Annotated in this window: 54 protein-coding genes and 1 tRNA gene; 29 read left to right on the top strand and 26 right to left on the bottom strand. The window is 69.6% G+C overall.

All coding sequences use genetic code 11. The annotated features are described in order from the left end of the window. Positions 1 to 127: 127 nt before the first annotated feature. Together WBA97_RS39105 and WBA97_RS39100 are read left to right on the top strand one after the other, a co-directional pair. Entirely contained in the window at positions 128 to 1,072 is a 945-nt protein-coding gene (locus tag WBA97_RS39105) for an ABC transporter substrate-binding protein (RefSeq protein WP_424236154.1), read from the top strand. 53 nt (positions 1,073 to 1,125) lie between these two features. Beyond that, positions 1,126 to 1,632: an HAD domain-containing protein gene (locus WBA97_RS39100; RefSeq protein ID WP_424236153.1), complete on the top strand. Its 507-nt coding sequence runs from the start codon at positions 1,126 to 1,128 to the stop codon at positions 1,630 to 1,632. Between the two features lie 4 nt (positions 1,633 to 1,636). Here the strand turns inward: WBA97_RS39100 and WBA97_RS39095 are convergent, their stop codons facing one another. Beyond that, positions 1,637 to 2,947: an MFS transporter gene (locus tag WBA97_RS39095; protein WP_424236151.1), complete on the bottom strand. Its 1,311-nt coding sequence runs from the start codon at positions 2,945 to 2,947 to the stop codon at positions 1,637 to 1,639. Between the two features lie 218 nt (positions 2,948 to 3,165). On the opposite strand from WBA97_RS39095, the gene sucC reads away from it, so the two are divergent. The 6 genes from sucC to WBA97_RS39065 all read left to right on the top strand — a co-directional run bounded on the left by sucC (position 3,166) and on the right by WBA97_RS39065 (position 9,826). Further along, positions 3,166 to 4,326, top strand: a complete 1,161-nt coding sequence (sucC, locus tag WBA97_RS39090; RefSeq protein ID WP_424236150.1) for an ADP-forming succinate--CoA ligase subunit beta — start codon at positions 3,166 to 3,168, stop codon at positions 4,324 to 4,326. Further along, positions 4,326 to 5,228 carry a succinate--CoA ligase subunit alpha gene (sucD, locus tag WBA97_RS39085; protein WP_424236162.1) on the top strand — a complete coding sequence of 301 codons (903 nt, stop codon included), beginning with the start codon at positions 4,326 to 4,328 and terminating at the stop codon, positions 5,226 to 5,228. Before sucC ends, sucD begins: the two co-directional genes overlap by 1 nt. Before the next feature lie 41 nt (positions 5,229 to 5,269). After that, a complete protein-coding gene (locus tag WBA97_RS39080) occupies positions 5,270 to 6,046 on the top strand; it encodes a hydroxypyruvate isomerase family protein (RefSeq protein WP_424236148.1) in 777 nt (258 codons plus the stop codon). Next, the gene (locus WBA97_RS39075; protein ID WP_424236146.1) at positions 6,039 to 6,926 is read left to right on the top strand and encodes a 2-hydroxy-3-oxopropionate reductase; all 888 of its coding nucleotides are present in this window, start codon (positions 6,039 to 6,041) and stop codon (positions 6,924 to 6,926) included. The genes WBA97_RS39080 and WBA97_RS39075 overlap by 8 nt, the downstream gene beginning before the upstream one ends. Before the next feature lie 14 nt (positions 6,927 to 6,940). After that, a complete protein-coding gene (gene gcl / locus WBA97_RS39070; RefSeq protein ID WP_424236160.1) occupies positions 6,941 to 8,641 on the top strand; it encodes a glyoxylate carboligase in 1,701 nt (566 codons plus the stop codon). 234 nt (positions 8,642 to 8,875) lie between these two features. Then, positions 8,876 to 9,826: a chitinase gene (locus WBA97_RS39065; RefSeq protein ID WP_424236144.1), complete on the top strand. Its 951-nt coding sequence runs from the start codon at positions 8,876 to 8,878 to the stop codon at positions 9,824 to 9,826. A 47-nt stretch (positions 9,827 to 9,873) separates the two neighbouring features. On the opposite strand, the gene WBA97_RS39060 is transcribed toward WBA97_RS39065, so the two are convergent. After that, positions 9,874 to 10,692: a LysR family transcriptional regulator gene (locus WBA97_RS39060; RefSeq protein WP_424236142.1), complete on the bottom strand. Its 819-nt coding sequence runs from the start codon at positions 10,690 to 10,692 to the stop codon at positions 9,874 to 9,876. Between the two features lie 69 nt (positions 10,693 to 10,761). Between WBA97_RS39060 and WBA97_RS39055 the strand changes: the two genes are divergently transcribed. Next, positions 10,762 to 11,436 (top strand): SDR family oxidoreductase, encoded by a 675-nt coding sequence (locus WBA97_RS39055; RefSeq protein ID WP_424236140.1) that lies wholly within the window; start codon positions 10,762 to 10,764, stop codon positions 11,434 to 11,436. Position 11,437: 1 nt separating this feature from the next. Here WBA97_RS39055 and WBA97_RS39050 read toward each other — a convergent pair whose 3' ends face one another. The 6 genes from WBA97_RS39050 to WBA97_RS39025 all read right to left on the bottom strand — a co-directional run bounded on the left by WBA97_RS39050 (position 11,438) and on the right by WBA97_RS39025 (position 18,403). Next, positions 11,438 to 11,929 carry a hypothetical protein gene (locus WBA97_RS39050; RefSeq protein WP_424236138.1) on the bottom strand — a complete coding sequence of 164 codons (492 nt, stop codon included), beginning with the start codon at positions 11,927 to 11,929 and terminating at the stop codon, positions 11,438 to 11,440. Between the two features lie 124 nt (positions 11,930 to 12,053). Beyond that, positions 12,054 to 13,676, bottom strand: coding sequence for a glycoside hydrolase family 13 protein (locus tag WBA97_RS39045; protein WP_424236136.1), 1,623 nt, complete (start codon positions 13,674 to 13,676; stop codon positions 12,054 to 12,056). 2 nt (positions 13,677 to 13,678) lie between these two features. Then, entirely contained in the window at positions 13,679 to 14,566 is an 888-nt protein-coding gene (locus tag WBA97_RS39040; RefSeq protein WP_424236135.1) for a carbohydrate ABC transporter permease, read from the bottom strand. Next, positions 14,563 to 15,507 (bottom strand): carbohydrate ABC transporter permease, encoded by a 945-nt coding sequence (locus WBA97_RS39035; protein WP_424236134.1) that lies wholly within the window; start codon positions 15,505 to 15,507, stop codon positions 14,563 to 14,565. The genes WBA97_RS39040 and WBA97_RS39035 overlap by 4 nt, the downstream gene beginning before the upstream one ends. A gap of 2 nt (positions 15,508 to 15,509) precedes the next feature. Then, positions 15,510 to 16,877 (bottom strand): ABC transporter substrate-binding protein, encoded by a 1,368-nt coding sequence (locus WBA97_RS39030; protein ID WP_424236132.1) that lies wholly within the window; start codon positions 16,875 to 16,877, stop codon positions 15,510 to 15,512. Between the two features lie 506 nt (positions 16,878 to 17,383). Then, positions 17,384 to 18,403, bottom strand: a complete 1,020-nt coding sequence (locus WBA97_RS39025) for a LacI family DNA-binding transcriptional regulator (protein WP_424236131.1) — start codon at positions 18,401 to 18,403, stop codon at positions 17,384 to 17,386. Positions 18,404 to 18,530: 127 nt separating this feature from the next. Here WBA97_RS39025 and WBA97_RS39020 point away from each other — a divergent pair, with 127 nt between their 5' ends. Together WBA97_RS39020 and WBA97_RS39015 are read left to right on the top strand one after the other, a co-directional pair. Next, entirely contained in the window at positions 18,531 to 18,866 is a 336-nt protein-coding gene (locus tag WBA97_RS39020) for a hypothetical protein (RefSeq protein ID WP_424236130.1), read from the top strand. 60 nt (positions 18,867 to 18,926) lie between these two features. Further along, positions 18,927 to 19,802 carry a Ku protein gene (locus tag WBA97_RS39015; protein ID WP_424236128.1) on the top strand — a complete coding sequence of 292 codons (876 nt, stop codon included), beginning with the start codon at positions 18,927 to 18,929 and terminating at the stop codon, positions 19,800 to 19,802. Between the two features lie 59 nt (positions 19,803 to 19,861). On the opposite strand, the gene WBA97_RS39010 is transcribed toward WBA97_RS39015, so the two are convergent. Both WBA97_RS39010 and WBA97_RS39005 read right to left on the bottom strand, forming a co-directional pair. Continuing rightward, positions 19,862 to 20,602: an RNA polymerase sigma factor SigF gene (locus WBA97_RS39010; RefSeq protein ID WP_424236126.1), complete on the bottom strand. Its 741-nt coding sequence runs from the start codon at positions 20,600 to 20,602 to the stop codon at positions 19,862 to 19,864. Positions 20,603 to 20,670: 68 nt separating this feature from the next. Continuing rightward, positions 20,671 to 21,093 (bottom strand): ATP-binding protein, encoded by a 423-nt coding sequence (locus WBA97_RS39005; protein ID WP_424236125.1) that lies wholly within the window; start codon positions 21,091 to 21,093, stop codon positions 20,671 to 20,673. A gap of 187 nt (positions 21,094 to 21,280) precedes the next feature. Between WBA97_RS39005 and WBA97_RS39000 the strand changes: the two genes are divergently transcribed. After that, the gene (locus WBA97_RS39000) at positions 21,281 to 21,574 is read left to right on the top strand and encodes an iron-sulfur cluster biosynthesis protein (RefSeq protein WP_424236124.1); all 294 of its coding nucleotides are present in this window, start codon (positions 21,281 to 21,283) and stop codon (positions 21,572 to 21,574) included. 22 nt (positions 21,575 to 21,596) lie between these two features. On the opposite strand, the gene WBA97_RS38995 is transcribed toward WBA97_RS39000, so the two are convergent. Beyond that, positions 21,597 to 21,929: a plasmid stabilization protein gene (locus WBA97_RS38995; RefSeq protein WP_424236158.1), complete on the bottom strand. Its 333-nt coding sequence runs from the start codon at positions 21,927 to 21,929 to the stop codon at positions 21,597 to 21,599. Between the two features lie 80 nt (positions 21,930 to 22,009). Between WBA97_RS38995 and WBA97_RS38990 the strand changes: the two genes are divergently transcribed. Next, the gene (locus WBA97_RS38990) at positions 22,010 to 22,765 is read left to right on the top strand and encodes an isocitrate lyase/PEP mutase family protein (RefSeq protein ID WP_424236123.1); all 756 of its coding nucleotides are present in this window, start codon (positions 22,010 to 22,012) and stop codon (positions 22,763 to 22,765) included. Positions 22,766 to 22,783: 18 nt separating this feature from the next. Here WBA97_RS38990 and WBA97_RS38985 read toward each other — a convergent pair. After that, a tRNA-Cys gene (locus WBA97_RS38985) sits at positions 22,784 to 22,857 on the bottom strand. Between the two features lie 75 nt (positions 22,858 to 22,932). Then, a complete protein-coding gene (locus tag WBA97_RS38980; RefSeq protein WP_424236122.1) occupies positions 22,933 to 24,303 on the bottom strand; it encodes a dicarboxylate/amino acid:cation symporter in 1,371 nt (456 codons plus the stop codon). A 147-nt stretch (positions 24,304 to 24,450) separates the two neighbouring features. On the opposite strand from WBA97_RS38980, the gene WBA97_RS38975 reads away from it, so the two are divergent. Then, entirely contained in the window at positions 24,451 to 25,260 is an 810-nt protein-coding gene (locus tag WBA97_RS38975) for an NmrA family NAD(P)-binding protein (RefSeq protein ID WP_424236121.1), read from the top strand. 353 nt (positions 25,261 to 25,613) lie between these two features. On the opposite strand, the gene WBA97_RS38970 is transcribed toward WBA97_RS38975, so the two are convergent. Further along, positions 25,614 to 26,342, bottom strand: coding sequence for a peptidylprolyl isomerase (locus WBA97_RS38970; RefSeq protein WP_424236119.1), 729 nt, complete (start codon positions 26,340 to 26,342; stop codon positions 25,614 to 25,616). A gap of 84 nt (positions 26,343 to 26,426) precedes the next feature. Here WBA97_RS38970 and WBA97_RS38965 point away from each other — a divergent pair, with 84 nt between their 5' ends. Further along, positions 26,427 to 26,876 (top strand): pyridoxamine 5'-phosphate oxidase family protein, encoded by a 450-nt coding sequence (locus tag WBA97_RS38965; RefSeq protein WP_424236118.1) that lies wholly within the window; start codon positions 26,427 to 26,429, stop codon positions 26,874 to 26,876. Positions 26,877 to 26,917: 41 nt separating this feature from the next. Here the strand turns inward: WBA97_RS38965 and WBA97_RS38960 are convergent, their stop codons facing one another. Further along, the gene (locus WBA97_RS38960; RefSeq protein WP_424236117.1) at positions 26,918 to 27,124 is read right to left on the bottom strand and encodes an antitoxin; all 207 of its coding nucleotides are present in this window, start codon (positions 27,122 to 27,124) and stop codon (positions 26,918 to 26,920) included. A gap of 122 nt (positions 27,125 to 27,246) precedes the next feature. Between WBA97_RS38960 and WBA97_RS38955 the strand changes: the two genes are divergently transcribed. The 4 genes from WBA97_RS38955 to WBA97_RS38940 all read left to right on the top strand — a co-directional run bounded on the left by WBA97_RS38955 (position 27,247) and on the right by WBA97_RS38940 (position 29,888). Beyond that, a complete protein-coding gene (locus tag WBA97_RS38955) occupies positions 27,247 to 27,579 on the top strand; it encodes an ArsR/SmtB family transcription factor (RefSeq protein WP_424236116.1) in 333 nt (110 codons plus the stop codon). Continuing rightward, positions 27,557 to 27,967, top strand: a complete 411-nt coding sequence (locus WBA97_RS38950) for an SRPBCC family protein (RefSeq protein ID WP_424236114.1) — start codon at positions 27,557 to 27,559, stop codon at positions 27,965 to 27,967. Before WBA97_RS38955 ends, WBA97_RS38950 begins: the two co-directional genes overlap by 23 nt. A 75-nt stretch (positions 27,968 to 28,042) precedes the next feature. After that, the gene (locus WBA97_RS38945) at positions 28,043 to 29,224 is read left to right on the top strand and encodes an MFS transporter (RefSeq protein ID WP_424236113.1); all 1,182 of its coding nucleotides are present in this window, start codon (positions 28,043 to 28,045) and stop codon (positions 29,222 to 29,224) included. 22 nt (positions 29,225 to 29,246) lie between these two features. Continuing rightward, on the top strand, positions 29,247 to 29,888 hold the full coding sequence (locus tag WBA97_RS38940) for a TetR/AcrR family transcriptional regulator (protein ID WP_424236111.1): 642 nt from the start codon (positions 29,247 to 29,249) through the stop codon (positions 29,886 to 29,888). A gap of 335 nt (positions 29,889 to 30,223) precedes the next feature. On the opposite strand, the gene WBA97_RS38935 is transcribed toward WBA97_RS38940, so the two are convergent. Together WBA97_RS38935 and WBA97_RS38930 are read right to left on the bottom strand one after the other, a co-directional pair. Continuing rightward, entirely contained in the window at positions 30,224 to 30,490 is a 267-nt protein-coding gene (locus WBA97_RS38935) for a hypothetical protein (protein WP_424236109.1), read from the bottom strand. A gap of 2 nt (positions 30,491 to 30,492) precedes the next feature. Further along, on the bottom strand, positions 30,493 to 31,026 hold the full coding sequence (locus WBA97_RS38930) for a GNAT family N-acetyltransferase (RefSeq protein WP_424236108.1): 534 nt from the start codon (positions 31,024 to 31,026) through the stop codon (positions 30,493 to 30,495). 237 nt (positions 31,027 to 31,263) lie between these two features. On the opposite strand from WBA97_RS38930, the gene WBA97_RS38925 reads away from it, so the two are divergent. Then, positions 31,264 to 32,172 (top strand): D-2-hydroxyacid dehydrogenase family protein, encoded by a 909-nt coding sequence (locus tag WBA97_RS38925; RefSeq protein WP_424236156.1) that lies wholly within the window; start codon positions 31,264 to 31,266, stop codon positions 32,170 to 32,172. Here the strand turns inward: WBA97_RS38925 and WBA97_RS38920 are convergent. From WBA97_RS38920 to WBA97_RS38900, 5 genes are all read right to left on the bottom strand, one after another. Beyond that, positions 32,169 to 33,113, bottom strand: a complete 945-nt coding sequence (locus WBA97_RS38920) for an esterase/lipase family protein (RefSeq protein ID WP_424236106.1) — start codon at positions 33,111 to 33,113, stop codon at positions 32,169 to 32,171. The genes WBA97_RS38925 and WBA97_RS38920 overlap by 4 nt on opposite strands. A gap of 115 nt (positions 33,114 to 33,228) precedes the next feature. Then, positions 33,229 to 33,900: a TetR/AcrR family transcriptional regulator gene (locus WBA97_RS38915; RefSeq protein ID WP_424236104.1), complete on the bottom strand. Its 672-nt coding sequence runs from the start codon at positions 33,898 to 33,900 to the stop codon at positions 33,229 to 33,231. Between the two features lie 42 nt (positions 33,901 to 33,942). After that, on the bottom strand, positions 33,943 to 36,159 hold the full coding sequence (locus WBA97_RS38910; protein ID WP_424236103.1) for a xanthine dehydrogenase family protein molybdopterin-binding subunit: 2,217 nt from the start codon (positions 36,157 to 36,159) through the stop codon (positions 33,943 to 33,945). After that, a complete protein-coding gene (locus tag WBA97_RS38905; RefSeq protein ID WP_424236102.1) occupies positions 36,156 to 37,145 on the bottom strand; it encodes an FAD binding domain-containing protein in 990 nt (329 codons plus the stop codon). Before WBA97_RS38905 ends, WBA97_RS38910 begins: the two co-directional genes overlap by 4 nt. Then, positions 37,142 to 37,627, bottom strand: coding sequence for a 2Fe-2S iron-sulfur cluster-binding protein (locus WBA97_RS38900; RefSeq protein ID WP_424236100.1), 486 nt, complete (start codon positions 37,625 to 37,627; stop codon positions 37,142 to 37,144). Before WBA97_RS38900 ends, WBA97_RS38905 begins: the two co-directional genes overlap by 4 nt. 421 nt (positions 37,628 to 38,048) lie before the next feature. Between WBA97_RS38900 and WBA97_RS38895 the strand changes: the two genes are divergently transcribed. From WBA97_RS38895 to WBA97_RS38885, 3 genes are all read left to right on the top strand, one after another. Continuing rightward, positions 38,049 to 38,669 carry an LPXTG cell wall anchor domain-containing protein gene (locus WBA97_RS38895; RefSeq protein ID WP_424236099.1) on the top strand — a complete coding sequence of 207 codons (621 nt, stop codon included), beginning with the start codon at positions 38,049 to 38,051 and terminating at the stop codon, positions 38,667 to 38,669. Positions 38,670 to 38,775: 106 nt separating this feature from the next. Beyond that, positions 38,776 to 39,849 carry a carboxylate-amine ligase gene (locus WBA97_RS38890; RefSeq protein WP_424236098.1) on the top strand — a complete coding sequence of 358 codons (1,074 nt, stop codon included), beginning with the start codon at positions 38,776 to 38,778 and terminating at the stop codon, positions 39,847 to 39,849. A 56-nt stretch (positions 39,850 to 39,905) separates the two neighbouring features. Further along, positions 39,906 to 40,976, top strand: coding sequence for an MFS transporter (locus tag WBA97_RS38885; protein ID WP_424236097.1), 1,071 nt, complete (start codon positions 39,906 to 39,908; stop codon positions 40,974 to 40,976). Here WBA97_RS38885 and WBA97_RS38880 read toward each other — a convergent pair. The 3 genes from WBA97_RS38880 to WBA97_RS38870 are packed head-to-tail and all read right to left on the bottom strand — an operon-like array spanning position 40,958 to position 45,168. Continuing rightward, a complete protein-coding gene (locus WBA97_RS38880) occupies positions 40,958 to 43,108 on the bottom strand; it encodes a hypothetical protein (protein ID WP_424236096.1) in 2,151 nt (716 codons plus the stop codon). The two genes, WBA97_RS38885 and WBA97_RS38880, sit on opposite strands and share 19 nt — an antisense overlap. A gap of 26 nt (positions 43,109 to 43,134) precedes the next feature. Beyond that, positions 43,135 to 44,091 carry an acetylxylan esterase gene (locus WBA97_RS38875; RefSeq protein ID WP_424236095.1) on the bottom strand — a complete coding sequence of 319 codons (957 nt, stop codon included), beginning with the start codon at positions 44,089 to 44,091 and terminating at the stop codon, positions 43,135 to 43,137. 12 nt (positions 44,092 to 44,103) lie between these two features. Further along, positions 44,104 to 45,168 (bottom strand): sialidase family protein, encoded by a 1,065-nt coding sequence (locus tag WBA97_RS38870; RefSeq protein ID WP_424236093.1) that lies wholly within the window; start codon positions 45,166 to 45,168, stop codon positions 44,104 to 44,106. Positions 45,169 to 45,376: 208 nt separating this feature from the next. Here WBA97_RS38870 and WBA97_RS38865 point away from each other — a divergent pair, with 208 nt between their 5' ends. From WBA97_RS38865 to WBA97_RS38845, 5 genes are all read left to right on the top strand, one after another. Beyond that, positions 45,377 to 46,966 (top strand): ABC transporter substrate-binding protein, encoded by a 1,590-nt coding sequence (locus tag WBA97_RS38865; protein WP_424236091.1) that lies wholly within the window; start codon positions 45,377 to 45,379, stop codon positions 46,964 to 46,966. A gap of 165 nt (positions 46,967 to 47,131) precedes the next feature. Beyond that, positions 47,132 to 48,091: an ABC transporter permease gene (locus WBA97_RS38860; RefSeq protein ID WP_424236090.1), complete on the top strand. Its 960-nt coding sequence runs from the start codon at positions 47,132 to 47,134 to the stop codon at positions 48,089 to 48,091. After that, positions 48,088 to 48,951, top strand: a complete 864-nt coding sequence (opp4C, locus tag WBA97_RS38855) for an oligopeptide ABC transporter permease (RefSeq protein ID WP_424236088.1) — start codon at positions 48,088 to 48,090, stop codon at positions 48,949 to 48,951. The genes WBA97_RS38860 and opp4C overlap by 4 nt, the downstream gene beginning before the upstream one ends. Next, entirely contained in the window at positions 48,948 to 49,931 is a 984-nt protein-coding gene (locus WBA97_RS38850; RefSeq protein WP_424236086.1) for an ABC transporter ATP-binding protein, read from the top strand. Before opp4C ends, WBA97_RS38850 begins: the two co-directional genes overlap by 4 nt. Then, positions 49,924 to 50,952: an ABC transporter ATP-binding protein gene (locus WBA97_RS38845; protein WP_424236085.1), complete on the top strand. Its 1,029-nt coding sequence runs from the start codon at positions 49,924 to 49,926 to the stop codon at positions 50,950 to 50,952. Before WBA97_RS38850 ends, WBA97_RS38845 begins: the two co-directional genes overlap by 8 nt. 43 nt (positions 50,953 to 50,995) lie before the next feature. Here the strand turns inward: WBA97_RS38845 and WBA97_RS38840 are convergent, their stop codons facing one another. Further along, positions 50,996 to 51,916, bottom strand: a complete 921-nt coding sequence (locus WBA97_RS38840) for an NmrA family NAD(P)-binding protein (RefSeq protein ID WP_424236083.1) — start codon at positions 51,914 to 51,916, stop codon at positions 50,996 to 50,998. 91 nt (positions 51,917 to 52,007) lie between these two features. On the opposite strand from WBA97_RS38840, the gene WBA97_RS38835 reads away from it, so the two are divergent. Continuing rightward, on the top strand, positions 52,008 to 52,505 hold a 498-nt coding region (locus WBA97_RS38835), incomplete at its 3' end, for a TetR/AcrR family transcriptional regulator (protein ID WP_424236081.1).

Below are 52,505 nucleotides of genomic sequence, written 5' to 3'. Positions count from 1 at the left end.
GCCGGCCTGACCCTCTACGCAGTCCTCCGCGAACTGCAACAACATCTCGTCGTCATCGCCGGCGCATGCCACACCTGCCAACGCCCCTTTCCCTTACACGCAACGACCTAACAAAGCACTACTAGTGATGCGACGACGCCTCGCTGTGCTTGCCGCTCTCGCGCTCACCGCCGCCGGCTGCGGCTCGACCGAGTCGGCCGACTCGGGTGGACCCGACGAGGTGAAGGTCGGACTGATCTCGATCCTCGACGTGGCACCGATCTATCTTGGGCAGGACAAGGGATTCTTCGAGAAGCGGAACATCGAGCTGACGCTGCGACCCGCCGAGGGTGGCACGGAGACGGTGCCGTCGGTGCTGAGCGGCAACCAGCAGTTCGGCTTCAGCAACGTCGTGACCCTGTTGCTGGCGCAGGCACAGGGCCTGCCGGTGAAGGTGGTCAGCAACGGCACCAACTCGACCGGCGCCGACGGCAAGGACTTCGGCGCGCTGATGGTCGGCGGCGACAGTGCCATCCGGTCGGTGCAGGACCTGGCGGGCAGGAAGGTCGCGGTCAACACGTTCCAGAACGTGGTCGAGCTGGCGGTGCGCGCGTCGGCGCTGAAGGCGGACATCGACCCGGAGTCGATCGAGTTCGTGAAGCTGCCGTTCCCGGACATGCCCGCCGCCCTGACCGAGGGGCGTGCCGACGCGGTGTTCGTCGTCGAGCCGTTCCAGCAGATCGTGCTGTCGCGGGGCGGTCGCGCACTGGCGTCGAGCTACGTCGACACGGCGCCGGATCTGAGCGTGGCCATGTACTTCACGTCGAAGCAGCTGATCGGCGAGAACCCGGACCTGGTGCGGCGCTTCACCGACGCGATGAACGAGTCACTCGCGTACGCGGACACCCACCCCGACGAGGTCCGCGCGATCCTGCCGACCTACACGAAGATCGGCCAGGAGGTCATCCCGGACCTGGTGCTGCCGAAGTGGCCCGCGCAGATCAACACGGCGTCGGTGGAGGCGATCGCGGAGCTGGCCGAGCAGGAGCAGGTGCTGCCGAAGAAGCCGGACATCGCCGACCTGATGCCCTAGACCACCGCGTCGGCCAACCCGAGGAAGACACCCTGCGCCGGTAACCTGATGGCGTGGAAGTCGACGCGCGCCTGCCGCCTGGAGAGCCGGTGACGCGCCCGCTGCTGTTCCTCGACGTCGACGGAACACTGCTCCCATTCGGCGGCAACCCCCGAACCTTCGGCGACGACCCGAACCCCTTGCTGGCCCGGCTGGATCCCGCGCACGGCTCGCGGCTGGCAGCGCTGCCGTGTGACCTGGTCTGGGCCACCACCTGGATGGCCGACGCCAACGACGTGCTGGCGCCGCGGCTCGGGTGGCCCATGCTGCCGGTCGTCGACTGGCCGGAACCGTCCGATGTGGACGAGCTGGACGAACGTGCCGGGCTGCACTGGAAGACCCGCACCCTCGTCGCCTGGGCCGCGGGACGGCCGTTCGCCTGGGTCGACGACGAGATCACCCGCGCCGATCGTGCCTGGGTGGCCGAACACCACCCAGGCGACGCACTTCTCCATCGCGTCGACTCCCGGACGGGGCTCACCGACGCCGACCACGCCACCCTCCGCGCCTGGGTGGCCTGACCGCCTACGACTCCGCCGTGGGAACCCGCTGCGGGGGCAGGCCCGGCAGGAAACGGCCCGGCTGGCGCAGCTTGACGCACAACGCGGCCGACGCGATCGCCAGTGCGCACGCCAGCAACAGCACCGGTGCGTAGCCCCAGGACGGCAGCAGCGCCGCCGCCACCCCAACGCCGAGCACGCCACCGAAGGCCTTCGCGCTGTACACCGCGGCGTGGGTGCGCCGGGCCCCCGCGCTCTGGTCGCCGAAGAACTCCCGGACCAGGGACGCGAACAGCGGGTAGAACGCGCCGCCGCCGACGCCCGCCAGCAGGGCCGCGAACACCAGCATCGCCGCGCCGCCGGTGCTGGCCGCCGAGGCCAGGAACAGTTGCCCCAGGCCGAGAGTCGCGAGGACCCACGCCAGCGTGCGGGTCCGGCCGAGCCGGTCCGACACCCGGATCGCGGCCGCGCGGCCCGCGCCGTTCGCGCCCAGCAGCACACCCGTGCCCACCGCGACGATGGCGAGCGGTGCGTCGATCGTGGCGCCCAGCGTGGCCAGGAAGGTCACGTCGAACAGTGACACCGCGCTCGCGATGAACAGGATCAGGTACATCAGCGGCGCGACGCCGGTGCGCATGGCCTCGCGCGGGGAGTACTGCCGCACCGCCGCCGACCGCTGCTCCAGCATCCACTCGCGCGGGTCCACCGAGGCCGGCCACCAGTTCGCTGGCGGGTCCACCATGAGCGTGCCCGCCACCAGCACCACCAGGAAGATCACCGCCGCGGTGATGGTCAGCGACAGGCCAAGCGGGGCGAACAGGAACGCGATCGCGAACGGCACGGAGCCGTACGCGAAGGCACCCGTCGCGAGGCTGACCTTCGCCGCCTGCCGCTCCGGGTACCACTTCGCGACCGTGGCGGAGCAGGTGGCGTAGACCAGACCCGCACCGGTACCGCTCAGCACGGAATACCCGATGACGGCGGCGAACTGCGAGCCGAACGCGAGCGAGAGCGGGCCGAGGGGGAGCAGTACGGCCCCGGCGATCATCGCGGTGCGTGGTCCGATCCGGCCGCGTTCACGCAGGAAGGCGACCGGGAAACCGGCGCCTGCCTGGAAGACCGTCCACAGTGCGAGGAGCCAGAAGACGTCGAGTGCCGACCAGCCGCGGTCGACGAGCGACGGCACGAGCGAGCCGAACCCGTACTGCAGGATGCCGATCGCGGCCATCGCCGCCCAGGACGCACGCAGCATCCAGGTGCGGTCGCGGCCGACCAGCTCACCTGGTTCGGGACCTACCTGGAAGCGACGTCCCAAAAAGTCAACAGAGGTGCTCATCACGGACCTCTCCCTGGACAACTTGTTCCATACTGCATACAGTCTACAACATCTGGTGGTGCTTTGGAGCACAGCGAAGGAGCGGGCGCCGTCTGGACTGAGAAGCGTGCGCAGGCGCGTCAGCGCCGAGCACGTGACGAGGGAAGACGGCGCGCTTGCGGATGAGCGCAGCGACGCATGTTCAGGCACAGCCACATTTGCGGAAGGTTGAGGCGCGAGTGGACCTGTACGAATACCAGGCGAAAGACCTGTTCGCGACGCATGGCGTGCCAGTCGGTCCAGGTCAGCGAGTGGTCACGGACGCGGGTGCCGCCTCGGCGGCCGCCGCCGAGTTCGGGGTGCCGGTCGTCATCAAGGCGCAGGTGAAGACGGGCGGGCGCGGCAAGGCGGGTGGCGTCAAGCTCGCCACCGACGCGGGTGACGCGCACTCGAAGGCGATGAGCATCCTCGGTCTCGACATCAAGGGACACACGGTGCGGCGTGTGCTCGTCACGCCCGCGTCGACGATCGCCGAGGAGTACTACCTCTCGTTCCTGCTCGACCGGGCCAACCGGACCTTCCTCGCGATGGCGTCCGCCGAGGGTGGCATGGAGATCGAGCAGCTGGCGGTGGAACGGCCGGAAGCGCTCGCGCGGATCCCGGTCGACGCGAACGAGGGCGTGGATCTGGCCAAGGCCAAGGAGATCGCGGCGGTCTTCCCCGAACAGGTGCGGGACGCGGCCGCCGAGGTGATCGTCAAGCTGTGGGCGGCGTTCGTGGCGGAGGACGCGACGCTCGTCGAGGTCAACCCGCTCGTGCGTGACGGCGACGGTGACATCGTCGCGCTCGACGGCAAGGTGACCCTCGACGAGAACGCGGCGTTCCGCCACCCGGGGCACGCCGATCTCGTCGACGCCGAGGCGGAGGACCCCCTCGAAGCGGCGGCGAAGGCCAAGGGCCTCAACTACGTCAAGCTCGACGGCCAGGTCGGCATCATCGGCAACGGCGCGGGTCTCGTCATGTCCACATTGGACGTGGTGGCGTACGCGGGTGCGGAGTTCCAGGTCAGGCCGGCCAACTTCCTCGACATCGGCGGTGGCGCGTCCGCGCAGGTGATGGCCGACGGGCTGGAGATCATCCTGTCCGACCCCGACGTGCGCTCGGTGTTCGTCAACGTGTTCGGCGGCATCACCGCGTGCGACGCGGTCGCCAACGGGATCGTGCGGGCGTTCGGGCTGCTCGGGAACGTGACCAAGCCGGTCGTGGTCCGGCTCGATGGCAACAACGCCGCCGAGGGCCGACGGATCCTCGACGACGCCGCACTACCCGGCCTGCGGCGCCTCGACACGATGGACAGCGCGGCCCGCAGCGCCGCTGAACTCGCCTCGAAGGGGGCATGATGGCGATCTTCCTCAACGAGGACAGCAGGATCATCGTCCAGGGCATGACCGGCGCGGAAGGTCGCAAGCACACCGCGCGCATGCTCGCCGCGGGCACGAACGTCGTCGGCGGGGTGACTCCGGGCAAGGGCGGGCAGAAGGCCGGGATCGGCGACCGGAACCTGCCGGTGTTCAACTCGGTCGCCGAGGCCATGGGCGAGACCGGCGCCGACGTGACCGTCGTGTTCGTGCCGCCGAAGTTCGCGAAGGCCGCGGTCGTCGAGGCCGTCGACGCGGGCATCGGGCTCGCGGTGGTGATCACCGAGGGCATCCCGGTGCACGACACCGCCGCGTTCTGGGCGCACGCCCGCACCACAGCGTCTTTAGGTCCGGGCACACGGATCATCGGCCCGAACTGCCCCGGCGTGATCAGCCCCGGCAAGGCCAACGCGGGCATCATCCCCGCCGACATCACCAACGCTGGGCGGATCGGTCTCGTCTCCAAGTCGGGAACCCTGACCTACCAGCTGATGTACGAGCTGCGCGACCTCGGTTTCTCGACGGCCGTCGGCATCGGCGGTGACCCGATCATCGGCACCACGCACATCGACGCGCTGGCCGCGTTCGAGGCGGACCAGGAGACCGAGCTGATCGTGATGATCGGCGAGATCGGCGGCGACGCGGAAGAACGTGCGGCGGCGTACATCAGGGACCACGTGACCAAGCCGGTCGTCGGCTACGTCGCGGGCTTCACCGCCCCCGAGGGCAGGACGATGGGGCATGCCGGTGCGATCGTGTCCGGCTCGTCGGGCACCGCCGCCGCGAAGCAGGAAGCTCTGGAGGCGGCGGGCGTGCGCGTGGGCAGGACTCCTTCGGAAACCGCGGAGCTGGCCAGGGCGAGCCTGGTCCAGACAGTGGCATGAGCGGAGCTTGCGGAGCGAGCATCGATACAGAGGGAGTGCCCATGCGTTTCGACGTCAACCTGTCCATCCTGTTCACCGAGCTGCCGATGCTGGCGCGCCCCGCCGCGGCCGCCGCGCGCGGGTTCGACGCGGTCGAGATGTGGTGGCCGTTCGACGGCCCGGTGCCAGCCGACGCCGAGCTGGACGCGCTCGAACGTGCCGTCATGGACGCGGGCGTTTCGTTGGTGGGACTCAACTTCGACGCGGGACACATGCCATCCGGTGACCGGGGCCTGCTGTCGTCGAAGGCCACGAGCCGGCGGTTCCGCGACAACATCGACGTGACCGTCGGGTTCGCGGAGCGGCTGGGCTGCGGGACCCTGAACGCCTTGTACGGCAACACGACTGACGACTCCGATGCGGAGCTGGCGCTGGAGAACCTGGCGCTGGCCACGAAGTCGGCGCAGCGCATCGGCGCCACGGTCGTCGTTGAGGCGCTCAACTCGTTCGAGAACACCAGGTACCCGCTCACCTCGACCACCGCGACTCTGCGGGTGATCGACCAGGTGCCGGGCACCGCGTTCCTCGCGGACTTCTACCACCTGGCGCGGATGGGTGAGGACATCCCCGCGCTGATCACGAACCACGCGGACCGGTTCGGGCACGTGCAGATCGCGGACGTGCCCGGCCGAGGCCAACCGGGGACGGGAGAGCTGGACTACCCGGCGATCCTGCGGCAGCTGGCGGAGAGCCCCTACACGGGGCCCGTCGGTCTGGAGTACAAGCCGGTTGGCCCAAGCGAAGAGAGTTTCGGCTGGTTGGAGGCTTTGCGTGACTAAGGTTGGAGTTGTCGGGCTCGGCATCATGGGCGGGCCAATGGCGTCGAACCTGCTCAAGGCGGGGTTCGAGGTCATCGGGTTCGACGTGGTGCCATCGGCCATGGAACGGCTGGCGGCCGACGGCGGCACCAGTGCGGTGAGTGCCGCGCAAGCCGCCGCCGAGTCCGATGTGGTCATCACGATGCTGCCGAACCACCCGCAGGTGGAGGCGGTGGCGCTCGGCGATGGCGGCGTGCTGGACAGCGCCAAGCCGGGCACGTTGTACATCGACATGTCCTCGATCCGGCCGGAGACCGCGCGCAGGCTCGCGGAGGTCGGCACCGAGAAGGGTGTCCGGGTGCTGGACGCGCCGGTGTCGGGCGGTGAGAAGGGTGCGGTCGACGGCGTACTGTCGATCATGGTCGGTGGTGCGGCCGAGGACTTCGCCGCCGCACAGCCGATCTTCGACGTGCTCGGCAAGACGATCGTCCACGTCGGACCTGCCGGGGCTGGACAGACGGTGAAGGCCGCCAACCAGCTCGTGGTCGGCGGCACGTACGCGCTGGTGGCCGAGGCCATCGTGCTGCTGGAGGCGTCCGGCATCGACGCGGGTACCGGCCTCGACGTGCTCGCCGGTGGCCTGGCGGGCAGCCGGATCCTGGAAATCAAGCGGAAGTCCATGGTGGACCGGCAGTTCGCCCCCGGCTTCCGGATCGACCTGCACCACAAGGACATGGGGATCGTCCTAGACGCCTCGCGGGACGCCGGTGTGGCGCTCCCGGTCGGCAACCTGGTCGCGGCGCTGATCGCGTCGGCCAGGGCACAGGGATACGGGCAGTTGGATCACTCCGCGCTGCTCAGGGTGGCGGAAAACCTCTCCGGCAAGGGAGAAGCGCAGTGAGCACCATGCCCTGTATGGAGGCCGCGGTCGCGGTCATGGAGTCCGAGGGCGTCGACACCGTGTTCGGCATCCCTGGCGCCGCGATCCTCCCGCTGTACGCGGCGATGCTGCGCAGCGGCATCAAGCACATCACCGTACGGCACGAGGAAGGCGGCACGCACGCGGCGGATGGCTGGTCACGGGTCACCGGCAAGGTCGGAGTGTGCGTCGGCACCTCCGGTCCTGCGGGCACCAACATGATCACCGGCCTCTACACCGCGCTCGCCGACTCCATCCCGATGATCTGCATCACCGGGCAGGCTGAGCGGGCGAAGCTGCACCAGGAGGCGTTCCAGGCGGTCGACATCGTGGAGATCGCCAAGCCGGTGACCAAGTGGGCGGTGCAGCTCAAGGAACCCGGCCAGGCGCCGTGGGTGTTCCGGGAGGCGTTCCGGATCGCCAAGTCCGGCAGGCCGGGGCCGGTGCTCATCGACCTGCCCATCGACGTCCAAAGAGGACTGTGCAACTACGACCCGGATCTCGACGCGCCACTGCCCATCGAGGTCCCCGAGCCGCATCCCGCGCGGGTCCGGGCGGCGGTCGAACTGCTGGCCGGCGCGCAGCGGCCCCTGATCCTGGCAGGCGGGGGCGTGGTCATCGCGAACGCGGCCGCCGAGCTGCGTGAGCTGGCCGAGGCGCTGAACGTGCCGGTGCAGGTGACGCTGATGGGCAAGGGTGCGTTCCCCGAGAACCACGAGCTGTTCGCGGGCATGGCGGGCATCCAGACCCAGCAGCGGTGGGGCAACCAGGCGTTCCTGGAGAGCGACGTGGTGCTCGCGATCGGCGCGCGGTTCGGCGACCGGCACACCGGCAAGCTCGACACCTATCAGGGCGATCGCAAGTTCATCCACGTCGACATCGAGCCGACACAGCTCGGCAAGGTGTTCGAGCCGACGCTGGGCATCGTGGGGCACGCGCGTCCCACCCTGTCCGCGATCACGGACCGCGCGAGGACGCTCGGTGTGGCCCCGCACGGCGAGGTGTGGCCGTCGCGCGTCGCGTCGCTGCGGTCGGCCCTGGTGCGCCGCGACGACTTCGACGACGTGCCGATCAAGCCGCCCCGGGTGTACCGCGAGATCAACGAGCACTACGGCGAGGACACCACGTTCGTCACCGCGATCGGGCTTTACCAGATCTGGTCGGGGCAGTTCCAGCACACCTACCTGCCGCGCCGGTACCTCGTGTGCGGGCAGGCTGGCCCGCTCGGCTGGGAGATTCCCGCCGCGATGGGCGTCAAGTGCGCGTTCCCGGACCGGCGGGTGGTGGTGGTGGCCGGTGACTACTCGTTCCAGTTCCTGATGGAGGAGATCGCGGTCGCGGCGCAGTACCGGATCCCGTTCGTGATCGTGATGGTCAACAACGAGTACCTGGGCCTGATCCGCCAGGCCGAGCTGCCGTACGAGATGAACTACGCGGTGGACCTGCACTACGGCGAGGGCGGCATCGACCACGTGAAGCTCATGGACGCCTTCGGGTGCCCGGCGCGGCGGGTGGAGCAGCCGGGCGACATCCGCGCCGCGCTCGAGTGGGCGGACGCGGAATCGGACCGGCTGTCGCTGCCCGTCCTCGTGGAGATCATGGTCGAACGCGAGGCGAACGCGGCGATGGGCCCGGCACTGGACTCGATCAAGGAGTTCGAACCGGCGCCGGAACTGACTCCGGCGGCGGCCGACTGATGCCCTGCCCCTCCGGGTCGTTGAGCCTGGATCCTCCGGCGGCGCTCTGCCTCCGGCGGCTCCTCGCCGGAGGGGCAGGTCTCTTGGATGGCAGGGAGCCCCTTGTGAGTGAAGGGCCCGCGCCCTTGTCGGGGGCGCGATGCGATGCCGGGCCTACTTTCGTCGGTACCGGTTCCAGGTGGTCTAGACCACACTGGGTCCCGTCCTGTTCACTGGATAGGTCGGGGAGTGTCAATGAAGTCCTTGCTGGCCGGGGCCCTTGCGGTCGCCGCGAGTCTGTCGTTCCTGCCCGCGGCCTCGGCCGCACCGGCCGCGGTGTCACCCGCGGCGCCGTACCTGTTCCTGGGTTGGGGTGAACCCCCTTCGCCGTCGGCGGTGATGGCGGCGACGGGCGTCAGGTCGTTCACCATGGCCTTCGTCCTGTCCGACGGCGGCTGCTCGCCTGCATGGGACGGGTCGCGACCGCTGACGGGCGGCGCGGACCAGTCCGCGATCGAGGAGATCCGCGCGGCGGGCGGCGACATCGTGCCGTCGTTCGGTGGTTGGAGCGGCAACAAGCTGGGCCCGAACTGCGGTTCCCCCGAGGAGCTGGCGGGCGCGTACCAGGAGGTGATCGACGCCTACGGCCTGTCGGCGATCGACATCGACATCGAGAACACCGACGAGTTCGAGAACGAGACCGTCCAGGACCGCATCCTCGGCGCGCTGAAGATCGTCAAGCAGAACAACCCCGGCATCCAGACCATCGTCACGTTCGGCACCACCACGACCGGCCCGAACTACTACGGCAACCGCCTGATCGACCAGGCGAAGGCGCTCGACGCCGGCATCGACGTGTTCACGATCATGCCGTTCGACTTCGGCTCGTCGAACATCGAGACCGACACGATCAACGCCGCGACCGGCTTGAAGGACAAGCTGGTGTCGACGTTCGGCTGGTCGGCGGCGGAGGCGTACGCACACGTCGGCATCTCCGGCATGAACGGCCTGTCCGACCAGCAGGAACTGACGTCGGTCGACACCTGGACCGCGATCCGCGACTGGGCGTCGTCCAACGGCCTCGGCCGCCTGGCGTTCTGGGCGGTGAACCGGGACCGTCCGTGCGCCGGTGGTGGCGTGCAGTCCACCTGCAGCGGCATCGACCAGCCGGAGTGGGAATTCACCCGTATCACCGCGGGCTTCTGATCGTTGGTCCTTGCGCGGGGCGGCCGGGTGTGCGGGTCGCCCCGTTCTCAGCGTAGGGCGCAGTGCACCGCCGCTTCGATGAGGGCTGCCAGGGGTTTCGAGCGGGAGTCCTCGGCCCAGGCGATGGCCAGTGTCGACGTCGGGGCGTCGGTGACCGGGACGTAGGCCAGTTCGGCGCCGAGGTGGAGTTCCGTCGACGCGGGTAGGAGGGCGATCGTCCGGCCAAGGGCGATCAGCTGCTGCAACTGGCTGCTCTCCCGGACGACGGGGCCGCCGTTCGGCGGGTGGCCCGGCCAGTGGGGGAACTGCTCGCCTGCCAGGTCGGCCATCGTGAGGGACTTTCGGTCGGCCAGGCGGTGGGTGCGGGGGAGGACGGCCGCGTCGGGCTCGGTCAGCAGTTCCTCGTACGCGAAGCCTTCCGTGTCGTCGTACGGGAAGCGCAGCAGTGCCGCGTCGGCCTCGCCGTTGCGTAGCAGGACGGCCTGCTGGCCGATCGCGCAGATCTCGACCTCGACCTCGACCGCCGCCGGTGACGTCGCGTACTCGGCGAGGATTTTCTCCACCAGGCCGCCGTCGCTGTACGGCTTCATCGCCAGCACCAGCCGCGTCCCCGCGCGCTGCGTCCTGCGTTGCGCCGCCGTCAGCGCGGTGAGCGCCTTGCGGCCCTCGTTGAGCAGCACCTCACCCGCCGGGGTCAGCGACACCTGGCGGCTCGTCCGCGTGAACAGCGTGACCCCCAGCCGCCGCTCCAGTTGCTGGATCGCCCGCGACAGCGGCGGCTGCGCGATGCCGAGCCGCGTCGCCGCGCGCCCGAAGTTCAACTCCTCCGCAACGGCGACGAAGTAACCAAGCTCCCGCGAATCCATACCCACAGAGTATCCATCCGCACCCAACTGGTCTTGGACTACGCGCTGACCAGCGGCAACTCTGGAGTCATGACCACAGCACTGGTGACCGGGGCCAACAAAGGGATCGGCCTCGAGATCGTGAAGCAGCTCATCGACCTCGGCATGACCGTCCATCTCGGCGCGCGGGACCCCGAACGCGGGGAGAAGGCCGCCGCCGACACCGGGGCACGGTTCGTCCAGCTGGACGTGGCCGATCCGGCCTCGGTCCGGCGGGCCGCGGACAGCCTCGAGCGACTGGACGTGCTCGTCAACAACGCGGGCATCACCGGTGGCCGGTTGAACTCCCCCGGCGACGTCGACACCGCCAACGTGAGGGAGGTCTACGAGACCAACGTGATCGGCCCGATCATCGTCACCGAGGCGTTCCTGCCGCTGCTGCGCCGGTCCGCGCACGGCCGGATCGTCAACATGTCCAGCACCGTCGGCTCGCTGGCGGACATGATGTCCAACGACTATCCCGACTCGCTCGCGTACGTGCCGTCCAAGACCGCGCTCAACGCCGTCACCGTCCTGTACGCCAAGAAGGAACCGGGCCTGCGGGTCAACGCGGGCTGTCCCGGCTACTGCGCCACGGACCTCAACAACCACAACGGCATCCGCACCGCCGCCCAGGGCGCCGGCATCGCGGTGACGCTGGCGACCCTGGACGACGACGGACCCACCGGGGGCTTCTACGACGACAACGGGGCCATCGCCTGGTAGATCACGGCCAGCCGCAGCCCTCCCACCGCGAGTCCCAGCCCGAGTTGCCGGAACCGCTGATCTGCAGCCCGCCGCAGTTGTAGGTACCGGCGGCACCCACGTCGGTGGCGGTCACGTTCGAGATCGCCACCGACCCGCCGGTCTGCGCCTGGACCACGAACGTGCCCGCACCGTCCACGGTGGCACCGTCGATGGTCACGCCGTTGACCTGCTTGCCCGCGCCGTTCCCGTCGATGAACTGGAACACCTCGTACGGCGAGTCGATCGCGGTGAACCCGGTGACTCGGATGGTGGCACCCGAGATCGCGGAGTCCCGCGCGTCGAACCACAGCGCGCCGACCCCGAACCGCCAGTTCGGGTCCACCGCACCGGCCCTGATGGTCGTGTTGTCCGCCAGGGTGAACTCACCGGTCAGCGGGGTCGAGTTGAACCGGTTCGCCACCAGGATGCCGCCGCCGAGTGCGTTGGTGTCCTGCACGACGTTGCCCGACACGGTCGCGCCCTGGCCGCCGTAGACGGCGATCCCGTTGGCCGGCCGACCACCAGGGACCCGGTGGCGGAGACCGCTACAGCCATCCCCGCCACCCAGCGTTTGCTCACCATCGAGCCGTTACCTCCTATGTGCGTAGCCACACCGCCGTGTCCGACGGCAGGTCGGTGTCGTCGAGCGGCCCGCTCGTGAGCAGGACCTCGACGTGCGGCGGCAGTGGCACCGCCGAGCCGGAAAGGTTGACGACACAGGCGAAGCGGTCGGCACGGGAGAAGGCCAGTACCCCGCTCGGCAGGCCGTCGAGCCATGCCATCGGGCCGTCACCGAGACCCGCCTCGATGTGCCGGAGCTTCAGCGCGGCGCGGTACAGCTCCAGCATCGACGCCGGGTCGTCGGTCTGTGCCTCCACAGTGGACGATGCCCAGTCGAGCGGCTGCGGCAGCCACGGCGCGGCACCGGTGGTGTTGAAGCCGTACGGTGACGCGGTGCCCGACCACGGCACCGGCACCCGGCAGCCGTCGCGGCCGATGTCGGCGCCCTTGGTGCGGCGGAACACCGGGTCCTCACGCACCTCGTCGGCCAGATCCTCCACTTCGGACAGACCAAGCTCCTCGCCCTGGTAGATGTACACACCACCGGGCAGTGCGAGCGTCAGCAACGCGGCCGCACGGGCCCGCTTCGTGCCCAGCTCCCGGTCGGTCGGCGCCTGGTGCTGCCGGTCGGCGAACGAGAAGGACGTGTCCTCGCGGCCGTAGCGGGTGACGTGCCTGGTCACGTCGTGGTTCGACAGCACCCACGTGGCGGGCGCGTTGACCGGCGCGTGCGCGGCGAGCGTCGCGTCGACGACCTCACGCAGCCTCTTCGCGTCCCACGGGCAGGACAGGAAGTCGAAGTTGAACGCGGAGTGCAGCTCGTCGGGCCGCAGGTACATGGCGAACCGCAGCGGGTCCGGCAGCCACATCTCGCCGACGAACACGCGCTTGTCGGGGTAGGAGTCGGCGATCTTGCGCCACTCGCGGTAGATCTCGTGCACGCCGTCGAGGTCGGAGTACGGCAGGCGGCCGTTCGGGTCGTCGACGTCGGGCAGGCCGTCCTCCTTGACCAGGCCGTCGGCCACGTCGATGCGGAACCCGTCGACGCCGCGGTTGAACCAGAACCGCAGGATGTCCGCGAACTCCGTGTGCACCTGCGGGTTCGTCCAGTTCAGGTCCGGCTGCCGCGAGCTGTACAGGTGCAGGAACCACTGGCCGGGCGTGCCGTCGGGTTCGGTGACCCGCGTCCACGCCGACCCGCCGAACCGCGACTGCCAGTTGGTCGGCGGGAGCTCGCCGTGCTCGCCACGGCCGTCACGGAACCAGAACCGCTGCCGCTCCGGCGACCCCGGCCCGGCGGCGAGCGCCGCGGTGAACCACGGGTGCACGTCGGAGCAGTGGTTCGGGACGATGTCGATGATGATGCGGATGCCCAGGTTGTGGGCCTCCTCGATCAGCTTCTCCGCCTCGGCGAGCGACCCGAACATCGGCTCGATGTCGCGGTAGTCCGCCACGTCGTAGCCGCCGTCGTCCATCGGCGACGGGTACCACGGGTTGAACCAGATCGCGTCGATGCCCAGCTCGGCGAGGTAGGGCAGGCGGGACCGCACCCCGGCGAGGTCGCCGGTCCCGTCGCCGTCGCTGTCCGCGAAGCTGCGCACGTAGACCTGGTAGATCGCGGCACCACGCCACCAAGCGGAATTCCTGTCGAGAGCCACATTCACCCCTTGAGAGAGCCGGCCGTCAGACCGGCGAGGATCTGTCTTTGGAAGATCAGGAACGCGACGACCATCGGGACGCTCGCGATGACCAGCCCCGCGAGCATCAGGTTGATCGGTGTGTCGGGTTCGAACCGCTGCAGCGCCACGGACAGCGTCTGGACCTCCGGGTTCTGCAGGACCAGCAGCGGCCAGATGAAGTCCTTCCACGCCGCGACGATCGAGAAGATCGACACCACGGCGATGATCGGCCGCGACAGCGGCAGCACGATCCGCACCATCGTCGTGACGCTGCCGGCGCCGTCGATCCGTGCCGCGTCGAGCAGGTCGGTCGGGATCTGGTCGAAGAAACGTTTCAGCAGGTAGATGTTGAACGCGTTCGCGGCAGCGGGAAGCCAGATCGCGGCAGGCGAGTTGACCAGGTTCACCTCGAAGACCGGCACCTCGGTGATCGCAAGGTAGGTGGGCACGAGCAGCGCGGAGGCTGGCAGCATCAGTGTCGCCAGCATCAGCGCGAGGATCCACTTGCCGAGCACCGGGCGCAGTTTCGACAGCGCGTACGCCGCGGGCAGCTGCACCGCGAGCTGGATGAGCCACGCCCCGGCCGCGATGATCACGGTGTTCTTGAAGTACTTGGCGAGGTCCATGAAGTTCCACGCCTCGACGTACGCGCCTGCCCCGAAGGTTTCGGGCAGCAGCGTCGGCGGAGTCCTGGCCAGCTCCGGTGCGGTCTTCATGGCGCCGAGGACCATCCACAGCAGCGGCACCACGAACGCGACCGTGAACAACGTGATCACGAGCGCGAACACGAGCCAGTAGGCGAGCTTGCCCCTGCGCTTGCGTAGCGCCCATGGCGAGATGAGTGTCCGTTGTGAACTGTCCACTGTCACCCCTTGGTCCTGGTCAGCCGCAGGTACAGCGCGGAGAACGCGCCGAGCGCGACGAACAGCAGCAGGCTCAGCGCGCTGGCGGTGCCGAAGTCGTTGTAGGTGAAGGCGTAGCGGTACAGCAGGAGCAGCACGGTGACCGTGGAGTCCTCCGGCCCGCCGCCGGTCATCACGTACGGCTCGGTGAACACCTGCATGGTGGCCACGATCTGCATCAGCATCATGATCAGCAGCACGAACCGGGTCTGCGGGATCGTGACGAACCGCAGGCGCTGCCACAGGTTCGCGCCGTCCAGCTCGGCGGCCTCGTACAGCTCACCGGGGATGGTCTGCAGTGCGGCGAGGTAGATCAGGGTCGCGGAGCCCATGGCCGCCCACGTGGCGACGAGCACCAGCGAGAGCATCGAGGTGTCGGCCGAGTCGAGCCACGACAGGGGCGGCAGGCCGACCATCGTCAGCATGCTGTTGAACAGGCCGGGACCCGGGTCGTAGAACCACTTCCAGAGGATCGCGACGACCACCGGCGGCAGCATGACGGGGATGTAGACCACGAGCCGGAAGTAGGACTTCATGTGCCGCAGCTCGTTGAGCACGATCGCCACGGCGAACGGCACCGCGAACCCGATGACCAGCGCCAGCCCGGTGAACAGCAACGTGTTCCGCCACGCGATGCCGAACAGCGGGTCCGCGAAGAGGGTCTGGAAGTTCTGCCAGCCGACCCACTCGGCTGGCGTCACGAAGTTGACCTGCTGGAAGCTGAGCAGGACCCCGCGGACGATCGGGTACCACGAGAAGAGCGCGAAGCACACCAGCGCCGCGCACAGGAACCCGTACGCGGTGAGGTTGTCGGCGATCAGGCGGCGCAGACGGGTCGGCGCCGGGCGGCGCGGTGCCCGCGCCGGACGCCTCTCGACGTCCGGCGCGAGCACGGCGGTGCTGGACACGGTTACTTGACCTGCGCCAGCGCGGAGTTGACCTTGCCTTCCGCGTCCGACAACAGCTTGTCGATGTCGGCGTCCTTGTTGGTCAGCACGCCCTGCATCACGTTGTCGAGTGCCGCGTACACCTGCTGTGCGTTGGGCGGCTCGATCAGCTTGTCGAGATCGGTGAGCCCGTCGACGTACGGCTGGTAGTTCTCGACCGGCATGGTCGCGTACTTGGCCCGCAGGGTGCCCTGCTCCGCACGCAGGTCGCCGGTCCAGATGTCGGAGGAACCGGCGGGCGGCGAGGTCGGCAGGCCGATGGGCTGGTCCTGGTCGGCGTACCGCTTGAGGTCGGACTCCATGCGGTCCGGGTTGAGGTACTTCCAGGAGATCCACTCCAGGCCCGCCTTGATCTTCTCGGGCGTGGCCTTCGGGTTGATCATGTAGCCCTCGCCGCCGACCAGGGTGCCGTTCCCACCGGGCAGCGGGGCGAGCCCATAGTTCGCGTAGTCACCCTTGAACTGGTTGACCAGCACGGGCACGTTGTCCGGCGCGGCGATGTACATGCCGAGCTGGCCGGCGCCCATCATCCGCTGGACGTCCTCGATGACCAGCAGCTGCTTGGCGCCCATGGTGTTGTCGGTCCAGCGCATGTCGTGCAGCGCCTGCGCGACCTCCTTGCCCTTGGCGTTGTTGAAGTCCGCGACCCACTTGTCACCGTCCTGCTTGGCGATGTTGCCGCCGACGGAGTACATCCAGGTCGTGAAGTGCCAGCCGCCCTGGTTGTTCTTGCTGTACTCGGCGAAGCCCACGTTGTTGTTGCCAAGCGCCGTGATCTTCTTGGCGGCCTCCCGCACCTCGGGCCAGGTGGCCGGTGGCGAGTCGGGGTCCAGCCCGGCGTCGGTGAAGAGCTTGCGGTTGTACAGCAGTCCCATCGAGTAGTTGGCCGTCGGCAGCCCGTAGACCTTGCCGTCCTTCTCGAAGATCTCCTTGAGGGCGGGCTGCAACTCGTCGTAGTGCGGCACGTCCTTGACGTAGGCCGAGATGTCCGCGGCCTGGCGGCGGGAGATCAGGTTGGCGGGGTCGGTGAGGTAGACGTAGAAGACGTCCTCCAGCTGGCCACCCGCGAGCTTCGAGTTGAAGGTCTTGGGGTCCATGAACCCCTCGCGGGGCTGGATGTCGATGTTCTCGTGGGTCTTCTCGAACTCGGCGACGTCCTCGTCGAAGATCTTCCGCTCGAACGGCTGTGTCTTCGGTGGCTGGCCGTTCACCGTGATGGCGACCTTGCCGTCCGCGCCGCTCTCGCCTGCGTCCTCGCCGCAGGCGGCGAGGCTGACACCCAGTCCTGCGGCCAGTACCAGGCCTAATGACCTGCGCGTGAGTGTGTTCATGGTTGTCGTAACCCTCCGTCGACGGGCTCGCTGTCGGGGATCGGCCCGTGTCTCGGGTAGCTGTGTGTGGGGAACCGGTTAGAAATTGGTGAGCAACACCATAGATCTCCCGAACGGATGGTTGCAATAGTTCGACAGAGATTTGAAAAAATCTGACTCTGCCCGCTGGTAGTGGTCTCGGATGGGTGACAGCGGGGTTGCGGTCGAGCCGCTGAACCGATCAGGCGCAGGAGCCAGTCGGCGGTTCACGGAGTCCGCGCGGTCCGGTAGGCACGACTGAGCGGCGGCATGACAGGGCGACCGCGTCGCCAAACGAGGGGCGCGCGTTCCGAGGCGAACGGTCTTGTCGGTGCTCGCGGCTACGCTGGATTTCGGGGGGCCGACGGCCGCCGTTGATCTTGCGGCGGGGTGTGGCCGGGCGGCTGTCGAGCCTGACCCGGCGGTCAGGGCATCCCGCCCCGCGCGATCTATCGCTTAGCGTGGTTCGAGGGGCTGGAGGCCAAGCCTCAACCCAGCGTCGCCCTCGCGCGGGCAGGGGCCGCCGACGCGCGGACCACCAGCTCCGGCTCGAACAGCAGTTCCTCCATCGACACCTCGTTGCCCGCGATCAGGTTCGCCAGCAGCTCGACGGCCGCCCGGCCCATCGCCTCGATCGGCTGCCTGACCGTCGTCAGCGGCGGGTCCGTGCACGTCATCAGCGCCGAATCGTCGTAGCCGATCACCGAAACGTCGTTCGGGGTGTTCAACCCGAGTCGCCGCACCGCGCGGATCACGCCGAGCGCCAGGGGGTCACTGGCGCAGATCAACCCGGTGATCCCGTTCTGCACCAACCTTGTGCCGACCGCCTGGCCACCCTCCACGGAGAACATGGTGTGGCCGATCGAGTGCTCGTCGACCGTCAGGCCGATGCGGTCGGCGCACGCGCGGAACGCGACCAGCTTCCGCCGCGACGGGATGTGGTCGCGCGGTCCCAGCACCATGCCGATCCGCTGGTGCCCGAGCGCGACCAGGTGCCCGAACGCCTGCTCGACCGCCACCGCGTCGTCGGACGACACGACGGGATAGTCGAGGTCGATGGACGCGTTCACCAGCACCACCGGCAGCTTGCGCCGGACCAGTTCGTAGTGGTGCTCGTGGTCCGCGTCATCCTCGGCATGGCTGCCGCCCGCGAACACGACCCCGGACACCTGCTGCGCGAGCAGCAGCTCGACGTAGTCCGGCTCGGACACGCCTCCTGTACAGGTGCACAGAACCGGCGTGAAACCCTGCTGTGCGAGTGCGCTGCCCACCACGTCCGCGAGCGCCGGGAAGATCGGGTTCTGCAGCTCCGGCAACACGAGCCCGACGAGCCGTGCCCGCTCGCCGCGCAGTTGCGTCGGCCGCTCGTAGCCGAGCACGTCCAGCGCGGTGAGCACCGCCTGCCGGGTCGACTCGGAGACGCCAGGCTTCCCGTTGAGCACGCGGCTCACGGTTGCCTCGCTGACACCGACCTTCTTGGCTACTTCGGAGAGACGTCGTTGCGCCATGATTGCAAGTCTACGACAACGCTTGCAAAGACTTGCGCTGGCTTGCGGTCCACGGCCGAAATGTCCTGGTCGAACTGAGCCGGTCGACGGAGTGTCCTGTCCTGGGCGCGTGGACAGGGGTGGCACGATGCCGGGCGAGGAGGTGGTGGGGTTGGCCGAGCCCGCGTTGCCCGCCACCGTCGTGACCGCGCACCTCGCCACCTGCGCGCGGGCCATCGCCGGCGCCGATCCGGCCGTCGCCGACCTGCCAGAGACCGCCGATCACCTCGTCGGCGCCCAGCGGGACATCTCCACCGCCCTGACCAGGCTCGCGACCCGGCTCGCGCGGGGTCCGCGCAGTGAGGAGCGGGCCGCGCTCGTCGAGGTCCTGCTGGCCGCCGCGGCCGCCTCCGAACACGCCGCCGACGCGCTCGACGCCGGTGGACAGTTGTTCGAATCAGTTGCGAATGAAACGCGCTTTTAGCTGGTCAGAGCCACTTTTGGGGACTAGAATGAGATGAGTCCGCGATTGGGAGGTTCGTCTATGCGAAGCGTCTGGAACGGCACGATCAGGTTGGGTCTCGCGAACATCCCGGTGAAGGCGTACGGCGCCACCGAGGAGCGGGGGACCGGCCTGCACCACGTGCACGTGACCGACGGCGGGCGGGTGCGGCACCGCAGGGTATGCGAGGTCGACGGCGCCGAGGTGGAGCTGGCCGAACTGGCCCGGGGCTACGTGCTGCCGGGCGGTGAGACGGTGGTGCTGACCGACGACGACCTCGCCGGGCTGCCGCTGTCGTCGTCGCGCGCCATGGATGTCCAGGCGTTCGCGCAGGTGGAGGAGATCGACCCGATCTACTTCGCGCGGACCTACCACCTGGAGCCAGAGCCGGCGGGGGTGAAGTCGTACGTGCTGCTCGTCGAGGCGCTGCGCCGGTCCGGCCGCGTGGCGGTGGTCAGGATCGCGCTGCGGCAGCGGGAGAGCCTCGGTGTGGTGCGGGTCCGCGACCAGGTGCTGGTGCTCGAGACGATGCTGTGGCCGGAGGAGGTCCGCACGCCGGACTTCCCGTTCCTCTACCAGGACGTCGAGGTGAGCGAGCGCGAGATCCGCGACGCGACCGAGCTGGTCGAGGGCCTGTCGGAGAAGTTCACCCCCGCGCACTACACCGACGGCTACCGGGCCGCGCTACGTGCGCTGGTGCAGGCCAAGATCGACGGCAACGACATGGTGCAGCCCGCGGCCGAGTCGCAACGCGAGGGCGCTGCCGACCTGCTGAGCGCGCTGCGCACCACCCTCGCCGACAAGCGGCTCCCGCGTCAGCGCGTCGAACGGGCCCGCGCGGCGGAGGCGGCGGCCGAGGAGGCGAAGGCGACCGCCAGGAAGGCGGCGCGGAAGAGCCGCGAGACCACCAAGAGCTGACTCCCACAGCAAGGGGCCTGTCCGGAGATCGTCCGGGCAGGCCCCTTGCGCACGTCTGGTTACTTCTCGTCCGGATCGGACATCAGGCCCTCGCGGAGCTGCTCCAGGGTTCGGGACAGCAGCCTGGACACGTGCATCTGCGAGATGCCGATGCGGTCGGCGATCTGGGTCTGTGTCATGTGCCGGAAGAACCGCAGCGTCAGGATCTGGCGCTCGCGCTCCGGCAGCGACTCGATCAGCGGCCGCAGGGACTCGTAGTTCTCGACCCCGTCGAGTGCCTCGTCCTTCTTGCCCAGCGTGTCGCCCAGCGGATCCGAGTCGGCGTCCGGGGACAGTGCCTCGTCCAGCGACATCGAGTGGTACGCGTTGCCTGCCTCGAGGCCCTCGAACACCTGCTCCGGCGACAGGTCCAGGTGCTTGCCCAGCTCACTGGGCGTCGGCGCCCGGCCGAGCCGCTGGGACAGCTCTGCGCTCGCCGCGTTGATGGCGAGGTTCAGCTCCTTGAGCCGCCGCGGCACGTGCATCGACCAGCTCGCGTCGCGGAAGTGGCGGCGTACCTCGCCCATCACCGTGGGAACGGCGAAGGACAGGAAGTCGGTGCCGCGATCCGGCTGGAAGCGGTCGACCGCGTTGATCAACCCCAGCGTCGCCACCTGCACGAGGTCCTCGCGGGGAACGCCGCGGTTGGAGAACCGCGCCGCGATGTGTTCCGCGAGTGGCAGGTGACCGGTGACGAGCTTGTTCCGTAGCTCCGTGCGTCTTGGGTCGCCGTCGGGCAACTCGGCCATCTCGGCGAACATCGGGGCCAGATGTTCGTAGCCGGTGGACGAGTTTTCCCGGTCTCTGGAGCGCGGACTCTGCGTCCCGGTCACCCGGGTAGCCCTTCCGTCCTGCGCTTGGCCAACTCGATGTGGATCAGATGGGTGTCGGCGTCGTCGGGTCCGTCGACCCAGGTCGCCGTGTGGTCGGTGAGAGTGGTCAGGACGCGCCAGCCGAACGAGTCGCTGCTTGGCTTGGCGTCGCTTGTGGACGGAACGGTGACGACGAACCGGATCTCATCCATGGTGACACGGAAAGTGCACGTCAGGACCGTGTTGGGGGCGCCCTGCGTGATCAGTGTCGAACATGCCTCGTCGACCGCGAGACGCAGGTCGGCGATGGAGTCAAGGTCAAAGTCCGCACGCATGGCGATGCTCGCGGCCAGTGACCGGATGATCGGAAGGTTCGTGAGCACGGCGCCGATTCGCAGCTCGATCTCTTCTGGACTGCCGTCCTCGGTTCCTTCGAACATGTACCCGGAGTACCCACAATCTTGAGCAGAAACACAGGAGTTCGGGCCGCTTCATGACCACGCGTGGACACCGTATCGGGTCTTTCGGCCCTGCTCAACACACGCCGGGCGCTACCCCGTTTGGCGTATGCCGCCCCCTCCGCTTAACGTGGGAAGGGCAAGCCGTCGAAACGAGGGAGCCAAACATATGTTGGCGGTAACGGAAGCGGCTGCCGAGGCGATCAGTGCGCTGACCGCTCAGGGTGGCATCCAGCAGGAAGGCGGACTCAGGTTCGCCATGCAGGCGAGTTCCGACTCGGAGGCCGCGCTCGCGCTCACCGTGGCGCCTGCGCCCACGGAGGGCGACCAGGTCGTCACGGCGAACGAGAGCGCGCACGTCTTCCTCGAAGAGGAAGCGGCCAGTTACCTGTCGGACAAGGTCCTCGATGTCCAGCCGGACACCGACGGGCAGCTGAGCTTCGCTGTCCTCGAGCAGGCCTGACGCTCCACAGAGGACCGGGCGGCTACCGGCCCAGGGCGTTCTGCAGTTCTTTCTTGGTCATGGAAGAACGACCCTTGATGTTCTTCTTCCTGGCCTCGTTGTAGAGCTGGTCCCGGGTCGGTCCGCCCGGTCCCTTGCGGTTACCGGACCGCTCCCCGCCGCGCTGCTGCGGAGACTTGTCCTTCAGCGACGTCCGGCTCGCGGTCCGCGACTCACCGGCCTGCGCGCGGTTCTTGTTCACCGTCCGCGCCGCGATCTCCTCGGCCCGGTCCTCACCGCGGCCCTGCTTCTTCTGGCCTTCCTTGATGTGCTGGTACTGGCGTTCGCGCTTGTTGCTCCACGCCTGCTGCGGCATCATGCACTCCTTTCAGGCTCGTGACCTGGGTGTACCCACATCGGCCGCCACCGAATCGTCGTGGCCGTACGGTGGGCGGCATGACGCGTGCCGACGAGTTCCGTGCCCTCCACGACGACTTCCTCCTCCTGCCGAACGCGTGGGACGCCGCGTCGGCGGCGGCGCTGGCGCGGGCCGGGTTCCCCGCGGTCGGCACCACCAGCCTCGGGGTGGCTGCCGGCGCCGGGCTGCGGGACGGCGCCGGCGTGTCGCGGGCCGAGACCGTGGCGCTCGCCACCCGGCTCGCGGGCCTGCCGGTGCCGGTGTCGGTGGACGTCGAGGGCGGGTTCGGTGACGACCCGGGCGCGGTGCGTGAGCTGGGGCACGAACTGGCCGCGCTGGGGGTCGCAGGCGTCAACATCGAGGACGGCCGGGAGAACAGCGGGCTCGTGGACGCGGCGCGCCAGGCGCGGCTCGTCGCGGCGGTGGGGGAGAGCGGGCTGTTCGTCAACGCCCGCACCGACACCTACTGGCTGGACACCGAGCGGGACAGCACGCTCGACCGCGTGCGCGCGTACGCCGACGCGGGTGCGGACGGGGTGTTCGTGCCGGGCATGACCGCCGACGCCGAGATCGCCGCACTCGTCACCGCAGTGCCCGTGCCGGTGAACCTGTTGTTCCAGCCGGGCAGGCTGTCGGTCGACACCGTGCGCGGGCTCGGGGTGCGGCGCGTCAGTACCGGCTCACTGCTGTTCCGCGCCGCGCTCGGGGCGGCGCTCGAGACCGTGGAAGCCGTACGCGACGGCGTGCCGCTGCCGCGTGAAGTCCCCACCGTGCAACAGATCCAGGGACTCTAGTGTTCCGGCGCGGGACACTGGAGACGAAGACGGGATTCGAACCCGTGTAGGAGGCTTTGCAGGCCTCTGCCTGTCCTCTCGGCCACTTCGCCAGGAAACCGTGTGCTGACAAACAAGACTGCCAGCACACGGTCGCCGGTACAACGGCTCCCACTGCGTGGGAAGCACTATGCGTTGGCGGGCTCCTTGTCCTTAGTGGATTCTTCCGCGTCGTCCGCTGGCCGCTCGTCCGCCTCGTCGTCGTCGACGAGCGGCAGGTCGGTCGGTGCGGTCAGCGCTTCCTCGTCGAGCGTGCCGGTGCTCCGCGCCACCAGGATCGGCACGGTGATCTGCCCTGCCACGTTCGTCGCGGTGCGGATCATGTCGAGCACCGGGTTGATGGCGAACACGGTGGCGACACCGGTCGCGATCACCTCGGCGGGCAGGTTCACGGCCGCGAGCGTGAGCGTCAGCATCGTGAACCAGCCGGTGGTGCCCGCGGTGGCGAGCGAGCCGAACACCGCGACCAGCACGATCAGCACATAGTCGCCGAAGGACAGCGCGATGCCGTTCAGGTTGGCGATGAAGATCGTGGTGGCGGCGGGGAACACGGCCGCGCAGCCGTCCATCTTGGTCGTCGTGCCCAGCGGCACGGCGAAGCTCGCATACCCGCGCGGCACGCCGAGGTTCACCGCGGCCTGACGTGACAGCGGCAGCGTCGCGCCGGAGGACTGTGACACGAACGCGAACTGCAGCGCGGTCCACGACTTGCGGAAGAACGTCAGCGGGTTGATCTTGCCGACGAACCGCAGCAGCACCGGGTAGACCACGAACAGCACGAGCGCGCTGCCGACGTAGACGGCGACGATCAGCGAGACGAGCGGCGCCCAGAACTCGTTGCCGTAGCTGGCGAACGCGTTGCCGAGCAGGCCGAGCACACCGATCGGCGCGAGCCAGATGATCCAGCCAAGCACCTTCTGGATGATGTCGAACGCGGCCTGGTTGACGTTCACGAACACCGACGCGCGGTCGCCGAGCGCGTACGCGGCGGTGCCGAAGAGCAGTGCGATGAACACGACCTGGAGGATGTTGCCCTCGCTGAAGGCGCTGAACACGTTGGTGGGCACGATGCTCTGGATGAACGCCCACCAGTCGCCGGGACTGCGTTCCGCGATGTTCGCGACCGCGTCCTCGGACGGGGCGACCCGCACACCGGAGCCGATGTTGCCGATCGAGGCGACCGCGATGCCGATGAGGACCGCGATCAGCGAGGTGATCGCGAACCACAGCAGCGTGCGGCCGCCCAGCTGTGCCGCGGTGCGCGGGCCGCCGAGGCGGCGCAGGCTGGTGATGCCGACCACGATCGCGGTGAACACCAGCGGTATCACCGTGAACTGGACGAGGCTGACGAAGATCTCGCCGATCCGCGACAGCGTGGTGGCGAGCCAGGACACCTCGGCCTGCTTGGCGACGAAGCCGAGCAGGGCGCCGAGCACCAGCCCGGCGAGCACGGCCAGGCCGAAGACCGTGTGCCGACGGCTTCGAGTGGATGTCGACATCTGTACTCCCGATGACGTCAAAAGGTGTGGCCAGGACCGGGCCACCAGGCTCATCCAACCTCACATTTCGTGAATTACTTCCGGCTCCCATCATGTGGACGACGGGCGTTGACCTCGACATAACTGGAGGTCCTAGCGTCGGTGAGCATGACGATCCTGGTGACCGGAGCGACCGGCAATGTCGGCAAGCACGTGGTGGCGGAACTCGCGGCCGCGGGGGAGCCCGTGCGGGCGGTGACTCGCACACCATCCCGGGTTCCCGGTGGGGTGCCGGTGGCGCAAGGCGGGATCGCCGACGTGCCGGGGATGCTCGACGGCGTCGACCGGGTGTTCCTGGTGTGGCCGTTCACGCACGCCGACGACGCGCCGCCGATCGTGTCCGCACTCGCATCACAGGTGTCGCAGGTCGTGTTCCTGTCGGCGCGCGGCGTGTCGGACGACTCGCCGCTGTTCCACGCGCGGATCGAGAAGCTGCTGCGCGACAGCGGTGTCGGCACGACGTTCCTGCGCGCGGGCGGCTTCGCGACGAACACCCTCGAGTGGGCGGACCAGGTGCGGGCCGGGGTGGTCCGCTGGGTGTACGGCGACGCGGGCCGGTCGCTGATCCACGAGCGGGACATCGCCGACGTGGCGGTCACGGCACTGACCTCGCCGTCGCACCTCGGCGCGGCGTACGAGCTGACGGGCCCGGAGACGTTGACGCAGGTGGAGCAGGTGCGCACGCTGGGGGCCGTCGTTGGGCGGGACGTGCGGTGGGAGGAGATGCCGGTCGGGGAGGCGCGGGAGTCGATGCTGGCGCGGGGATGGGACCAGGACTTCCTCGACAACGGCCTCGCGTACTGGGCGTCACTGGTGGACGAGCCGGAGACCGTGACGGGCACGGTGGAGGAGGTCACCGGCAAACCGGCACGTACCTTCGCACAGTGGGCCATCGACCACACGGCGGACTTCCGCTGACGGGGGCGGCCCTGGTGTCCTCGCCGTTCGCCTCCGGCGGCTCCTCGCCGGAGGGGCAGGTCTCCGGGATGGCAGGGAGCCCTTCTGGCGGGCTCGCGTCTGGAGCCACCGATGCGCGAGTCGTTTGATTCCCGCGCCGCGGGCCTCGTCCGCCACATTGCCGTCTGCCGTTGCGACGATTCCGAGGCACAGAAAACGCCTGCATCTAGTGCGGGGCACCGACAGGAACCGGTGTCGTAGCGGGGGTTGTGGACAACGGCGTGCGCTGTGGACAACCCCGCTCGCGGCGGGTTCGGCTGTCGGTGCCCCGTGGGAGGCTGGCTACCGGGGGCCGGAGGCCGGCCCCCGGTAGGTCAGCAGCGGACCTTGACCTTCTTCAGGTCGGTCGTCAGTGCCGGGGCGCCGTCGACCGGAGCTGGGTCCTCTGGCGTCGGCAGCACGCCGGCGGCGGCCACCTTGTCGAGTGTCGCCAGCCCGTCCTCGCCGATGGTGCCGAAGATCGTGTAGTTCGGGCGGAGGTAGGCGTTGCCGTACACGAGGAAGAACTGGCTGCCGTTCGTGTCGGGGCCCGCGTTCGCCATCGCCAGGGTGCCGCGCGGGTAGATCTTCCGTTCACCCGTCGGGTCGTTCGGGGCCGGGGCCAGGTCGACCGGGAGTTCGTCCTTGTACCGGTAGCCGGGGCCGCCCTCGCCGGTCCCGCTCGGGTCGCCGCACTGGAGGACCTCCAGCGTGGGGTAGGTCGTCAGCCGGTGGCACGTCGTCCGGTCGTAGAAGCGCCACTTCGCCAGGTGCACGAAACTCTGCACCGTGCACGGCGCGGCCGCGCGGTCCAGGGTCAGCGGCAGCGCGCCCTGGTTGGTGCGCACATCCACCTTGACCTTGCCGTGGTCGGGTGTGTTGGCGGGGTCGCGCGGCAGCGGCACCGGCCGGGCCGCAGGCTCGTCCGGGGTCACCGTGTACTGGCACGGGCCGTGGGTGGACCCGTCTCCGGCGGTGGTCGCGGCGCCGGTCGGGGCCGTCACCACCAGGCTCGCGGCGGCCACCAGCACGGCGCCTGCCACGATCGTGAACTTCCTGACCACTGGTCCTCCTCTTCGCAGGGGCGAGGAAGTCTAGGCCGTGGTCGACAGCGGGCACCAGGGTCGTGCCCTCGTTATGCTGCGCCGATGACCGGATCGGACATCGCGCGCGCGATTCTCGACGGTAACTCGTTCATGGTGCTCGCCACCTCGGACGCCGACGGCGTGCCGTGGGCGACGCCGGTGTGGTTCGCGACCGAGGACTACCGGTCGTTGTACTGGGTGTCCTCGCCCGACGCCCAGCACTCGCGGAACCTCGCCGTGCGGCCGGAGATCTCGGTGGCCGTGTTCGACTCCACGCAGCGGCCCGGCGAGGTGCAGGCCGTGTACATGTCGGGCACGGCGGCCCTGGCGCGCGATGTCGAGGAGGGGATCGCGGTCTTCTCGCGGGTGGCCGTGCGGGAGGGGCTCGGCGAGTGGGGCGCATCGCGGGTGACCGGTGACGCCCGGCTGCGGCTGTACCACGCAACCGTTGCGGCGCACTACGTTCTCGACCCGGACGCGACCACCGACACGCGGTTGCGGGTCACGCTCTAGCACACCGCCGACCGGGGCCGCAGCCCCGGTCGGCGTGAGCGTCAGTGTGTGCCAGGGCGCGGTGGCTTGCCCGTGTAGTCGGTGACCTTGCGGACCGCGCTGTCGATCTTGTGGTGGTACTTGCCCTTGGTCCGCTGGTCGACGAACTGGCCTGCCTTCGCCGCCATCTTGTTCACCTTGTCCGGGTTGCGGCGGACATAGGTGCGCGCCGCGGCGGCGGTCCCGGCCAGTGCGGTCAGTCTCCTCATGAGTGGCATGGCACGTCCTTCCGTCGTCACGTACTCGGTCAACGGAGTACCCACCCGATGGAGTTCCCCAAACATGTCGGGGATTGTTGACATGTCGGAGATTTCCGACATATCTTGGTCGCGTGCTTGACGACCGACTGTTCACCGCCATGGCCAACCCGGTGCGGCGGCGGTTGCTGGAGCTGCTGCGCGAGGGCTCGCGGACCGCTGGTGCGCTGGCCGCGCAGTTCGACCTGTCGCGACCAGCGGTTTCCGAGCACCTGCAGGTTTTGCGGCGCGCGGAGCTCGTGCGCGAGGAGGTGCGCGGCCGGGAGCGGCACTACCACCTCACGGCCGAGCCGCTGGCCGCGGTGAGCGACTGGCTGCATCCGTTCGAGCGTTACTGGCGCGAGCGCATGCGCACGCTGTCCAAGATCATGGAGGAGGACCCCGATGACCGAGACGATTCACGTTGACCAGTTCCTCGCGCAGCCGCCCGCGAAGGTGTGGCGGATGCTGACCGAGCCTGACCGGCTCGCCAGCTGGTGGGCGCCGGGCGACATCCGGCCCGAGGTCGGGCACTCGTTCACGCTCGACATGCGCGGCTGGGGCGTGCAGTCGTGCACGGTGACCGAGGTCGACGAGGAACGGCTGCTGAGCTACACCTTCGGCGAGGGCGACATGGACTGGACGATCACGTGGCGGCTCGTCGCGGAGGGTGCTGGTACGCGGCTCTTCCTGGAACACGGCGGCTTCGACCTCGACGACCCCCGGCAACAGAGCGCGTTCACGAACATGCCCCGCGGCTGGGCGGGATCGGTGCTGCCTCGGCTGGCCCGGGAGCTGGCGGAAGTCACCGCGTGACCAGTAACACGACGGCCACGTCTGGTATCTGCCCCGCTCCCGGAGTTTGACTGAACGGAGACGACGAGGAGCGGCATGTCGAACGATGTGGAGCAGGTGGCGACCACCCCCGCTGTCGCCCGGTCTCTCCGCCTCCTCCAGGTCGGTTCGTTCACCTCCAACTTCGACCGGCTGATGATCGCGCCGATGCTGGTGGTCATCGCGGCCGAGATGGACCGGTCGGTCGAGGCGGTCAGCCAGGCCGCCGCCACCTACTTCCTCTGCTACGGCATCGCGCAGATCATCTGGGCGGTGGTGTCCGACCGGCTGGGCCGGGTGCGGACCATGCGGTTCGCGCTGCTGCTCGCGATGGTCGGCGGGCTCGCGTCGGCGGCCGTGCCGGACATCGGGTGGCTGGTGGTCGCGCGGGGCGTCACCGGTGCGTGTTTCGCCGCCGCGATCCCGGGCGCGCTCGTCTACGTCGGCGACACGGTGCCGGTGCGGGTGCGGCAGGCACCGCTCACGGACCTCATGACCGCGTCGGCGGTCGGCATGACCATGGCGACCGTCGCGGCGGGCGCCATCGCCGACTTCAGCAGCTGGCGGGTCGCGTTCGCGCTGACCGCCGTGACGGCCGGGGTGCTGTCGTTCTTCATGCGCGGCATGGTCGAGCCGCGGCTGGGCACGCCGCCGAGGGTGTGGTCGTCGGTCAAGGGCGTGCTCACCAACCGGCCCGCGTTGCTGGTACTCGTGCTGGTGCTCGCCGAGGGCCTTGTGCTGCTCGGGCCGCTGACGTTCCTGCCGGTGGTGCTGCACGCGTCCGGGCTGTCGGTCACGGTGTCCGGCCTGCTCACGGCCGCGTACGGGGCTTCGGTGCTGGTCTTCGCGCGGGTCGTGAAGGCCCGGACCACCACGGTGTCGCCCGCCACGCTGATCCTGATCGGCGGCAGCATGGCGGTGCTCGCCTACCTGCTGATGGTGATCACCCACGCCGCCCCCTCGGTGGTCGTCGCGACTGCCCTGCTCGGCGGTGGGTGGGCGTTCATGCACTCGACGCTGCAGACGTGGGCGACCGACATGGCGCCCGGCTACCGTGCGACGGCCGTGTCGCTGTTCGCCACCATGCTGTTCACCGGCAGCGCGATCGGTGCCGCGATCTTCGGCTCGATGGTCGACGCCGGACGGTTCACGACCATGTTCGCGATCACGCTCGCGGTGAGCGTCCCGCTCGTCGTCACCGCCACCCTCGGCCGCAGGCGCTACGCGACCAAGGGTTAGGCCCTCTTACTATCTTGGTCCCATGACGGACTCACCGACGCGGGACCGGCTGCTCACCGCCGCCGACGAGCTGCTGACGGAGTCGCCGGACGTGTCGACCCGTGCCATCTGCGAGCGCGCGGGCGTGCAGGCGCCGACGCTGTACCACCACTTCGGCAACAAGCAGGGCCTGCTGGCCGCGATGGTCGAGGACCGGTTCACGACACACATGCGCGCGGCGCCGAGCCTGGACAGCGACCCGGTGGCGGCGCTGCGGGAGAGCTGGCACCACCACGTCCGCTTCGGCATGGAGCACCCGAACCACTATGCGCTGACGAGCACGCTCATCCCGGTGGCGGAGAAGCTGCTGGCCGGCCTGCTGAACGAGATCGCGCGACAGGGCAGGCTGCGCACGGCCCCGGAGATCGCGGCGAGACAGCTGGTCGCGGCCAACGTCGGCGCAACACTGAGCCTGCTCGGGGGCGACCGGGGCACCGGGTGGACCGACCAGCTGCGGGACACCCTGATCGGCACCGTGGTCACCGAGGCGACCCAGCCGCTGGCCGGTGGCGGCCTGTCCGCGATGGCGGTGGGCTTCCTCGCGGCGTTGGACGCCGAACCGGGCGGCTTCACCACGGGCGAGCGGACGCTGCTGCGTGAGTGGCTCCACCGCGCGGCCAACTGACGGCGCGCAGGACCGGTCCCGGCCGCCGGCTGTTGTGCTGTCGGCATGGACGAGGTGGCGCGGCTCGCGCTGACGCTGGTGGACGAGGACGAAGCCGCGCGGCTGCGCGGGATCGTGGCGCTGGCCAGGTACCCGCACCATCCGGTCGCGATCGACGAGTTGATGGAGTCGCTGAAGAGCGACCTCCTCGGCGAGTTGTCGATCATCGCGGCGGTCGCGCTCGCCGCCATGGCCCGCGTCAACCCGGCCGTGTGCGTCGCGGTGGCCCGCCGGTACCGCGACACCGTCGGCAGCGTCGCCCTCGACGGCGGTTACGACCCCACCCTGCGCCTGACCTACTTCTTCGCGATCTCGGGTGACCAGGCGTGGTTCCGCGAGCTGCGCCCCGCCGACCTGCGTGCACGGACCGACGAGCACCACAGGAGAACCGCCCGGTACCTGGCCGCGGCCCGCGACGGCGACGTCCGTGCCGCGGCCAGGTCGATGGTGTGGTTCGAGTCGCTCGACACCCCGGGACAGCGGCTGGTGTTCAGGTCGGCGAACAAGCTGCTCCCCGGCTGGCGCCCCTGGTTCAGGCGGCTGATCCGCGGGACACTGGTCAAGCTCACTCCGTCAGGTCGCTGGGCCGGATGCGGAACACCTGCAGTCGCAGGTTGTAGTACTTGTCCGTCTCGCCGACCCACGACATGCCGAGTCGCTTGGCGGTCGCGATCGCGCGGGCGTTGGCCGGGCGGGCGACCGCGAACAGCTCGTCGATCTCCTGGGTGAACGCCCAGCCGGCCAGCGCGCGGCCGCCTTCGGCCGCGTAGCCCCTTCCCCAGGCGTCCGGGCGCAGCTGCCAGCTCAGCTCGAGGTCCTCTTTGTACGGTGGCAGCAGCCGGATGCCGAGGCCGCCGATGACCTCGCCGTCCTCGCGGCGTTCGACCGCCCACCGCCCGCGCGGTGGCGTCATGTTCGGCTGCGCCTCGACCCATGCCTCCAGCACCAACCGCATGGCCGCCTCGTCGGCGACCTGGCCCATCGCGGGGGTCAGCCAGCGGATGACCTTCTCCGTGCCGTAGATCGCGAGCGCCGCCGCGGCGTCGTCGAGCCGCCACTCCCGCACCACGAGCCGCTCGGTGGTCAGCTCTTCGCTCATGTCATCGACATTACCCATCCGGCGAGGTCAGCGGGCGCGTAGACGGCGGAGCATGCGCGGAAGGACTCCTGGACGTCGATCACGACCAGTGCTCCGCGCAGGTGCCAAGACTCGCCCGGCACCCACCTGCCGGGAAGGCACCATCCCGCCACGGTGCGGACCGATCTGGTCAGCGATACTCGGCCGGTGACCCTCCGCTGCGCGGTGCTGGACGACTACCAGGGTGTGGTGCTGTCGATGGCCGGGTGGGGCCGGCTCGACGGCCGCGTCGACGTGACGGTGTTCCGTGAGCACCTCGGCGGCGAGGACGCGGTGGCCGCCGCGCTCGCCGACTTCGACCTCGTCGTGATCATGCGGGAGCGCACGCCGTTCCCCGCGTCGCTGATCGAGCGGCTGCCGAAGCTGCGGCTGCTCGTCACCTCCGGTATGCGTAACGCGTCGATCGACCTGGCCGCCGCCGCGCGGGCCGGGGTCGTCGTGTGCGGCACGGCCAGCAGCAAGGCGTCGACCGTCGAGCTGACGTGGGCGCTGATCCTCGGGCTCGTGCGCAACGTGGCCGTCGAGAACGCCGCGTTCCACGCAGGCGGGCCGTGGCAGAGCACGATCGGGACGAACCTCGCCGGTGCCACGCTCGGGCTCGTCGGGCTCGGCCAGATCGGCTCACGGGTGGCGGCGGTCGCGCAGGCGTTCGGCATGCACGTGCTGGCGTGGAGCCAGAACCTCACCGGGGAGCGGGCGTCGGCGGCAGGCGCGACGCTCGCCGGCTCGCTGCCTGAGCTGATGGCCGCGAGCGACATCGTGTCGGTGCACGTCGTGCTGAGCGACCGCAGCCGAGGCCTGGTCGACGCCGACGCGATCGCGCACCTGCGGCCCGGCGCCTACCTCGTCAACACGTCGCGGGCGGCCGTTGTCGACCAGGCCGCGTTGCTGGACGCGTTGCGGCACAACCGGATCGCCGGCGCGGCGGTGGACGTGTTCGCCACCGAGCCACTGCCTGCCGACGATCCGCTGCGCGGTCTGCCGAACCTGCTCGCCACCCCGCACCTCGGGTACGTGACCCGCCAGAACTACGCGGACTACTTCCGCGAGACGGTCGAGGACATCGAGGCGTTCATCGCGGGCGAGCCGATCCGGGTCCTCTCCTAGACCACCGGTGCGTTCGGCAGGCACGGCGCCGGTGGCGCCGCCGGGTCGAGTGCCCGGCGCACGTGCCCGATGGCCCGCCACGAGTACGTCATCGACAGGTGGTCCGACAGGTCGATCGGGCAGCCGTCCTGCAGGGTGATGTTCCTGACGGTCGCGCCGGGGCCCGCCGTGAGGAACGTCGACCGGTATGGCGTGGTCACCTCGTCGTACCGGGTCGCGATGACCACGTAGGACACCCCGGACACGGTGTCACCGCCCGCGTTGAGCGTCGTCAGGAACTCGGAGCCGACCACCTGCTGCGCGGCCGCCGCGCCCAGGATCGGTGGCGTGAAGCCCAGGAGCCCCAACGTGTCCACAAAGGTGCCGATGCCAGAGAGCGTGGTGCCGTGGTGGGTCGCGCCGAGTGTCACGAGCGTCGCGACCTTGTCCGCGCCGCCTTCGAACCGCAGGTACTGGCGCGGCATCATGCCGCCCTGCGAGTGGCCGACCATGTCGACCTTGGCGGTGCCGGTCGCCGCGCGCACCTGGTCGACGAACGTGGCGAGCTCTTTGGCGGAGGCGCGGATGTCGCCGTTGCCCTTGATGAACTCGGGCTGGCTCAGCAGGTTGTCGTCGGTGTCACCGTAGTTCAGCGCGAAGACGCAGTAGCCGTCCCGTTTGAGGACGGGGGAGAGCTGCGCGAAGTTGTTGTACCGGTTCTCCCAGGTGCCGTGGACGAGCACGACCGGCCGAGGGTGCTTCGCGGTGGGGCGGCACGACCAGTCGTTGGCGCCGGGTGGGTCGAGGTCGGGGTGGGTGATCGAGTAGCCGAACGCCGCGATGAAGCTGTGCAGTTCGGGGCCGGGATGAGGGTCGGCGGCGGCAGGGGTGCCACCCGCGAACGTCGTGGCCGTGACGGCCAGGGTCAAGGCCAGCGTGGACAGTACGCGACGATGCGTCATGGTCCGATGATGAGTGCTCCCACCGGCTTCGGGAAGGGAAGAATGCAAAGGTTGTCAACGGGACACTAGTTTTGATGACGGGAACTGTGCGCCTGTGATGCCGCAACCGCGTGCCTCAGCGGGCCCTCTTGGTGATCAGACCCCACAGGAGGGTTTCGGTGAGGCGTCTGATGGCCGAGACGAACTCGATGGAAGTGTGGGACATGGCGGGGTGTTCCACGTAGAGCTTGGCGACGTCGGGCGGCGGGTGGCTCAGCTGCCACAGCCCGGCGGCGAGGGTGGTGACGCCGACGAGCAGTTCGTCGCCGTCGGTCTCGGTCAGTTCGGGCATGAGCTTGCGGACGGCGGTCGTGAGGGTCTTGCCGCTGGTGATGGCCGCGAGTTTGAACGTGATCACCGCGGTGAGGGACACGTTGCGTTCGAGGTTCAGGGGTGCGTGCGTGAAAAGGTCGCACAGGAGGGGACGTTCCTTGAGGCTGGTCGCGAACGCGGTCGCGATCCCGGTGATGTCGCCGGATGCCAGTTCCTTGAGGTCGGCGGACAGGGCGTGCGCCCACTCCTGCCACGCCTCGGTGGCGATGTTGAGGTAGATCTCCTCGCGGGTGCCGAAGTAACGCAGCAACGCGGTCTTGTGCATGCCGACGTCGGTGGCGATGTCGCCGAGGCTGATGTTGCGCACGCCGTCACGCCCGGCGAGCCGCCGCGCCGCCTCGAGGATGGTGGCTTCGCGCTGCCGTTTCTGCTCGGGGCGGCGCGCTCGCTGGAAGTCCTCGTCGTCGCGCGCCATGGACATACCGTAACCACGACAGGTGGATCACGCGCCATGTCCTCACCGGAGCTTGTCGAGGGTGATGGGCAGGTCACGGACGCGCAGGCCGGTGGCGTGGTGGACGGCGTTGGCGATGGCGCCCGCCACACCGACGATGCCGACCTCGCCTGCGCCGAGCACGCCGAGCGGCATCGTCGGGTCGGGGGCGCCGAGGCATTCGATGTCGATGCGCGGGATGTCGGCGTGCACAGGCACGTGGTACTCGGCGAGGTTGGCGTTGACGATCCGCCCGGTGCCGCGGTCGACGAGCGTCTCCTCTCCGAGCGCCGCGCCGATGCCCATGACGATGCCACCCCGCAGTTGGCCGGCGGCGGTCTTGGCGTTGACGACGGTGCCGATGTCGAACACGCCGAGCCAGCGGGTGACCCGGACCTCGCCGGTGTCCCTGTCCACTCGCACCTCACAGAACTGCGCCCCACACGCGGCTTTCACGTACCTCCGGCGGTCCAGGAGGAACCTGGTCATGAACCGCAGCTGCCCGGCCAGCCGCCCGATCCCGCGATCGGCCCCGACCACCACCTCGAGGTGGCACCGGCCGGCCCGGCTGAGGATGGTGCCGGGCGCCTCGGTAGGAGACAGGTCGTGGCGATGGGCGAGCGCGGTGAGGTTCTTCTTGAGCCGGGCGGCGGCGTCGAGGATGGCGCGGGACACGCTCGCGGTCTGGGCGGACCCACCCGCGGCGGGCCCGGCGGGTAGGTCGCTGTCCCCGTACTCGACCAGGACGGAGTCGAGCGGAACCCGCAGTGCGTGGGCGGTGACCTGTGCGAACGCGGTGGCCGACCCCATGCCCATCTCGTGGAACGCGCACCGCACCAGCACGTCACCGTTGGCGGACAGTCGCATGGTGAGGTTCGCGGGAAGCTCCCAGGCCGGGTGGTAGGCGGAGGCAACACCCATGCCGACGAGCCACCGGCCGTCCCGCATGGACCCGGGTTCGGGGGTGCGGTCGGCCCAGCGGAACCGTGCGGCACCACGCGCGTAGGCCTCGCGCAACCCGCGCCGGGCGAAGAGCCTGCCGCCCAACGGGTCGCGGTCGGGCTCGTTGCGCATCCGCAACTCGATGGGGTCGAGGGCAAGGCGGTGGGCAAGCTCGTCCATGGCGGCTTCGAGCGCGAAGGAGCCGATCGCCTCCCCGGGCGCCCGCATGACGGCGTTCGAGACCGTGTCGAGCGTGAGCTGGTTCTGCCGCACGAGAATGTTGGCGGCGTCGTACAGATGCCGCGACTGGGAGACCACCTGTTCCGGCCCGCCGCCGACCCGGCCGACCTGTGTGACGCTGGTGTGGATCAACGAGGTCAGCTGCCCGTCGGAGTCCGCCCCGAGCGCGACGCGCTGCGTTGACGGGGTGCGCCCGCCGACTGTCCGGTAGACCCCCTCCCGGCTGAGCGCGAGCCGGACCGGCCGCCCGGTCACCATCGCGGCGACGACGGCGAGCACAGTGCCCGCCCAGACGTTGGTCTTACCCCCGAAGGCGCCACCCACGAAGGTGGCGACAACGCGCACTGCCCTGACCGGGATCCCGAACCGCTGGGCGAGATGCCGCCGGGTCCAGTCGATGTTCTGGGTTCCGTCGTGGACCGTGAGGGTGCCGCCGTGCCAGGAGGCGGTGGTGGTGTGCGGCTCGAGCGCGTTGTGGTGGTGCATGGGCGTGGAGAACCGCAGGTCGACGGCCACGGCGGCCACTTCGAGCGCGGCGACGGCGTCGCCCTTCTTGCCGGTGCCCTCGTGGAGGGCACCGGCCTTCTGCGGTACCGCGTTGGGTTCCTGCTGCCCGAAGTCGACGACCGCGGGCAACTCGTCATAGGTGACGTGCACCAGCCGGGCCGCCTCCCTGGCGATGTCGAGCGAGTCGGCGACGACGACGGCGACCGGTTGGCCGTTCCAGTGGACCTCGTCGGTGTTGAGGTAGTTGACGGAGGTGCCCGCGGCGAGCGTGGGGAGGTTGAGCACGGAAGGTTTCGGAGGCGGTTTCATCCGGGGGGCGTTGTGGTGGGTGATGACGGCGTGGACGCCGGGAAGCGTCGACGCGGCCTCGGTGTCGACGCGGGTGATCCGGGCACGGGTGGCGGTCGCGTGGACGAGGGCCGCGTGGGCCAGGTTGGGGAAGGGGACGTCGCCGGAGAACTGGGCGGCGCCGGTGGTTTTGACGTGGCCGTCGACTCGGTCGACGGGCTCACCGAGGACGCGCCCCGCCGGGTGGGTCGTGGTGAGTGTCATCGGGGCCGAACCAATCCGGCCAGCGTCGCCGTCAACGTGCGGATTGCCAGCGGGGCCTTGAAAGCGTTGTCCGGGCGGGTGACCGCTGTTGCCAGTTCCGCTTCCGCGGCCTCGCGGAACGCGGCCTCCGTTGCGGGGGCGTCCCGCAACACCGACTCCGCGGTTCTGGCTCGCCACGGGTGGGTGGCAACGCCGCCCAGTGCTATGCGGACGTCGGCTACCCGGCCGTCCTCCACCTTCATGGCTGCCGCCACCGAAACCAGAGCGAAGGCGTAGGACGCTCGGTCGCGGACCTTGCGGAAGTGGGAGTTGGTCGCCGGGGGTAGCTGCGGGAGTTCCACTGCTGTGATCAGTTCGTGTTGGTGCAGGGCGGTTTCCACGTCGGGGGTCGTTCCGGGGGGCCGATGGAAGTCCCTGACCGGGATTCGGCGCCTGCCGTTCGTGCTTTCCGTTTCCACCACCGCGTCCAGGGCGGTCAGTGCCACGGACAGGTCGGACGGGTGGGTGGCTATGCAGTGCGGGCTTGTGCCCAGGATCGCGTGGTTTCTGTTGTGGCCCCCGTTCAGTGCCGTGCAGCCTTCGCCAGGGGTGCGCTTGTTGCATTGGGTTGCGGTGTCGTAGAAGTAGTGGCACCTGGTGCGTTGCAGCAGGTTGCCGCCCACCGTGGCCATGTTGCGAAGCTGGCCGGACGCGCCTGCCAGGATTGCCTGGGTCAGCACCGGGTAACGGGTTCTGATCCGCGGGTGCGCCGCCACATGGCTGTTCTTTGCCAGTGCTCCTATGCGCAGGCCGCCTGCCGGGAGTTCTTCGATCCCGGTCAGCGGTAGCGGGGTGATGTCGATCAGGGTGTCCGGGTGCTCGATGTCGGCTCGGATGAGGTCCACGAGGTTGGTGCCACCGCCGAGGAACTTGGCGCCAGGGGTGTTCGCCATGGTCTCCACCGCCGCGACGACCGTTTTCGCTCTCACGTATGCGAACCGCGTCATCTCACGGTCTCCTCGATCGCGGCCACGATGCCGTTGTACGCGCCGCAGCGGCACAGGTTGCCGCTCATGCGTTCCTGGATCTCGGGCCTGGTGAGCGGGGGTGTGGTTGCCACGTCTTCCGTTGCCGCGCTTGGCATTCCGGCTCTGTGCTCCGCCAGCATGCCCAGGGCCGAGCAGATCTGGCCCGGCGTGCAGTAGCCGCACTGGAAGCCGTCGTGTTTCGCGAGCGCCTGCTGTAACGGGTCGTCGACGCCCTCGATCGTGGTGATCTCGCGATGTTCGTACTGGATGGCGAGTGCCAGGCAGGACAGGACGCGTTCGCCGTCGGCCAGCACCGTGCACGCGCCGCACGCGCCCTGGTCGCAGCCCTTCTTAGTGCCGGTCAGGCCCAGGTGGTCGCGCAGGGCGTCGAGCAGGCTCACTCTCGGTTCCACGTCGACGTGTCTTGGCGTGCCGTTGATGTGTATGGCCAGGTGGGTCATGGCATCGAGATTAGGACAACGCCGTTGCGTTAACAAGGCAACGGCGTTGTGTTAACCCGAAAGAGTGGGGGCGGCCCGATGTTCGGGCGCGGCAAAGTTTCATGATCGAAAAATAATGTGAAGTCGTGATCTTCACGCGCGCGAAATGGACAATTCGACCGGAGTCGGCGGGGTGGAGCTGATTCTCGGCGTGAAGACCGGCGGCGATGACCGGCCACGAATGGCTGAGGTGCGGCCGATTGGCTTAATTTCGATCGGGTGAGTGGAGTACTACCCGCGCGACACGTCCCGTTATAGGGCCCCGGTGAAACGTCACTCAGAAGAGTGGATAACCTACCCCCCTATTTGTGGCTGGCAACTCTCGGTAGTTCGAGGGTGACCGGCTCTCCCGTTCGCCCGACGTAGCAGCCGGAGGCTTCACTTGGCACTCAATTCCACCCCGCGCCGCCGGTTTGGCGTGGCTCTCGGTGTCGTACTCGCGACGGCCTCTGCCGGCCTGATCGGTTTCGCAGGCACGGCCGCCGCCCACACGAACAAGTCGCACGCCGAGTGCGTGGACGACACCACGACCCTGACGGTCGACCTGACGGCGTACAACGACCGCAAGGCCAACACCGTCAAGATCACCGACAACGGCTCCGTCCTCCACGAGGGCGAGTTCGGCACGAACTACCAGGACAAGTTCGAGGTCCCGGGCGACGTGCAGCACACCTTCACGATCGCCGTGGTCGCGCACGACGACAAGGACGGCGGGAAGGGCTGGAGCTTCTCCGACGAGCACGTCGTCGCGGCCTGTGTCGAGCCGACGCAGCCGCCGACCGAGACGACCCCGCCGACCGAGACCACCACCGAGACCCCGGCGCCGACCAGCTCCGAGGCCCCGCCCGTGACCACCACGACGGCCGCCCCGTCCCCCGTGGCCGAGGAGGAGGTGCTGGCGGAGACCGGTGCGAGCGTCGCGCTGCCGCTGGGCATCGCCGGTGTGCTGATCGTCGGCGGTGTGGTCGCGCTGTTCGTGGTGCGCCGTCGCGGCAAGGCCTGAGCAGGCCGACTGAGTCACTGATTTTCTGAGCCGCGCACAGGGCGGGTCCGCTTCGGCGGGCCCGCCCTGTGCGTTTGCCCACCACCCGTTCGGGTATGCACCGACGGTGACAGCCGAACAGCTCACGATGGGTGTTGAAGAAGAGTTCCTGCTCGTCGACTCGGACGGCAGGCTCTCAGGTTCCGGGCCGGAGGTCGTGGACGCCGCCGAAGAGTCCCAAGGAGAGGTCGAGCAGGAACTCAAGCGCTGCCAGGTCGAGGGTGTGTCGGACATCTGCCGCACGCCCGACGAGGTGCTCGCGCAGCTGACCGGCCTGCGAGGACAGTTGGCGGCAGCGGCGGCGGCACGCGGTCTCCGCCTGCTGCCCAGCGCCTGCCCGGTGGTGCAGGAGACCGGGGAGCAGGAGATCACGCCGAGTCCGAGATACCTGCGGATGGCCGAGTGGTTCGGCGCCACGGCACGGTCGCTCGCGACGTGCGGCTGCCATGTCCACGTCGGCATCCCGGACCGGGAGACCGGCGTCGCGGTGAGCAACCGGGTGCGGCCATGGCTGCCGGTGCTGCTCGCGCTCACCGTCAACTCGCCGTTCAACGGCACCGACACCGGCTACGCGAGCTGGCGGTACCAGGAGTGGTCGCGCTGGCCATCGGCAGGCCCGCCGCCGATGTTCGCGGGTCTCGACGAGTACGAGTCGACCGTGGACGGCATGCTGCGCGCCGGTGCGCTCATGGACCGCGCGATGATCTACTGGGACATCCGGCTGTCCGAACGCCACCCCACGCTCGAGTTCCGGATCGCCGACGTCGCCGCGGTCCCGGAGGACGCGACGCTGCTCGCCACCCTGATCCGCGGCCTGGTCGCCCGTGCGCTCGACGACGGCGGTCCGCCGCCTGAGCTGCCGCAGGCGATCCTGCGCGCGAACCTCTGGCGGGCCTCGCGGGAGGGCATCACCGGGTCCATCCTGCACCCGCTCACCGGCGAGCTCGGCCCCGTCCAGTCCCACGTGGACGACCTGGTCGAGCACCTGCGCCCGGTGCTGGGCGCCGACCTCGACTTCGTCAAGGCCGGGGTGGCACGGCTGCGTGAACACGGCACCGGCGCAGGCAGGCAGCGTGCGGCCTTCAAGCGCAGGGGCGAGCTGACCGACGTGGTCGATGCGCTGGTGGTCAAAACGGACTGAAGTCCGCTCTCCCGGCACGTATCGTCGGTACGGCGCTGACGTGAGGGGGGCCCTGGGTGGTCGTTCGGTGTGCCGTTCTCTTCGGGCTGCTCGGGTTGTTCCAGGCCACCCTCGGACCGCTGATCCCGTTGCTGCGCGACCGTGACGACCTGTCCCCCGCGACCGCGGGACTGCTCGTCACCGGCTTCTTCGGCGGCAGCCTCGTCAGCACCGCGGTGGGCGGTGTGCTGAGCGACCGGTGGGCGAGGGGACCGCTCTACATCGTCTCGGCCGTGCTGCTGCCTGCCGGGCTGGGGCTTCTCGCCCTGCCGGCCGGTTGGCCGGTGCCGCTGTTCGCGGTGGCCGTGGCCGGCCTCGGGTTCGGCGGCCTCGTGCTCATCGTCAACACCGTGATGGCCATGCGCGGGCTCACCTACGTCAACCTGGTCAACGGCACCTACGGCCTCGGCGCGGCCGCGGGACCGGCGCTGATCAGCCTGACGCACGGCGGCCTCCTGTTCGCCGTGCTGGCGGTCGGCGTGCTCGCGGCGTTGCCGCTGACCGCGCCGTCGGCCGAGGCGGCGGTCGAGAAGGAGCGGCTGCGCCCCAGCGTCCTGCTGCTGCTGTTCTGCGCCATGCTGTTCTGCTACGCGGGGGTCGAGACCGCACTGTCGAGCTGGGAGGCGACGCACCTGCGGGCGCACGGCTACGGCGCGGACACGGCGGCCGCGCTCACGTCGCTGTTCTGGCTGGGGCTCGCGGGCGGGCGGTTGCTCGTGCCCGTGGTCACCAGGGGCTGGCCGCCGCAGCGGATCATCGTGTGCGCGTTGCTCGCCTGCGGCGCCGGGCTGTCGGTGATCGCGGTCGAGGTGAGCGCGCCGGTCGGGTTCTTCCTGCTCGGCGCGTTCGCGGGGCCGATCTTCCCCGCCACTCTCGCGTGGATCGCGCGGACACTGCCGCAGCCCCGGCGCGTCAACGCGGCGGTCCTGACCGTGGCGATGCTCGGCAACGCGACCGTGCCCACCGTCATCGGGTACGGGTTGCAGGCCACGTCCCCGCTCGCGCTGCCGTTGTTCGTCGCGATCGCGCTCGCCGGGTGCCTGGGGATCGTGCTGGTGTTGCGGGCGCGTCAGGTAGGCGAGGTGTAGGCCACGTCGTCGATCAGCCAGTCGTCGCCGGTGGTCGACGTGCCGGTCGAGCCGAGCTCGACGGCGTCGATGGCGGTCGCGGCCTGCGACTTCGGCTTGGTGGCAACGAGTGCGCCGTCCAGGTACACCTGTACCTGGGTCATCGTGGCCACCAGGCGCACGGTGTGCCACGTGCCCATGGTGATCGCGGTCTGGTTCAGCGCACTGCCCCACGGCGGGTTCTGGCCGTAGTTGGCCCAGTGGAGCATGCCCGCGCCGGTCAGCCAGAACCCGTACGGGGTGGCCGCGGCCGTGCCGTTCTTGCCCTTCAACGAGAACAGCAGGCCCTTGTTCGTCTGCCCGTTGCCGAGGAAGCGGAACTCGGCGGTCACCGACGTGGTGGCCGCGTGCGCCCACGTGGCCCGCCCGATCTGTGTCGTCGAGTCGTCCTTGATGCGCAGGAACCGGGACGAGACCTTCTCCGCCGACGGCACGGCCGGCTGGTTCACGACGGTCGCGAGCGTGCTGGTGGTGGCCCAGCCGTTGCCGCGTGGCGGCTGGCCGGGGTAGTCGTGCTCGAAGGTCACCGCCGCGGTGTACAGCTCGATCTCGTGCAGGAACCCGGCCGAGGGGTCGGTGACCGGGTTCGGGTCGCTGATCCGGACGTACCGCGCGGTGACCGGCGCGCTGAACGGGCGCAGGAACCCGTCGCGGGCGCCGAGGGCCGGGGCGGTCCACGTGGTCCCGTCGGCCGACGTCTCGATCCGCACGTCCGTGGCGCCCTGCGACCACACGTGCAGGCCCAGCCCCGTGACCGGCACCGCGCGGGGCAGCCGCAACGTGACCGACCGGTTTCCGGTCACCAGACTCGAGTCCGCACGCGGGTCACCGTCGAACGCGTACGCCGCGAGCGACCGGCGGCAGGCCGCGGCGTCGCCGTAGCAGGACAGCGGCGAGTCCATGACCGTCAGCTCGCCGCGCTGGAACATCGTGGTCAGATCGGCCTTGCCCCACTGCTCGGTGTCGACCTCCACCTGCGACCGCCACAGCGCGGCCGCCCCGTCGACCTGGTAGCCGCGGACCGCGGGGTCGGCAGGGCAGCCCCAGCCCGGCGCGCAGTTGTCGCCGGTCACCAGCACCCGGTTGCCCGCCAGCGGCGCGATCCCGACCGTGCCACTGGAACCGAGGTGCCGCAGCGGCCGGGCGGTCCCGCCGTCCGGGGTGTACCAGCCGTCCGCGTCGGCACCGGCGGTCGGGTGGTTCTGGTAGACGGTCGTTGGCGAGGTCCACGCGGTGCCCTCGCCGTCGAAGGAGAACCGCAGCACGTTGTCCGGCCTGCCGGACGACAGCACGAGCGCGCCGTTGCCGAGCAGTGTCACCGATGGCGCGTTGCCGGTGCCCGAGGCCACGCGGACCGGCGCGCCCCACCCGGTACCGGACTGGGCGGGCGTCTTCACCGTGTACAGGGCGACGTTCGCGGGCACCTCGCCGCGCGGGTTCTCGTCCTTGCCCAGCGCGGCGATCAGCCCGCCGCCGGCGGTGGGGGACAGGCTCGCCGCCGACCAGCCCGCGCCGGTGGCGAGCCGGGCCGTCTCCGTCCACGTCACGCCGCCGTCGGTGCTCGCCACGACGGCGGCGAACGAGGAGCCGTACACGGGCGCCAGCACCGTCTTCCCGTCACCGAGCAGCACGACGCCCCGGCCGAACCGGGCCGAGGTGACCGGCTGGGCGAACGTGACGGTCGCGGTGCCCGCGTCGGTCCAGCCGCCCGCGCTCAGCAGCTTGCGGGCGAACCGGGCACAGGTGTCGCCGCACGCGGTCCCGTCGGTGTCGAGATCGACGGCGACCACGTCACCCGTCGCGTTCGCGAGCCGGAACGGCGTGCCCGAGGTCCCGGCGAGCGACGACCACGTGGTGCCGCCGTCGGTGGACTGGCGGGTCCCGTCGGCCGACGACAGCAGCAGCCGGGCGGCCCGCTTGCCGTCGGCGGCCGTGACGCCCGCGTCGAACAGTGCGGGCGCCCCCGTTGCCGCGGTGAGGAACCGCTGCCCGCCCGGCACGTGCGCGTGGTCGACACCGGGTTCGGCACCCGCCTGGCCGGTCACGGCCATGGCGAGCGTCGCGAGGGTGGCCACGGTCAGCAGTCGGTTCATCCGGTGGGCTCCTCGTGACTCGGGCCTCAGAGCGTCGAGAGCAGAGCGTAGATCGCGTCGTCGGTGCCGGGAAGCCGTTCGTGTGCGAAGTCCGGGTACAGCCGGTACGACTTGTCACAGGTGAGTTTGTTGTACGCGGCGAACTGGGTCGACGGCGGGCACACGCGGTCGTTCAGCGACACGGTCATGACCGTCTTCGCCTGGATGCGTGGCGCCAGGTGCTGCACGTCCACGTACCCCATGCGCGTGAACAACTCCTGCTCACGCAGGTGCATGGGATCGCGCGAGCGGAAGTACGCGGTGATCTCGTCGTAGGGCGCCTTCTCCAGGTCCAGCTCCCACGCCCGCCGGTAGTCGGACAGGAACGGGTACACCGGCGCGGCCAGCTTGATCCTCGGCTCGAGCGCGGCGCACGCGATCGTGAGCCCGCCGCCCTGGCTGTAGCCGGTGGCGCCGACCCGCGCGGGGTCGACGTCGTCGAGATCGAGCACGATCCGCGCGAGCCGGGCGGTGTCAAGGAACAGGTGCCGGTACAGCATGTTGTCGGGCCGGTCGTCGATGCCGCGCAACAGATAGGTCGCCATGGACCACCCCGCGACCGCGTTCTCCTGCGTCGAAGGACCCGCCTGGCCGCGCACGTCCAGCGCCGCGACCGTGTAGCCGGCGGCGACGTAGGACAGCTTGTCGACCCAGTCGCCGGAATCGCCGGTGTACCCGTGGAACTGGAGCACCGCGGGGCCCGTCGGCGTGACCGGAGCCAGCAGCTTGGCGTGCACCCTGGCACCGCCCGTCCCGGTGAACCACAGGTGGGAGCACCGGGCGAACGGTGTCTGGAACTCGGCAGGCGTGATCTCCACGTCGGCGGGCAGGTCCGCGAGCTCGGTGAGCCCCCGCGCCCAGTACTCGTCGAAGTCGTCCGGTCGCGGGGTACTTCCCTGGTAGGTGAGCAACTCGTCGAACGGCATGTCGAAGGTCAAGGGCACGGGGGCACTCCTCTATGGCTCGAGGTACTCGCTCCGCCGACTGTAGGTGCCGCCGATGATCTTGTGAACGGCGTCGTAGTACACGGTCAGGTACTTGTCAGGGCCAACCTGGACACTGCTCGGGTAGCTCTCGTCGGTTGCGCCACGGCTGTAGAGCACCCTGGGAGCGAGACGGGTGCCGTCGGCGAGGATGACCCGGCCGACCGTTGGCCTGCCGGGGCCGAACGCGCCGGACCGGTCACCCCAGGTCTGCAGCAACCGCTTGCCACGCAGCGGAAGCAGGTCGGACGCCTGCTCCCAGTAGTCGCTGGCGGTCAGCGGTGCCCACGTCCGGCCGCCGTCGCGCGACGATGTCCAGTAGCCGATGTTCCTGCTGCGTATCGCCATCACGACGACACCGTCGCCGCGCGGCGCGATCGCCGGTTCCTGCAAGTCGTTGCCGTCCGGGTGCACCGCGACCGGGACCTCCAGGGCGGCAGGCCAGCTGCGCCCGCCGTCGCGGGACCGCATGACCGTGATCGACGATCCCGCGTCGGCCGGGGTGTTGCCGTACAGCGCGAGCAGGAGCGTGCGGTCCGGCAGCTCGACGACCTTCGCGGACGTCGCGACCCACGGCGCCGCGTAGCCCACCGGCGGGACGGCCCACTCGCCGTTGCCGTAGACGGCGGACCGCACGCGCACGGGCGCGGACCAGGTGTGGCCGCCGTCGCGGGAGCGGACGGTCCACACGCCGCCGGGGGTGGGCAGGGGGGTGGTGGACCAGTCGGTCTGGAACCAGCTCATCAGCAGGGTGCCGTCGGACAGCTCGACGAGCGACGGGTCGCGGTCGTCGAGCGGGGTGTCGATCGCGACCGACGGGGTGCGCCACGTGCGGCCGCCGTCGCGGCTGCGGGTGATCGCGATCCGGCCGTCGGGACCGGTGTGGCTCGTCGCGTCGTAGTAGACGGCGACGAGCGTGCCGTCGTGGAGTCGTTCGACGGTGGGGAACCAGGTGCCGCGGTCGCCCGACCCGGACGCCACGACGACGTCGGGTGACTCGGGATGCCCTTGATCGGCGGTTGCGATTCCTGGGGACACGACCAACAGTATGAAGGACAGGAACACGCATACAGCACGCACACGCATGGGGACCTCCTTGCGCAGGGGAATCCGACGTCACCAGGAACTTCGTTTCATGTCAACCGGCCGGAGCGAACATGAAACGGCGTTCCGGGATCCTTTACGTGTGGCGTTCCGGTGACTAGGTTTGTGCCTGTTCGACACCAGGTTCGAAAGAGGCAGTGGTATGAACGGACTCAGGTGGATCTCGGCCGCGGTCCTGGCGACCGGCCTCGTCGCGTCGGCCTGTGCCGGGCCGCAGCCGACGCAGGGCGCGGGAGAAGGCGGCTCGGTCAGCATCGTGCTGTACCAGAAGCCGAAGCTGTTCAGCCCGCTGGAACCGGCTCATGGTCCAGACCAGCAGGTGATGTCACTGATCTACCAGAGCCTGATGACGTCGAACCCCGACCTCGAGCTGGTGCCGCAGCTCGCCGAGAAGGTCGACGTGAACGACGACGCCACCGAGTTCACCTTCCACCTGCGCAAGGGTCTCAAGTGGAGTGACGGGAAACCGTTCTCCTCGGCCGATGTCCTGTTCACCCATCAGACGCTCGCCAACCCGAAGAGCACCTCGGCCGCGTCGGGCAACTACCAGAGTGTGGTGGGTGCCAAGGAGGTCGCCGACGGGACCGAGGACTCGGTCGCCGGTTTGACGGCGCCGGACGAGAACACGTTCGTCATCAGGACCGCGAGCCCGAACTATGGTGTGCTGGCTCAGGTCGGCGTCTACATGATCATGCCGGAGCACATCCTGGGTGACAAACCGCTCGACCAGCTCGCGAAGGACCCGTTCTTCTCGGACCCGACCGTTGGCCTCGGGCCGTTCCAGTTCGTCAGGTACGAGGTCGACCAGTACGTCGAGCTGAAGAAGAACCCCAACTTCCCCAAACCGGCGAGCGTGGACAAGGTGTTCCTCAAGCCGGTGACGGCCGACGTGGCGACCGCGCAGCTCGGCACCGGCGAGATGGACATCGCGCCCGTGGCGCCGAGCGACCGGGAGACCCTCGAGAGCTTCGGCACGCTGAACTTCCAGAAGTCCAAGGAAGGCGGCTTCGTCCGCGTCGGCATGAACCTGACGCAGAAACGGTTCCAGGACGCGCGTGTCCGGCAGGGGCTGCTCACCGGCATCGACCGCGAGTCGATCGTCGACAGTGCGCTGCCGGAGGTCGGGGTCGCGCGGAACTCCTCGTTCGACCCGTCGATCAGCGGTGACGGCATCGAGGACTATGCCTACGATCCCGGCCGGGCCAGGCAGTTGCTGACCGAGGGCGGGTGGGACTTCGGCCAGACCGTGAAGCTCGCGTGGATCCCGGGCAGCAACCCCGACCGGGACGCCGCCGCGGTCGCGATCCAGAGCCAGCTCAAGGAGATCGGCGTCAACGTCGAGCTGGCGCAGGTCGACGCCGGCTGGAGCACCGAGGCGCTCGCGGGCCCGGCCTTCGACATGTTCATGTTCGGCGGCGGCAACTACGCGCTCGACTCGTGGAACGTGTACACGATCGTCTCGTGCGGCACCTTCTTCCCCAACGGCGGCAACAACGTCCGCTTCTGCGACCCCGAGCTGGACGCGAAGATGAAGGAAGCCAACGCGACCGCGGACGAGGCACAGCGGGACAAGCTGTACGGCGAGGCCGCGAAGATCGACAACAGGCAGGTGCCGTACCTGTGGCTGTACAGCCCTGGCGGCCTGTGGGCGGTGAGCGACAAGGTACGGAACTTCACGCCACTCAGCCCGACCGGCGGCGGGTTCTGGCAGCCGGAGAACTGGCAGGACTAGTCCGCCTCCCCGAATTTGAAAGTGTTGGTCCCGATCCAGCGACACCGGCGGACCGCAGGCGGTTGGTGGCTGAGTGCCGTCACGTTCCCCTGAGGTAACTGCTGATAGGGCCCAGACTTTGCACAAAGATCAAGGGCATGCTCCAGACCGACGGGGAGGTGAGTGGTGGGCGCGTACCTCGTACGTCGCGTTCTGGTCAGCGTGCTGGTACTGGTCCTGGTGTCGATCGGCATCTTCTGGCTCTTCCGGCTCGCGCCGGGCGATCCGGTCGAGATGATGTTGCCGCCGCAGAACCGGGGGCCCGGTTCCGAGGCGTTCGTCGCCGCCAAGCGGGCCGAGCTGGGGCTCGACAAACCGGTGTGGGTCCAGTACTTCACGTGGCTGGGTAACGCCGTCACCGGTGACCTCGGCTACTCGCTCGACACCGGCCGGTCCGTCGGCGACCTGCTCGGCGAACGCGTCGGGCCCACCGTGTACCTGATGGGGCTGAGCCTGCTGCTGGCGCTGGTCATCGCGGTTCCGCTCGGTCTGCTCGCGGCCGTGCGCAAGGGCCGGTTCACCGACTACGCCGCGAGTGTGGTCAGCCTCGGCGCGGTGTGCACGCCGCCGTTCTTCCTCGGCATCCTCGGCGTCTACGTGTTCTCGCTCCAGCTCGGGCTGCTGCCGTCGGCGGGGATGTCGACGCCGGGCGCCTACAGCGTCGGCGACTCGCTGCTGCATCTGCTGATGCCGCTGGTGATCCTCGCGTTCTCGCAGGCCGGCCAGTTCACCAGGTACGTGCGGTCCAGCGTGATCGCTGAGCTGCACGCCGACTACGTGCGCACGGCCGAGGCGAAGGGGGCCGGTGCGATCGGCGTGGTCACGCGGCACGTGCTGCGCAACGCGCTGATCCCGGTGATCACGATCGTCGCGCTGTCGCTGCCGAACGTCCTCGCCGGTGCCGTCGTGATCGAGACCGTGTTCGCGTGGCCAGGCATGGGCCAGCTCGCGATCACCTCCTTCCAGGGCCGGGACTACCCGGTGATCATCGGGTTCGCGCTGGTCTTCTCGCTCATGGTGTTGTTGTCGAACCTGGTCGCCGACCTGCTCTACACACTGGTGGATCCCCGGGTGAGCCTGCGATGACCGCCCCCGCACTGCGTTCGCCCGGCCGGATGGCGCTGCGCCGGTTCCTGCGGCACAGACTCGCGATCGCGGGTGTCGTCGTGCTGCTGCTCGTGGTGCTGACGACCGTGTTCGCGCCGCTCCTCGCCGGGCACGACCCGCTGAAGGTCGACCTGTCGCAGGTCAGGCAGCCGCCGAGCGGCGAGCACGTGCTCGGCACCGACGGCTCCGGACGGGACGTGTTCGCCCGGCTCCTGTACGCGGGCCGGGTATCGCTGCTCGTCGGGGTGTGCTCCGCGTTGCTGGCGGTCGTCGTCGGCACGGTGCTCGGCGCGGTCGCGGGGATCGCCGGTGGCTGGGTGGACGCGCTGGTCATGCGGGCGGCTGACGTGTTCCTCTCGTTCCCCGTGCTCGTGGTGATGATCGTGATCGCGGGCGTCCTCGGGCCGAGCATCACGACGATGGTGGTGGCGATCGGCCTGTTCACGTGGCCGCGTGCCGGCCGGGTGGTGCGCGGGGTGACGCTGTCGCTGCGGGAACGCGAGTACGTGCAGGCGGCGCGGGCGTTCGGCGCGCGGACCGGGTGGCTCGTCGTGCACCACGTGCTGCCCGCCGTGCTCGGGTCGGTGGTGGTGGTCGCGACGATCGCCGTCGCGGACGGGATCCTCATCGAGGCGTCGCTGTCCTTCCTCGGGCTCGGCGTGCAGCCGCCGCTACCCAGCTGGGGCAACATGCTGACCGACGCGCAGCGGCTCACGGTGATCAGCCAGATGCCGTGGCTGTGGCTGCCGCCGGGCATCGCGGTCGCGATCACCGTGCTGTCGGTCAACTTCGTCGGCGACGGCCTGCGCGATGCGCTCGACCCCAGGGAGGCCTCGTGAGTCCACTGTTGACGGTCGAGGACCTGGCGGTCGAGTTCCGGACCGAGGACGGTGTCGCCCGCGCCCTCGACGGCGTGAGCTTCACGGTCGAGCCCGGCGAGACGGTCGCGATCGTCGGTGAGTCGGGGTCCGGCAAGAGCGTCACCGCGTTGACCGTGCTGGGGTTGCTGCGGCGGCCGCCCGCGCGGATCGTGCGCGGGTCGGTGCTGTTCCGCGACCGTGAGCTGCTGGGCCTGTCCCGCGACGAGTTGCGGAAGATCCGGGGCAAGGACGCCGCGATGATCTTCCAGGACCCGATGACCGCGCTGAACCCCGTGCAGCGGGTGGGAAAGCAGATCGCGGAGGCCGTCCGGCTGCATTCGGCGGCGTCCAGGAAGGACGCGTTCGCGCGGGCGGTCGACCTGCTGGGCCTCGTCGGCATGGCGCAGCCGGCGACCCGCGCACGGCAGTACCCGCACGAGTTCTCCGGCGGCATGCGGCAACGCGCGATGATCGCGATGGCCATCGCCAACGACCCGGCACTGCTGATCGCGGACGAGCCGACCACCGCGCTGGACGTGACGATCCAGGCGCAGGTGTTGTCGCTGCTGCGGACCGCGCAACAGGAGACGGGCGCCGCGACCGTGCTCATCACCCACGACCTCGGCGTGGTCGCGGAGATGGCGGAACGGGTGCTCGTGATGTACGCGGGCCGGATCGTCGAACAGGCCGACGTGCGGTCGCTGTTTGCGTCGCCGCGCCACCCGTACACGGCGGGGTTGCTGGCGAGCATTCCCCGGCTGGACGCGGAAACGCAGACGCTGACACCGATCCCTGGCAGTCCACCGAGTCTGCTGTCACCACCACCGGGATGCCCGTTCGCGCCGCGCTGCTCGCTGCGCCAGGGCCGGTCGAAGTGCGTCTCGGAGCAGCCTCTGCTGCGGGAGGTCGGTGGTCATGCGACGGCTTGTCACTTCGGTGAGGAGTTGGCGCATGTCTGAGCTGCTACGGGTCGAGGGGCTGACGAAACACTTTCCGATCAGGGGTGGACTGCTGCGCCGCACCCAGGGTCGCGTGCGTGCCGTCGACGACGTGTCGTTCACGGTGGCGGCGGGGGAGACGCTGGGCCTGGTCGGCGAGTCCGGGTGCGGAAAGACCACGACGAGCCGCATGATCGTGCGGCTCGTCGAGCCGACCGCGGGCCGGGTTTTCCTGCGGGACCGGGAGATCACGGGTCTTTCGGGGGACGCGCTGCGCGAGGTGCGGCGGGAGCTGCAGATCGTGTTCCAGGACCCGTACTCGTCGCTCAGCCCCCGCATGACCGTGCACGACCTGGTCGCGGAACCGCTGCGGATCCAGGGGTTGTACGCGTCCGGTGGCCGGGACCGGGTGGCGTCGCTGCTGGCGATGGTTGGCCTGGCGCCGGAGCACGCGAACCGGTACGCGCACGAGTTCTCCGGCGGGCAGCGGCAACGGATCGGCATCGCGCGGGCATTAGCGCTGGGGCCGTCGATCCTGGTGCTGGACGAACCGGTGTCGGCGTTGGACGTGTCGGTGCGGGCGCAGGTCGTGAACGAGCTGTCGGCGCTGCAGGACTCGCTCGGGCTCGCGTACGTGTTCGTGTCGCACGACCTGTCGGTGGTGCGGCACGTCTGCGACCGCGTCGCCGTGATGTACCTGGGGAAGATCGTCGAGCTGGCCACGACGCGGTCGCTGTACACGCGGCCGACGCACCCGTACACGCAGGCGTTGCTGTCGGCGATCCCGATTCCCGATCCGACGCGGGTGCGGGACCGGATCGTGCTGACCGGCGACGTGCCGAGCGCGTCGGACCCGCCGAGCGGGTGCCGGTTCCGGACCCGGTGCTGGAAGGCGCGGGAAGTGTGTGCTGAGGAGGAGCCACCGCTGCTACCGCAGGACTCGGCGGACCATGTGGCCGCCTGCCACTTCGCGGACGACAGTCAGCGAAGCGGTGCGAACAGGTCCACGACGTTGTCGTCCGGGTCCGGCACGGAGGTGTAGCGCCCACGGTAACGATGCCCGTCTTGAACGAATCGGACAGCGCCTACGCGGCCCGCAGGTGCCGCCGCGCCCACGTGTCGAAGCTGGTGAGCGGGATGCCGAGGTCCCGCGCGTACTCCGGGCGGCCCGGCTGGGGGACCGCGTTCAGCCACTCGTGCGATGCGCCCATCGGCGGCATCCCGGCGGCGAAGGCCTCCTCCTCGGTCATGTCCGGCGCGGACAGCTCCGTGCCGAGCGTGCGGGAGAGGACCTCGGCGATCTCCGTCATCGACAGGTGATCGCTCGCCAGTTCCAGCTCGACCCCGTCGAACCGCTCCGGTTCGGCGATGGCCATGGCGGCCGCCGTGCCGACGTCCTCCGTCGCCACCAGGGACAGCCGGGTCTGCGGGTGCAGCACGCTCACCAGGCCGCCCTCGATGCCGCGCGGGAACAGGAAACCCATGGACGGGAGGAAGTTCGCCATGAAGAAGCCCGGCTTGAGCAGTGTCCAGCTGGGGAAGCCCGCCGCGCGGACCTCGTCCTGGATCGCGCTCTTGGCGCCCAGGGTGGGGGCCATCGACGCCCAGCGGCCCTCGGCCCACCCGGGTGCCTCGGTGTGCTGACCAGCGCCGGTGACCGAGGAGTGCACGAACTGCGGCACCCCGGCGGCCTTCGCGCCCGCGACGAGGTTGCGGCCCTGGACCACCTCGCCCGCGAAGTCGAAGCCGTCCGCGGTGATGGCGGGCATCTGCACGGAGAACACGGCGTGGGTGCCCTTGGCCGCCCGGATCACCGAGTCGAGGTCGTGCAGGTCGCCGGTGACCAGCTCGACGCCGAGCGCCTCGACGGCCTTGGCCCGGTCGGTGCCCGGGTCACGCACCAGTGCCCGGACGGGCACCCCCGCCGCACGCAACGCGCGGGTGGTGGCGCCGCCCTGCCTGCCGGTGGCGCCGGTGACCAGTACGGGCGCGGAATCTGTCGGCATGGTGCTCCCTCAGTTAAGTGGCGGGGTCCGCCATTTCTGTTCCGGTACGATACGGCGGGGCCCGCCACTTAGCAAACCTGGAGGTGACGCCATGCCTGAGCGGCAGCGCGCCGACGCCCGGCGCAACTACGCGCGGGTCCTCGCGGTGGCCGAGGAGGAGGTCGCGGCCCACGGTGCCGGTGCCTCACTGGAACAGATCGCCCGGGTCGCGGGGGTCGGCTCGGCGACCGTGCGCAGGCACTTCCCCACCCGGCGCGCACTGCTGGAGGCGGTCGCCCGCACCCGGATCGAAGCGCTGTGCCTCCGCGCCGGGGACCTGGCCGCGACGGACGACAGCCGGCACGCGCTCCTGGACTGGATGGGGGACGTCGTCGCCTACTGCGTCTCCGCGCGGGGGCTGGCCGCCGCGCTGGCCTACGACGGCGCCGAACCCGACCCGGTGCACGAGAACTCCTGCTCGGCCGCGCTGGAGGAGGCGGGCGGCCCGCTGCTGCGCCGCGCCGCCGACGATGGCGCGGTGGCCGCCGGGGTCACCGTCGCGGACCTGATCGCGCTGGCGGTCGGCATCGTCCTGGCCACGGAGCACCAC

The organism is Actinophytocola sp., assembly GCF_049647105.1.
Taxonomy (GTDB): Bacteria; Actinomycetota; Actinomycetes; order Mycobacteriales; family Pseudonocardiaceae; genus Actinophytocola.
This window is presented reverse-complemented; position numbering and strand designations above follow the sequence as displayed.

Coding starts and splice junctions, on each gene's coding strand:
- WBA97_RS38975 (WP_424236121.1), top strand. CDS start 24,451: ATGACGATCCTGGTGACCGGAGCGACCGGCAATGTCGGCAAGCACGTG.
- WBA97_RS38880 (WP_424236096.1), bottom strand. CDS start 43,108: ATGAACCGACTGCTGACCGTGGCCACCCTCGCGACGCTCGCCATGGCC.
- WBA97_RS38945 (WP_424236113.1), top strand. CDS start 28,043: ATGTCGAACGATGTGGAGCAGGTGGCGACCACCCCCGCTGTCGCCCGG.
- WBA97_RS38845 (WP_424236085.1), top strand. CDS start 49,924: ATGTCTGAGCTGCTACGGGTCGAGGGGCTGACGAAACACTTTCCGATC.
- WBA97_RS39010 (WP_424236126.1), bottom strand. CDS start 20,602: ATGTTCGCCGAGATGGCCGAGTTGCCCGACGGCGACCCAAGACGCACG.
- WBA97_RS38840 (WP_424236083.1), bottom strand. CDS start 51,916: ATGCCGACAGATTCCGCGCCCGTACTGGTCACCGGCGCCACCGGCAGG.
- WBA97_RS39065 (WP_424236144.1), top strand. CDS start 8,876: ATGAAGTCCTTGCTGGCCGGGGCCCTTGCGGTCGCCGCGAGTCTGTCG.
- WBA97_RS39055 (WP_424236140.1), top strand. CDS start 10,762: ATGACCACAGCACTGGTGACCGGGGCCAACAAAGGGATCGGCCTCGAG.
- WBA97_RS39060 (WP_424236142.1), bottom strand. CDS start 10,692: ATGGATTCGCGGGAGCTTGGTTACTTCGTCGCCGTTGCGGAGGAGTTG.
- WBA97_RS39000 (WP_424236124.1), top strand. CDS start 21,281: ATGTTGGCGGTAACGGAAGCGGCTGCCGAGGCGATCAGTGCGCTGACC.
- WBA97_RS38910 (WP_424236103.1), bottom strand. CDS start 36,159: ATGACACTCACCACGACCCACCCGGCGGGGCGCGTCCTCGGTGAGCCC.
- WBA97_RS38965 (WP_424236118.1), top strand. CDS start 26,427: ATGACCGGATCGGACATCGCGCGCGCGATTCTCGACGGTAACTCGTTC.
- WBA97_RS38995 (WP_424236158.1), bottom strand. CDS start 21,929: ATGCCGCAGCAGGCGTGGAGCAACAAGCGCGAACGCCAGTACCAGCAC.
- WBA97_RS38900 (WP_424236100.1), bottom strand. CDS start 37,627: ATGACCCACCTGGCCATACACATCAACGGCACGCCAAGACACGTCGAC.
- WBA97_RS38980 (WP_424236122.1), bottom strand. CDS start 24,303: ATGTCGACATCCACTCGAAGCCGTCGGCACACGGTCTTCGGCCTGGCC.
- WBA97_RS39025 (WP_424236131.1), bottom strand. CDS start 18,403: ATGGCGCAACGACGTCTCTCCGAAGTAGCCAAGAAGGTCGGTGTCAGC.
- WBA97_RS38960 (WP_424236117.1), bottom strand. CDS start 27,124: ATGAGGAGACTGACCGCACTGGCCGGGACCGCCGCCGCGGCGCGCACC.
- WBA97_RS38905 (WP_424236102.1), bottom strand. CDS start 37,145: ATGACGCGGTTCGCATACGTGAGAGCGAAAACGGTCGTCGCGGCGGTG.
- WBA97_RS39105 (WP_424236154.1), top strand. CDS start 128: ATGCGACGACGCCTCGCTGTGCTTGCCGCTCTCGCGCTCACCGCCGCC.
- WBA97_RS38950 (WP_424236114.1), top strand. CDS start 27,557: ATGACCGAGACGATTCACGTTGACCAGTTCCTCGCGCAGCCGCCCGCG.
- WBA97_RS39020 (WP_424236130.1), top strand. CDS start 18,531: ATGCCGGGCGAGGAGGTGGTGGGGTTGGCCGAGCCCGCGTTGCCCGCC.
- WBA97_RS39095 (WP_424236151.1), bottom strand. CDS start 2,947: ATGAGCACCTCTGTTGACTTTTTGGGACGTCGCTTCCAGGTAGGTCCC.
- WBA97_RS38920 (WP_424236106.1), bottom strand. CDS start 33,113: ATGACGCATCGTCGCGTACTGTCCACGCTGGCCTTGACCCTGGCCGTC.
- gcl (WP_424236160.1), top strand. CDS start 6,941: ATGGAGGCCGCGGTCGCGGTCATGGAGTCCGAGGGCGTCGACACCGTG.
- WBA97_RS39015 (WP_424236128.1), top strand. CDS start 18,927: ATGCGAAGCGTCTGGAACGGCACGATCAGGTTGGGTCTCGCGAACATC.
- WBA97_RS38915 (WP_424236104.1), bottom strand. CDS start 33,900: ATGGCGCGCGACGACGAGGACTTCCAGCGAGCGCGCCGCCCCGAGCAG.
- WBA97_RS38990 (WP_424236123.1), top strand. CDS start 22,010: ATGACGCGTGCCGACGAGTTCCGTGCCCTCCACGACGACTTCCTCCTC.
- WBA97_RS38865 (WP_424236091.1), top strand. CDS start 45,377: ATGAACGGACTCAGGTGGATCTCGGCCGCGGTCCTGGCGACCGGCCTC.
- sucD (WP_424236162.1), top strand. CDS start 4,326: ATGGCGATCTTCCTCAACGAGGACAGCAGGATCATCGTCCAGGGCATG.
- WBA97_RS38930 (WP_424236108.1), bottom strand. CDS start 31,026: ATGAGCGAAGAGCTGACCACCGAGCGGCTCGTGGTGCGGGAGTGGCGG.
- WBA97_RS39030 (WP_424236132.1), bottom strand. CDS start 16,877: ATGAACACACTCACGCGCAGGTCATTAGGCCTGGTACTGGCCGCAGGA.
- WBA97_RS38940 (WP_424236111.1), top strand. CDS start 29,247: ATGACGGACTCACCGACGCGGGACCGGCTGCTCACCGCCGCCGACGAG.
- opp4C (WP_424236088.1), top strand. CDS start 48,088: ATGACCGCCCCCGCACTGCGTTCGCCCGGCCGGATGGCGCTGCGCCGG.
- WBA97_RS39080 (WP_424236148.1), top strand. CDS start 5,270: ATGCGTTTCGACGTCAACCTGTCCATCCTGTTCACCGAGCTGCCGATG.
- WBA97_RS39005 (WP_424236125.1), bottom strand. CDS start 21,093: ATGTTCGAAGGAACCGAGGACGGCAGTCCAGAAGAGATCGAGCTGCGA.
- WBA97_RS38925 (WP_424236156.1), top strand. CDS start 31,264: ATGGCCGGGTGGGGCCGGCTCGACGGCCGCGTCGACGTGACGGTGTTC.